The sequence below is a fragment of the Dermabacter sp. HMSC06F07 genome (assembly GCF_001807345.1).
In the GTDB taxonomy this organism is placed as follows: Bacteria; Actinomycetota; Actinomycetes; order Actinomycetales; family Dermabacteraceae; genus Dermabacter; species Dermabacter hominis.
This window is the reverse complement of sequence record NZ_KV788570.1, coordinates 227,411-283,384: the sequence shown is the minus strand read 5'-3', so window position 1 is coordinate 283,384 and position 55,974 is coordinate 227,411. Positions and strand designations below refer to the sequence as shown.

The window sequence follows — 55,974 nt, the reverse complement described above, 5'->3', positions numbered from 1 at the left end:
CGCGTCCCTTGCGGCGCGTCACGGCGCGAGTTTTCGAGCCTACTTGCGCGCGGTGATCGCGAACCGAACGAACGCGGGCGGGAGGGTTCCGACGACTGCTCGGCAAGCTCGATGCCCCGTTCTTTCGCCCATGCGGGCTTCAGCTGTGCAATCACGCCGCGGCAGAACTCGAGCAGAGCCTCGTCGGTGAGGGGAATACCACCGACACGCTGAGTGCGCGGATGCGGGACGAGAACCTGGCGAAGGGCAGGCTTGAGCACCGTTCCCGGATACAACCTGCGGAGTTTGAGCTGCACGCTGTCCGTGACGTCCACGTGCGCGAAGCGGATCATCTTGCCCTGTACCTGCACCTCGTCGATCCCAGCTTCGGAGGCATCCAGGCGGAAGCGCGCGACGTGAAAGAGACGCTCGACCTCCGCGGGAGGCGCGCCGTAACGGTCCTCGAGCTCGGAGTGCACGCTCTCGAGCTCGTCGGCACTCTTCGACGCCGAAATCTTCGAGTATGCCTCGAGGCGTAGGCGCTCGGAATCGATGTACTCGACGGGAATGTGCGCGTTAAGGGGCAATTCGACCTTCGTGTCCTTCCCCGTATGGTCGAATTCGCCCTTGAACGCTGCGACAGCCTCGCCGACCATGCGTACGTACAAGTCAAAGCCCACACCGGCAATGTGCCCGGACTGCTCGCCGCCGAGCAAGTTCCCTGCGCCGCGGATCTCGAGGTCCTTCATCGCGACCTGCATGCCTGCACCGAGCTCCGAGTGCGTCGCAAGCGTCGTGAGGCGGTCGTGCGCTGTTTCCGTGAGCGGTTTCGTCGCTGGATACAGGAAGTACGCGTAGGCGCGATCGCGCGAGCGCCCCACCCTTCCGCGAAGCTGGTGAAGCTGCGAGAGACCAAATCTGTCCGCATTCTCCACGATCAGGGTATTTGCGTTCGAAATGTCGAGGCCCGTTTCCACAATCGTCGTGCACACGAGTACGTCGAAGCGCTTCTCCCAAAAATCGAGGATGACTCGCTCGAGTTGGGCCTCGTTAAGCTTGCCGTGGGCGACCTCCACTCGTGCATCGGGCACGAGCTCACGCAAGTGCGCGGCGGTGCGTTCAATATCCTCGACGCGGTTGTGGATGTAGAACACCTGCCCCTCACGCAAGAGTTCGCGGCGGATCGCGGCCTTGACCTGAGCATCCTCGTGCGCGCCAACGTAGGTGAGCACGGGATGGCGCTCCTCTGGCGCAGTCGCGAGCGTGGAAAGCTCGCGGATGCCCGTGACGGCCATCTCGAGGGTCCTGGGAATCGGGGTCGCCGACATCGACAGCACATCGACGTTGGTGCGCAGTGCTTTGAGAGTCTCCTTGTGCTCAACACCAAAGCGTTGCTCCTCGTCCACGATGATGAGCCCCAGGTCCTTGAAACGCACCTGCCCCGTGAGCAAGCGATGCGTCCCGATCACTACGTCGACCGAACCGTCCTTGAGCCCCTCGATCACCGCATCCGACTCAGCCTTGGTTTGGAAGCGCGAGAGCCCGCGAACGTTGACGGGAAAGCCCGCGTATCGCTCTGTGAAGGTGTCGACGTGCTGCTGAGCGAGAAGAGTCGTCGGGCATAGGACCGCCACCTGTTTGCCATCCTGCACAGCCTTGAAGGCCGCGCGTACCGCAACTTCGGTCTTGCCGTAGCCGACGTCACCGCACACGAGGCGATCCATGGGAAGCGGCTTTTCCATATCCCGCTTGATGTCGTCGATCGTCGAAAGCTGATCGGGAGTTTCCGTGTACTCGAAGGCGTCCTCGAGCTCGTGCTGCCACGGGGTATCGGGCGAGAAGGCAAAGCCCGAACTGCGCTGGCGCTCGCTATAGAGCCTCACGAGTTCATCGGCGATCTCCCGGATGGCCTTGCGCGCACGCGACTTGGTCTTCGACCAGTCACTTCCGCCCATCTTGTTCACGCTCGGGGCCTCGCCTCCGACGTACTTCGTCACCTGGTCGAGCTGGTCGCTCGGGACGTAGAGGCGATCACCAGGCTGGCCCTTCTTCGAGCTCGCGTACTCGATGACGAGGTATTCGCGGGTCGCGCGCTTATCGCCCGTGCCTACGGTGCGGCTCGTCATCTCCACGAACCGCCCGACTCCGTGGTGGTTGTGAACGACATAGTCCCCGGGCGACAGCTGGAGCGGATCGACCATCGCGCGGCGACGTGCGGCAAGTTTCTTGCCACCAGATCGGCGAGCGGCCGATTTCCCCGTCATGTCTCGCTCACACAAGAGCATGAGTTTGATGTCCTCGAGGAGGATCCCCTCGGTGATCGGCCCCGTCGTGATGCTCACGTGCGAGCGGGAAAGCTCCTCGTCGAGATCAGCGCTGAACCGCGCCGCGACACCCGCCTCAGTGAGCGACTCGGCGATGTGGCGCCCGGTACCCGCTCCCGCGGTCGTGAGGACGATTCGCCATCCGTCACTAACGTGCTGCGCGAGGTCCCGCGCCGCATTCGCGATCGAGCCGCCGTATCCCGGGTGCGGCTTCGCTTGAGACGTGAGGTCGGCATCGAGCCCGAACGGGGCAAGCGTGGAGACCGGGAGGCGTCGGGCCTCAAGCTCGCCGAGTGTGTCCTCGAGCGACGAGAAGCTTGCCTGCGACACATCGATCGGCACGGCGCCGCCCTGCGCTGCACTCGACCACGCCGCCTCAAGGAACTCTTCCGTTGTGCGCACGAGCTCATCGACACGCGTGCGAATGCGTTCGGGTTCGACGAACACGAGGCTCGAATGCTCGGGAAGTAGATCCGCGAGGCTCACCATCTCCCCCACCAGAAGCGGGGTCAGCGACTCCATGCCCTCGACGGCAATGCCCTCCGCAAGCCGCGAGAGGATGTCAGCGGCGCCGGGCAGCTGCGCGATCGCGGCGCGTGCTCTCGCGCGCACGTCCTCCGTCAGAAGAATCTCACGGCACGCGGGTGCATCGAACGCTTCGAGAGTATCCTCCATCGAGCGCTGATCCGCGACGGAAAAGAAACGGATCTCTTCAAGCTCGTCGCCGAAAAAATCGAGGCGGACGGGATGCGAGAGCGTCGGCGGGAACACGTCCACAATGCCGCCACGCACCGCAAACTCACCGCGCGAGGAGACCATGTCCACGCGCGAATACGCCGCACCGACGAGCTTCTCCACAAGCTCGTCGATCGCAATGAAGTCGCCGCGCTCGAGATGAACCGGCGCTAGATTCTCAAGTCCGCGTGCCATCGGCTGCACGAGTGCACGCACAGGAACCATGAGCACCTCGACCCCACCCGTTTCGTCCGGATGCGCCAGTGAATAGAGCGTGGAAAGCCTGCGCGCGACCGTGTCGCTACGGGGCGAAAGCCTCTCGTGCGGAAGGGTCTCCCAGGCGGGGAACAGCGCAACCTTCGCGGCCGGAACGAGAGCTTCGATCTGGGCCGCAAGATCTTCTGCTTCGCGCGTCGTTGCGGTCACCACGACGAGCGGGTCCGACGGCCCCCTGCGCGAAGCGGCCTCGGCAAGATAAAGCGGGTGCATGCCGCTCGGGGCGATGATCGATACGCCCTCGGCGGTGGAACGCGCTTCGACGAAGCGTGCGAGATCAGCAGAGTGCGCCGCGGCGGCGAGAACGGGGGCGATGCTCACGGGCGGATCGCCTCGCGCGAATGAAACTCTTGCTGCGTCGCCACGAGGCCCTGCTCCACGAGCATCTCCACGCACTGTCCCGCCGAGGTCACGAGGTCATCAAGTACCTTGCGCTCCGACGAGGAAAAAGGAGCGAGGACGAAATCCGCGGTATCGCGCCCCTGCGGGGGACGCCCCACGCCGACGCGCACGCGCAAATAGTCTTTGGTGCCGAGTGCACGCGAAATATCACGAAGGCCGTTGTGACCGCCTTCTCCCCCGCCGATCTTCGCTTTAATCGCACCGAACTGCGCATCGATCTCATCGTGCACGACGATGAGATTCTCAGGCTCGATCCCGTAGTACTGCGCGAGCGCAGACACGGGCCCACCCGAAGTGTTCATGTAGCACCCAAGTTTCGCCAGAATCACTCGGCGGCCGGTACCCGGCGCCCCCATGTGCCCCTCAATAACTGAAGCATTGGCCTTCTTGTGCCGTTTGAACGAGGCGCCGGCCCACTCGGCAAGTCGATCGAGCACCATGTGCCCGACATTGTGTCTCGTCGCTTCATACTTGGGACCAGGGTTCCCGAGGCCCACAATCAGCATCGTCTCGCTCACAACTCTACTTTCCGCACTAATCCAGGGGAAAACCTGGTCACCGCCGGCTGGCCGGCGACCGTCGCCCCCCCCCGAAAAGGCTACAGGGGCGCCGCACCTGTGTGCGACGCCCCTGCATTAGATTTCACGATCCGCGAAGTCGCGGATCAGAACTCACTCGTCGTCGCCCTCCGACGACTCCTCGGCAGCATCCTCTGCCGCTTCCTCGTCGTCCTCGGAGCCAGGCGTCTCGAGGTCGGCCTCGTCGACCTGCGGGACCTGGATCGACACCACGAGGAACTCGGGATCGGTAACGAGCTCGGCGTCTCCAAGGTCGAGGTCCCCGGCGTAGATCGCATCGCCTTCGACCTTGCCCTCAACGTTGACGACGATGTGTTCGGGAAGGCTGAGTGCATCGGCGAGGAGGGTGATCTCCTGAATGTCAACCACGGCAACGGCGGGCGACTGGGGCTCGCCTTCGACGGTCACGGGGATGTCAACCTCAACCTTCTCGCCGCGCTTCACGATGAGGAGGTCGATGTGGAGAATGTCGCGCGAGAGCGGGTGGCGCTGAATGTCCTTGATGATCGCGAGCTCGTTTTCAGCGTTCGGGATCTCAAGCTCGAGAAGAGCGTTCGAGTGACGCGCGGCAAGAGCCGTCGCGTGATACGGAAGCGCGAGGTGAACCGGCTCGGTGCCGTGGCCGTACAGGACCGCGGGGATCTTGCTTTCGGCGCGCATGCGGCGCGCAAAGCCCTTGCCGAAGTCGGAACGGATGTCGACCTTGATGTTCTCGGCCATGTGAAACTCCTTGGGTGTGAAGCGGGGCGAGACGGCGCGCCCCGAGCACGTGGGAGCACGAGCCCAAGGATTCAACCGCGTCGATAACGGAGTAGGCCGAAGCCTCTCCCTCGCCGAAGTACCGTCCAATCATACGGCACGGCCGCGCAGTCACTCGACAAAGTGCGACGTGAAGCGAGGCACGTCACGCCGAGCAGACTGCGCGACCGGTGACAGACGAGGAGATTAGGCGTCGCCGTCGAACAGCGAGGTCACAGAGCCGTCATCGAAGACGGCACGGATCGCACGTGCGAGAAGCGGCGCGATCGAGAGGATCGTGAGCTTCTCGAAATTCTTTTCCTCGGGGATGGGCAGCGTGTTGGTCGCGATGACCTCGCGCACCGCCGAATTCTTGAGGCGCTCAACGGCCGGATCCGAGAAGATCGGGTGCGTCGTGGCTACCACCACGGAGCTCGCGCCGTTCTTCGTGAGGGCTTCGACGGCCTGGACGATCGTTCCTGCGGTATCGATCATGTCGTCGACGAGGATGCAGGTTTTTCCTTGCACGTCGCCGATGATGCGCTTCGCAACGGCCTGGTTGGGGCGACGCGGGTCGCGCGATTTGTGCACGAAGGCAAGGTTCACGCCGCCAAGGCGCTTCGCCCACTTCTCGGCTACGCCGATACGGCCGGCGTCTGGCGAGACAACGCACAGATCCTCGTCGCCGTAGGTCGACTCGACGTACTTCGCAAGGATGGGCATGGCCATGAGGTGGTCGACGGGACCGTCGAAGTAGCCCTGAACCTGCGGCGCATGCAGGTCAACCGAGATGAGGCGGTCGATTCCGGCGGTCTTATACAGATCGGCGACCAGGCGGGCCGAGATCGGCTCGCGGCCACGGTGTTTTTTGTCCTGGCGGGCGTACGGGTAGCTCGGGGCGATCGCCGTGATGCGCTTCGCGGACGCGCGCTTGAGGGCGTCCACCATGATGAGGTGCTCCATGAGCCAGTTATTGATGGGAGCCGGGTGCGACTGGAGAACGAAGACGTCCGCCCCGCGCACACTCTCGCCGTAGCGCACGTAGATCTCGCCGTTGGCGAAATCCCACGCGTCCGTCGGGAGAAGGTCAACACCGAGTTCCTTGGCGACTTCCTCGGCGAGCACGGGGTGGGCGCGCCCCGAAACGAGAACGAGGTGCTTTTCTCCGCTGGTGATGATGCCGCTCATCGTTTTACTTCTCCTCGGTGGTTGCGGTTCGAGAGTCGTGGTCAAGCGCTTTTTCGGCGGCTTCGGCCGCGGCGGTGCCCGTGCGCTTGGTGAGCGTCCACCCCTCGGTAATGCGAGGCTTCGTAGCATTGACGGCAAGGGCGCCGGGCGGGACGTCTTTAAGGACGATCGTTCCAGCTCCCGTGGCCGCACCGTCGCCGATTGTCACAGGCGCGACGAGGACGCTGTCGCTTCCAACGCGCACGTGTTTGCCGACGACACTCCTGTGCTTGTTCACCCCATCGTAGTTCGCAAAGATCGTTGCCGCACCAATGTTCGTCCCCTCGCCGATCTCGGCGTCACCCACGTAGGAAAGGTGGGGAACCTTTGCACCATCGCCGATCTCCGCATTCTTGGTTTCGCAGAAGCCACCGATCTTGCCGCGGGCGCCGAGAACGGTCCCCGGCCGCAGGTAGGTGAAGGGCCCCACGGTCGCCCCTTCCCCGATGACCGCGCCGAAGCCGTGAGTGCGCACAACCTCGGCTCGGTCGTGAATGGTGACGTCGGTCAGGGTCGTGTCCGGCCCGACGGTTACGTCGCCGCCAATGACACAGTGCCCGTGCAACTGCACGCCGGGGAGGATTGTCGTGTCCTGCCCAATCTCGACTTCGGGGTCGATGAACGTCGAGGAGGGATCGATGATGCTCACGCCGGCGCGCATGTGGCGCACGAGGGTCCGACGGTTCATTTCGGCACCGAGCTCGCTGAGTTGGACCCGATCGTTGGCGCCTTCCACCTGGATTGCGTCATCAATGACGTACGCGGTGACTTTTTGCCCCTCGGCACGGGCGATGCCGGGAACGTCGGTGAGGTACATCTCGCCTTGGGCGTTATCGGTGCCGACTTTCGTGAGGGCTTCGCGCAAGAATGCGAGGTCGAATGCGCAGATTCCCGAGTTGATTTCGGTGATCGAACGCTGCTCGTCGTTCGCGTCCTTATGCTCGACGATCGCTTCGACCTGGGAGCCGTCGGCGCTGCGCACGATGCGGCCGTATCCGGTCGGGTCGTCGAGGCGAGCGGTGAGGATCGACACGCACGATTCGGACTCCTCGTGGGCCTGAACGAAGGCGCGGAGCGTTTCTGACTGGAGCAAGGGCACGTCGCCGTAGGTCACGAGTACGGTTCCGACGGTCGCCTCAACCTTGTCGAGACCGCATTGAACAGCGCGTCCAGTGCCGGGGATGTCATCCTGATCGGCGGTGACGACCTCGGGAGCGTTCTGCGCGAGGTGAGAGAGAACCTGTTCACGTTCGTGGCGGACGACCGCGACGATCTCGCCGGCGCCCGTTCCGCGCGCCGCGTTGATCGCGTGCATGAGCATCGAGGTGCCACAGACAGGGTGGAGAACCTTGGGAAGAGCGGATTTCATGCGAGTGCCTGCGCCGGCTGCGAGGACGACGACAGCTGCGGGCGAATAATGTGCCACGGAAAGGTGCTCCTTGTGTCCGGTGCGATGAATCCGGTGCTGGATCGTTCCGCGACCAGGACTCGAACCTGGAATACCAGAACCAAAAACTGGGGTGTTGCCGATTACACCATCGCGGATGGGCCCAAGGGCGCCGGGGACAAGCCTAGCCCCTCAAGCCGCGAGAGCGAAAACGGTACGCGCCTAGGCGTGCGAAAATGTTGCACATGTCTGATTCACGCCCCCCTCGCGCTCGCTCTCCCCGGATGACGGGCCGTCAGCGACGCGAGCAGCTTGTCGTCGTCGGCCGCTCACTTTTTGCGCAGAAGGGCTACAACGCGACGAGTGTCGAGGAAGTTGCAGCGAAGGCAGGAGTGTCAAAGCCGATCGTCTATGAGCATTTTGGAGGCAAGGAGGGTCTTTATGCCGTGATCGTCGATCGCGAAACGGATCACCTCCTGCGCGTCCTTGAAGATGCGCTCCACGATGTTCACCAGCACCCCCGCGTACTCGTGGAGAAGGCTGCGCTCGCGTTCTTGACCTATATCGAGGAAAACGAGGACGGTTTCCAAATTCTCGTGCGCGACTCCCCGGCTTCGCAAACGTCGGGCACGTATTCGGCGCTTCTCGTGGACGTCGCGAGCCAGGTCGAAGACCTGCTCGTGAGGCACATGCGTGCACAGAAGTACACGTCGCTGCACGCGGCGATGTACGCGCAGATGCTCGTCGGAATCGTTTCTTACACCGGTCAGTGGTGGCTTGAGACGAGTCGCCCATCGAAAGAGGTTGTCGCGAGCCACATTGTGAACCTCGCGTGGAACGGGCTTCGCGGCCTCGAATCTGAACCGAGGCTCCTCACGACCGACCGGCACTCGAAGAAGAAATAACCCCACAGATAACGCCGTTTGCCTGTGACCTAGATCCTCTATACTCGGTCCGTCGGCTCTAACAGAGGAGATTTCGTGGGTTTCATCCAGGCTTTCAAAGACGCGCTGGGCGGTACTTTTGCCGATCAGTGGAAGGACTTTCTGACCGTCCCCTCCAACCTCCCGCCCACCGCGGCCCTTTTCCCCGCGGTTCCGCGGGGAACGAACGCAGGGCGCGGCTTGAACACTCGCGGCAGCGAAAACATCATTAGCAACGGTTCACGGATTGTCGTGCCGGCAGGCTACGCTCTCGTCACGCTCCAGGACGGCCGCGTCACCGGCCTCATTACCGAGGCGGGCGGCTACGAGTGGCATTCGGGCGACCCGAATTCTCGCACCGTGTTCGCGAACGACGGCATTCTTGCGTCAACGCTCGAGACGTCGTGGGAGCGTTTCAAGTTTGGCGGCCAACCAGGATCGCAGCAGCTCGCGTTCTTTGTGAGCCTCAAGGAGCTCCCGAACAACCGTTTCGGCACTCAGTCGGAAATCTACTGGGACGATCAGTACATGAACGCCCAGGTGGGAGCCGTCGCCCGCGGCACCTACACGATCCGCATTGTGGATCCGCTCCTGTTCATCCACAACTGGGTTCCCGCCGTTTACATCTCTGCGAATGCGCCAATCTTCGACTTCACCGATACCGAGAATGACGCCGCGAACCAGCTCTTCCAGGAAGTCGTCTCCTCGCTCGCCCCGGCGTTCTCGCGCTACACGAATGACCCGGATAAGAACAACCGCATCACAAAAATCCAGTCGGATTCGCTCGGGCTCGCGGCCTCCCTCTCGAGCGTGGTCGAAGAAAACTACCGCTGGACGACCGACCGCGGACTCGTCATCGAAAAAGTCGCGATCGCGTCGATCGAGTACGACGAGAACACGCGAAAGCTCCTCAAGGATGTTCAGGCTGCCGATGCGCTTTCGGGCAACCGCAACCAGAGCTTCGTCAACCAGGCTGTCGCGCGCGGCGTGCAGTCCGCCGGCGAGAACGGGGGCGGCACGGGCCTCGCGATGATGGGCATGGGAGCCGGTGCCGTTGGTGGCCTCGTGCAGCCTGCGCAAGCGTCGGGTCCGTTCGCCGGCCAGGGCCAGAGCCCGCAGGGCCAGCAGAGCCAGCAGGCGCAGTCCAACCAAGGCGGCGCCGAGCCGAACCCCGCGGAGAAACTCGCCCAGTTCAAGCAAATGCTCGACCAGGGTCTCATCACCGAGGCTGACTACGAGGCGGCAAAGAAGAAGGCGCTCGGCCTTTGACCTACGCACCCGGCCCGCAACCGGCCCCCATGCCTTCCGAAGGCCCGGGGGCCGGTTCGATGCGCCCCACGCCCGAGGGAGCGCCGAACGTGAGTGGCCCCGACATGAGTGATGCGAATGTCGTCAGGGGCCGGACCGCGTCGCAAGACGTTGTTGATGCGCTCGTTGACCCCACCCCCGAGCACGTCGTCAACACGGCAAGTGGGAAGGCTGACGGCTTCGATAAATGCCCCAGGTGCGGCTCGACCGACATCGGCTACTCGCTCCAGCACCAGGCGCTCGTGTGCCGGTATTGCCGTTTCGAATTCAACGAAAAGGTCGTGGAAACGGCCTTCGGTCTCGACTCCCCCATCGAACAGCTACGGGGCGTTGTTCGCGGCTCGGGTACGCATGACATCGCCGTCGACACCACTGTCGTTACCCTCAAGTGCCAGGGCTGCGGTGCCGAGGTCGTTATCAAAGCGAACGAATCGCTCCAGGCGCGCTGCCACTGGTGCCGCCAGGTGCTATCGATTAACCAGCAGATCCCGAATGGCGCCGTTCCCGATGCCGTGTTGCCCTTCGCCCTCACGCATGAACAAGGTGTCGAAAAGGTACGCGAATTCGCAGGGGATCGTCGATTCTTCGCCACGAGCCAGTTCAAGGCAAACTTCACGCCCGAGAACGTCGTAGGCGTGTATGTGCCGTACATGACAGTCGACGGCAACCTCACCGCAACCATCGAGGGGCGAGGCGAGGTCACGCTCCGCCGCTACACGCGCCACATCGGCAACGACCAGGACGAACGAGTCTCGGATATTCGCGAATACACGCTCGGGCGCAAGTTCGATTTCACGGTCGACGACCTCATTGCGGAAACGAACAGTTCGCGCGCGAACATGAACACGAGCATCAACACCAATAATGTGCTCAACGCGATCCTCCCGTTCGATACGAAAAACGCCGTCGCCTACAACTCGAACTACCTTGCGGGCTTCACGTCGGAGCGCCGCGACCTCGATATCGACGACATCGACGACACGGTCGAAAGCAACTTCCTTTCGATCGCTCGCTCACGTGCAGACCTCATGATCCGCGACTACGACCGCGGCGTTCGCTGGGAAAGCGAAGGGCTCGAGATCCACGGCACGCGCTGGGTTGCGCTCTACCTTCCGATCTGGCTGTACAGCTACCAGGACGATCGCACCGGCATGATCCACTACATCGCGGTGAACGGCCGAAACGGCCGCACGATGGGCTCGGTTCCGGTCGACAAGATCAAGCTGTTCGGCTGTGCCGCGCTCGCCGCGATCGCCACCTTCGCCATCACATTCCCCCTCGCGATTGGAGCGGTCGTCCTATGAGCCCCATTCTCACGGCCAGCGGTTCGATCCTCGTCGCCGGCCAGATCCTCGCGGAATCTAGCTCGAGTAGCGGCGACGATGTGAGCGTTGCGGTCATCGCCGCGCCCTTCGTTCTCGCGTTCATCGTCTTCACGTCGATCTACTCGTTCTTCTTCCTGCGCTACCGCAACACCGATAAGAAATATCGATTCGAAAGCGAGACCCGTATCGGCGTGTCGAACGTCCAGGCCTTCGATACTCCTGGCAGGCGCCGAAACGGCGTCAAAAGCACGGTCATGGCAGGGCGCAATAATGGCAATCCCCGTGAGCGGGTGCGCCGCATCTCCCTCTAGCGCCGCGTTTCAGCCTTCTTCGATCTGCTCGAGGATCTCGAGCCAGCGCTCCTCGATCTCGGCGATCTCCCTCTCGCGCTCGCGCACTTTTTGACCGAGCGCGGTCAAGCCTTCGAAGTCCGTGGGGTCGTGCTCGGTGAGTTCCGCGTGGATTTTCTCGATTTGCGAGCGGAGCTTATCGATGCGTCGCTCAATCGCACTGGCTTCCTTCTCGGCGGCCCTGCGCTCCGCGCCAGAAAGACCGCTGACCGGGGCCGAGGCCGAGGTAGCGTCGGATTTTGCACTGCCTTCGCCCCCACCCGTGCGTTCGCGTTCTTCCTGTGCGCGCAGCTGTAGGTATTCGTCCACCCCGCCGGGAAGATGACGGAGAGTCCCTCCCATGACCGCATACTGCTGATCGCTCACGCGCTCAAGGAGGTAGCGATCGTGCGAGACGACAATGAGAGTTCCGGGCCACGAATCGAGCATGTCCTCGAGAGCCGTGAGCATGTCGGTATCGACGTCGTTCGTGGGTTCGTCCAGAATGAGAACATTCGGCTCGCTCAAGAGCACGAGGAGGAGCTGGAGGCGCCGACGCTGGCCACCCGAGAGATCCTCGACGCGCGTAGAAAGGTGATCCTTGGCAAAGCCGAGGCGCTCGAGCAATTTCGCGGGAGTGAAGTCTTTGCCGTCGATCGTGAAGGTCGTCTTCGTGCGCGCGAGCACGTCGCGCACGCGCTCGCCAGCGATGTCCTGAAGCTCGCGGAATTGCTGATCGAGGACGGCAATCTCAACGGTCTTGCCGCGCTTAACTCGGCCCTTCGTAGGCTCAAGGGTGCCCGCAATCAAACTGAGGAGCGTGGACTTACCGGCGCCGTTGGCGCCGAGGATGCCGGTACGCTCACCCGGAGCGATGCGCCACGTGACGTCAGAAAAGATCACGTGATCGCCGTAGCTCACGCCCACGTCAAGGAGGTCAACGACGTCCTTGCCGAGCCGGGCAGTCGCGAGGCGCTTGAGCTCCAATGGGTTCCGCACCTCAGGGACATCCGCGATCAGGGCGTTCGCCGCCTCGATACGGAAGCGGGGCTTCGACGTTCGCGCCGGAGCGCCACGGCGAAGCCAGGCAAGCTCCTTCCGGGCCAGGTTCTGGCGCTTTTGCTCGGTCGCCGCGGCAATACGGTCGCGTTCGACGCGCTGAAGAACATAGGCCGCATAGCCGCCCTCGAATGGCTCGACGATGCCGTCGTGCACCTCCCACGTCGACGTGCAGACCTCATCGAGGAACCAACGATCGTGGGTGATGACGATGAAAGCGCCCTGCCCGGCTCCCCAACGCCCTTTGATGTGGCGTGCAAGCCAGTGAATGCCCTCGAGATCGAGGTGGTTTGTGGGCTCGTCGAGACCGATCACGTCCCAATCTCCCACGAGCAGCTTGGCAAGCGCCACGCGGCGGCGCTGGCCACCGGAAAGCGCACCAATGCTGCGCTCGAACGGGATGTCGCTCAGCAGCCCCGCGATAATGTCGCGGATCTTTGGGTCTGAGGCCCACTCGTGCTCGGGGGCATCCCCGACGATTTCCTGCCCGACAGTCGAGGTCTCGTCCAAGTTGTCGGACTGCGACAAAAGCCCCATGCGCACGCCGTTCCTCGGCGTCACGCGCCCGCTGTACGGTTCGAGTTCGCCAAACAGGAGTCGAATGAGAGAACTCTTGCCATCGCCATTACGCCCCACGATCCCAATGCGATCGCCCTCGAAAATGCCGAGGGTGACAGAATCGAGCACGACTCGATTCGGGTACTGAAGATGCAGCTGTTCGGCGCCGACAAGAAGAAGACTCACGCCACGAGCCTACGTCTCTGCCGCCCGACAGACGAAACGGCGGGGCCGCTGATGTGATGCTCTAGCCCTCTTCGGCGCGCGCGCTATTGGCGATGGCGATGAACTCCTCGATCGCAAGTGTTTCACCGCGGCGCTGAGGATCGATGCCGGCGCGCTCGAGGATCGCTCCGGCGCGCTCGCCGCTTCCTGCCCACGGCTTGAGCGCGGCCCGCAGGGTTTTGCGACGCTGGAGAAAAGCGTGATCGATGACGTCGAACACCATTTCGCGCGGGGCCTCCCCCTCGGCCGGCACGCGGTCGCGGCGCACTCGCACGAGTGCACTGTCGACGTTTGGCTCCGGCCAGAACACGCGCCTGGAGATACGGCCTGCAAGTTCGCTACTGCCGTACCACGCAGCCTTCGCGCTCGGCGCGCCATAGATTTTTGAGCCGGACTTTGCGGCGATCCGCTCGGCGACTTCGAGCTGGACCATGACGAGCGCCTCGGTGATGACCTCGAAGCGCTCAAGGATGGTCAGGAGGATCGGAGTGGCAACGTTGTACGGAAGGTTCGCGACGAGCCGTGTGGGAGCGCTGGGCGCACCGTCCGGAACCGGAAGCACGGTGAGCGCGAGCGCATCCGCATGCACGAGCGCAAGGCGCGAGCTCTCCAGCTGCTTCGCCGCGACAGTGGACGGTAGGAGCGTGGCAAGAGCCTCATCGAGCTCGACTGCCCCGACAAATGCACCCGCATCGAGAAGACCGAGCGTGAGTGAACCGAGCCCCGGCCCGACCTCGAGCACGACGTCGTCGCGCTTCACGCCCGCGCGTTCGACAATCGCGCGCACGGTGTTGGCGTCAAGCAGGAAGTTTTGCCCACGCTTCTTCGTGGGGGTTATCCCACGCTCTTCGGCAAGCGCACGAATATCGCGCGGGGTTAGAAGACGCGTACCGCTATCGAGCGCGCGCGAAGTGTCGCTCACCCCTCTGCCCCCGCGAATCCGTAGACCTCTCGCTCGGTCGTGAGGACTCCCGCACACGCCTCCTCGAGGCTCAGGCCCTTCGCCTCAGCGATCACGCGCATCGTGTGCGGAATGAGGTAGCTCGAGTTGGGGCGACCGCGGAAAGGCTCAGGCGTGAGGAACGGGGCATCCGTTTCCACCATGATGCGGTTGAGAGGCGTAATGGCAAGCGCCTCGCGAAGATAGGCGGCGTTTTTGAAGGTCGAGGTGCCAGAGAAGGACAGGTACGCGCCACGATCGAGGGCCTCGCGCGCAAACTGCGCGTCGCCGCTAAAGCAATGAAACACCGTGCGCTCCGGGGTGCCTTCGGCATCGAGAACGTCGAGAACGTCGCGATGCGCGTCGCGATCGTGGATTTGCATGGGAAGGCCCTTTTCTTTCGCGAGCGCGATATGCATGCGGAAGCTTTGGATCTGCGCATCACGCCGTTCGGGCTTCTTGCGGGAGGTACGGAACCAGTCGAGCCCGGTCTCGCCAATCGTCACCATGCCGGGAGTGTCGAGGAGATCGGAAATCTCCGCGATTGCCTCGTCAAGAGAGCAGAGTTCCTCGCCGTTGCGTCCCTTGCCGGTTACGACGTGGTTGACCGCATCATTCGGGTGGATCGACACGCCCCCTCGCAAGCGCTCTGCGACGAACGCTCGGTGCTCGGGGGGAATGTGCTCGCCGCGCAGAACGTCGGCCGTCCACCGGGCTGAGACGAGGTCGCAGCCAATCGTGATGATGCCGCGCACCCCGGCACGCTCTGCCCACGCGACGTGTTCTTCGATGCCGTGTGAACCCTCACCGTCGGAAAAGTCGAGGTGTGCGTGGTTATCAATCACGGGGCCGGGGAGAGGCTCGGGGGCCTCCGGCCACGTCAGATCGCGAGTGTGGCCGCTTTCGGCGGTTGCGGAACGAGAGTTCACTGCGTTGCTCATGGGGCCATCCTAGTGCGGGGCAAGCGTCGGACCCCGCGTCCGTGAAGCCCAACACACGCGAAGCCTCCGCGCGCGCGGAAAAGCCAAAAATATGCTTAGATTGATTCCTGTTGTGCGCGAGCACTCCCCTTTGGCGATCCCGTAGGACCCAGCCGGGGAATCTAGCCCGTGCGCCACCCAGATTTTTCACGCAGTTCGAGCAAGGAGCGCATCATGGCAGTGCCTAAGTTTAAGATGTCCCGGGCCCGCACCCGTTCGCGCCGCGCGAACTGGAAGGCCGAGACCACCGATCTCGTCAAGGTTACCGTTCGCGGTCGTACCGCGTCGGTTCCGCGCCGCCTCGCAAAGGCGTACCAGCGCGGCCTCATCGAGATCGACGGCTGATTTCAGCACTTCGCGAAAGGGCGCCCCACCTCACGGTGGGGCGCCCTTTCAGCTATAAGAGGGTTATGCCCTGTTCTTGTGCGCGAGAGCTGCGTCATAGAGCTCTCGAGCAGATACCCGCTCGTGTTCCCGCGCAACGGCCTTCGCGGCGTCCTTGAGCCGCTCCCCCGCCTCGGCGCGCGCGAGCACAAGTGCCGCCAGATCAGCCGGGTCCTCCTCGCGAGGCGGGGCCGGCGCCACCACGATCGCGATCTCGCCAAGCACCTCTGTTTCACGGGCCCACGCGGCGAGCTCGGCAAGGGGTCCCCGCATAATCTCTTCGTGGGTCTTCGTGAGCTCGCGTGCAACGCACGCCTCTCGTTCGGCTCCGAAAACGTCGACCATTGCCTCGAGGCATTCGCGCGTGCGTCGCGGAGATTCGAAGAAGATTAGTGTGCGTGCCTCGCGTGAAAGGCTCTCGAGCGCAGACAGACGCTTGCTCGACGTGCGCGGAAGGAAACCTTCAAAGGCAAAGCGATCGGGAGCAATCCCCGAGTGCACAAGCGCGGTGAGAGGCGCGGAAGGACCCGGGAACACGTCGACGGCGATGCCTTCGCGGGTAGCGGATTCGACCGCGCGAAAACCTGGATCGGAGACCACCGGCATCCCCGCATCGGTGACGAGCAAAACCTTTTGCCCGCTTCTCGCCGCCTCAAGAAGGGTCTCGGTGCGCTCGACTTCGTTGTGTTCGTGATACGCGAGTGTGCGCGCCGTTAGCCTGATGCCGAGTTCGCTCGCCAGCCGCTTTACGCGGCGCGTATCCTCGGCAGCGATCAGATCAGCTTCTCGCAACGCACCGACGAGTCTGAACGACGCATCGAGGGGATTTCCGATGGGGGTTGCGGCAAGGGCGATAGTTCCCGGTGTGAGCACGGTTTTGTTCTCGGTTTCCACCGTGCGATCCTACCGCGCGGCCCTTTAGGATGGGCTCGTGAGTGATACACGTGCGAGTGGAAGCGGCGGGTCTTCGGTGGCTCCCAGGACGGGCAAGCGAGCGGCGCGCCCATCAACCGGAAAGGTCCGCGGGCCATTCGGACTTACCGAGCGCACTACGACGTGGATCCTCGCGCTCGTCCTCGTCGTATGGTCTGGGGCCCTGCGCCTCTATAAGCTCGGCCACGTCAAGACCCTCATCTTTGACGAGATCTACTATGTGCGCGATGCCTATACGCTCCTTCGCGAGGGCAACGAGCGTGCGTGGGCGAAGGAAGTCTCGAAGGCTGCGTTCGAGCGCGGCGACATCGACTCCTACCTGCCCGATCCCCAGTACGTGGTGCACCCGCCCGTCGGCAAATGGGTGATCGCGCTCGGAGAGTGGGCCCTCGGCGCGGACAACCCGTGGGGCTGGCGCATCTCCGTGGCACTCGTGGGAACGCTGGGCGTCCTCATGCTGTTTTTGACGGTCCGACGCCTGCTCGGCAACACTGCGCTCGCGTTTCTCGCGGCCTACCTGCTCTCCATTGACGGAGTCCACCTCACTCACTCCCGGACGAGTTTGCTCGACCTGATTCTTGGGTTCTTCTGCCTCCTCGCGTTTTACTTTCTCCTGCGGGATCGCGATCAATTTCGCGTTGCGCTCGGGAGGATCGAGGGGGCTGCGGAGGGCTTCGGGCACGTCACAGGGGTGCGCTGGTGGCGTATCGCCGCGGGAATTTCGCTCGGCCTCGCATGCGGCGTGAAGTGGTCGGGGCTCTATTTCGTCGCGGTGTTCGGCATCATGACGGTGCTGTGGGACTGGGCGGCGCGTCGACGCTTCGGCGATCCTCGCTGGAAACTTCGAGGCTTCGCTCTCGACGCGATTCCGGCGTTCTTTGCGATCGTTGGCAGCGCACTCGTGACATACGTGCTCTCGTGGAGCGGCTGGTTTGCCTCGAAGGACGGGTACTTCCGCAATTGGGCGGCGGAGAACGGGCACGCGTCGAACCCGGTGACCGAGGCCCTTGCGTCACTGTGGCACTACCACCAGGAGGCTTACTCGTTCCACGTTGGGCTCGACTCTACGCACACGTATGCCGCCAAACCTTGGCTCTGGCTCCTCCAACTCCGCCCGACGAGCTTCTACTACGAGTCCTACACGTACGGCGAGGCGGGCTGCGAGGTCGAAAAATGCTCGGCAGCCATTACGAATCTCGGCAACCCGTTCATTTGGTGGTTCGGGGCACTGGCGCTTCTCGTTACGCTCGTGGTCGCGATCGTACGGCGAAGCGGTACGGCCGGGGCGATCCTCTCGGGGATTATCGCAGGCTACCTCCCCTGGTTCCTGTACCTCGACCGCACGATCTTCCAGTTCTATTCGGTCGTGTTCGAGCCGTGGCTCATCATGGCGATCGTTTTCGTGTTCGCTCTCATGCTCGGGACGCGCACGGCTTCGCATACGAGGCGCCGCATCGCAATCTTCGCGATCGCCTCACTCGTGGTGACGATGACGCTCGCCTCGGCGTTCTGGTGGCCACTGTGGACGGCCCAGGTCATTCCTTACGACCTGTGGCGCGCCCACATGTGGTTTGATTCCTGGATCTAGCCCTGGCTCTTTAGGCTGCCGCTTCGACCTGGAGCCACTCGCTCTTCTTCTCGAGGAAGCTCTGTGCCGCGCTCTTCGCGCCCTCGAGGCTATGGTGGGCGCCCCACCCGCACTGAATCTCGTTCGCCGCGGGAACAGCTTGTGCCTCTAGCAGGTCGTTCAGCGTGGCCTCGACGAGTGGTGCCACCTTTTCGGGCGTGTGGTCGCCGCGCATGAGCAAGTAGAAGCCGGTGCGGCACCCCATGGGCGAAATATCGAGGATGTCGTCGCTGTGGTTGCGAGAGAACTCCGCCATCATGTGCTCGAGCGAATGGACAGTCTCAGTTTCGAGGGCGTCAACGTTCGGCTGGGTGAAACGAATATCGAACTTCGTGAGCGTGACCCCGCCGAGATCTTTGCGATCTGCGACGCGGATATACGGTGCCGCGACGGTGCGGTGGTCAAGATTAAAGCTTTCAACGTTCATACGCTCGTTCATCGCGTTTTCCTTTCGGAGGTCGAAGTCTTCCGTGTCATCCTAACGACGAGAACTGCGGGCGGTGCGACCCCGTACCACGCCCTGAAACTCCTGGCGCACGTTATCGTCGGCACTTTTTGGCCACGCGAGCACGATTCGGGTTCCCTCACGCTCGGCGAGAGGCCTGTGGGTGACGTCCTTGCGGGCATGCAACCGAGCAAGGGACATGGGCATGATGGCATAGCCATTACCTGCGGCGACGGTCGCGACCGCACCTTTTGGCCCCCCGCATTCTTCGAGGCTGAACTGATGCTCCCCCTCAAGGTCGCTCTCGGTGAGTTCCTCGCTGAGGCTCAGCGGATTGTCTTTCGCGACTACCGCGACGGGCCGTTCTTCCCAGAGCGGCACTGCATGAATTTCCTCGCGCTTGAGCACGGGCCCTTCCGAGCGCGGGGCGCTGTTCCACGGAAGCCGCGCGAATACCATGTCGACAGCCCCGCATGCGAGCGCTTCCTCTGGGGCGCGGTCATCGAGCGGGACCAGCTGCAATTCTGGTCGCTTGGGATCGCTGTGCCAGCGCCGCGCGAAGACGTCGGGCTCGACCCCGGGAATAAACCCCACGCGAAGCGCGCCGCCCGCAGCACGCGGCGCGCTTTCAGCGAGCTTCACTTGATGATCGCAACCGTAAAGGGATACGTGTATGCCTCGCCGTTGTTCGCCTTCAACGCGGCAATAATCGGTATCACGATCGTCGCTACCAGAATCGCCAGGCCAATGATCGCAGCGATCAGGATGAAGACGAGCGGGACGAGAAGGAACGAGAGGAAGGTCCCCAGAAAGAAGAAGAACCACGCGATGAGGCTGTAAACGAAAAGGTTGATCGCGAAGTTCAGCGCACCCGCGGAAGCGTTGCGGACGAAGGGGCTCTTGTCACGATAGATCAGGTAGATAACGAGCGGCCCGACCCACCCGAGCCAGCCGGCCGAGACCAGGGTCGCAACGAGCGTGCTGAGGTGAGCGAGGATGGCCCAGGTGCGTTCATCGCTTGTCACGCCACCGGGGCCGGCAGGGCCGCTAAAGCCGGGTGCACCGGTGCCCTGGCTGCCGGACGTGGGATTGCTAAAGCCGTATGGATTCGATGGTTGGTCACTCATGGTGGGCTCCTTCATTACGTAGGGATCGTTCACATCGAGAAGCGTGGACGCGCTCAAGCAGGGAATCGAGCTCCTCGTAGCGCTTCGCACTCGTACAGGCGACATACGCCGGGCATTCCTGAGGTGGGATCGCCTCCGCTCCGTCGACGTCACTCGGGCTGCACGTCCACGTGCGAATACTCCCGCCAGCTTTCTCAATGATATGGAAGCCAGCAGCGATATCCCACGGATTAATGCTCGTGAGGGTCGTGGCATCCGCCCACCCCGCGGCCACGAAGCACAGTTCGAGCGCCGCCGAGCCAAGGTTTCGCACTGCCCCCGCGCTTTCGAGCAAGGCGAGCCTCTCGCGTTCGGCGAACGATCGATCCTCGCAAAGATCGCGAAGTCCCGGGAATCCCGTGAGAACAAGTGCATCCGCGAGTGCTCGTTCGGGATTGGGACCAAGTCTCTTCGTTCCCAGATAGGCGGCAGTGTCATCGGCCCAAAACTCCATGCCGAGGGCAGGAGCATTCACGACACCGCCCACGAGCACATCCTCAACCGCCACGCCAATCGAGATCGCGTATAGCGGATTGCCGGTCGCAAAGTTCGAGGTGCCGTCAATAGGGTCAACGTAAAACGTCACGGCACTCGTGCCCTCGCGGGTTCCGCCCTCTTCACCCACGATTCGGGCATCCGGGCAGTTCGCGAGGAGTACCTCGCGAATGCGGTCCTCGCACGCGCGATCGTGAGCGGTCACAATATCGTGAGCATTCGCCTTGTATTCGCGCTCCACGGGACCTCCGCCAACCTCAGCGAGGTAGCTCGCGGCTGCTGCGGCAGCCTCACGCGCAAATGCAATAAGCCCCGCGAGCTCAGTTACATTCCTTGCAGTGGCGAAAGAATTCGTGATCACGCCTCCATTCCATCACGAAGACAATCGTCAACCTGGAAGCGGGCATCAATGACCAGGCCCTACCAACGATCTCAGCGTCGACGCTCAACCTTGACGAGCCCCGTTTGTTCAATCGTTGCGACACGCCCCTCCGCGACTGTGCCGCGCGCGCTGCTCAACATACTCAGCTCGACGGGGACATCTTCGAAATACGCCACGGGGCAGGGGCCGATTCGAGAAATACCGCGAATGCGTCCTGCTCCGATACCGTCGGCGTGGTCTCCCACACGTAAGCGCAGCGCGCGAGGGTCGATCAAGGCACGCCCGGGGCCCAGCCCACACTCCCCCATCGTTGCAAGCGGAACTCCGCCGCTCGTTACGAAAACTCCGCGCTCTCGCATCTCGCCGTCAACCCATTTGAGTCCCGCGAGTTCCGCGAGAAACTCGGATCTCGGAAATGAAAGGGCATCGTCGGCACTGCACTCTTCGGTTACGTGGCCATCCTCGAGCACACACACTCGATCCGCCCACGCGAGAAGATCAAGAACATCATGGGTCACGCACACAAGAGTCCGCGTTTGCGCGAGGTCAGCCACGAGACCTCTCATTTCCCTTGCGGCGCGAACGTCGAGAGCCGCGAGCGGCTCATCCAGGAGCAGCACACGTGGTTCAACCGCAAGAGCCCGCGCGAGCGCACATTTTTGCGCTTGACCTCCCGAAAGCGTGCGAGGTCGCCGATCCTCAAACCCCTCAAGACCCACCTTCACCGCAAGTTCACCGGCTACTTCGCGGGCCTCGCGCCGTTTCATCCCTGCACTCACAAGACCGTAAGCGATATTGTCAAGAACGCTCATGTGATTGAAGAGATGCGCTGTTTGAGAGAGATAGGCAAAACCTCTCTTGTGAAGCGGTGTTCGGCTGAAATCCTCACCATCAATCGCTAAGCGAATTTCTCCATCGCGCGGAGCGGCAAGATGCCCAGCGAGCGCCTCAAGCATCGTGGACTTTCCCGCCCCATTCGGACCCACGAGAGCAACGTGCTCACCGGCATCGATACGGATGCAAGCATCAACAGCGCGGCCGGGAATACGAACCGCGAGATCTAGACTCATCGAGCATCCGCCTCACGTTGAAGCGGTCCACGGGCATAGGCAATTGAAACGACCACGAGTGAAAAAATGACGAGGATTATCGAAAGGCCCACGGCATCGGCAATGTCTCCCTCACGGGCAAGATAGATCTGCAGCGGGAGCGTGCGCGTCAAGCCGGCGAGCGACCCCGCAAACGTTAGCGTCGCCCCAAATTCACCGAGCGAGCGCGCGAGGGCCAAAGTCGCAGCGATAAGAATCGACGGTGCGAAGCGCGGAACGGTAACGGTACGAAACACGCGCATCGGCCGAGCACCTAGGCTCGCCGCTGCACGCTCCTCAGCAAACCCACTAGCGCGAAACGCACTTTCGAGGGTGAGTACTACAAACGGGAGCGAAACAAACACCTGCGCTATGACGACGGCGCTCGTCGTGAAGACAACTCGGATGCCGGCACTCTCTAAAAGCGGAGCGAGAAGACTCTGGCGCCCGTAAGCGAGCAAAAGGGCAATTCCTGATACCACGGGAGGCAGAACAAGAGGCACGAGCACAAGTGCACGCAAGAGCACTGTGAGCGGACCGGAAGAACGAGCAAGCTTGAGCGCAAGCGCGAGCCCAAAAGTTGTCGATATGAGGCACGCGAGCGTCGCCGTCACAAGCGAGAGGACTGCCGCCGAGCGATTTTCGGGACCTGCAGCGAGATCGGCAAGGCTGCCCCAAGGCGTCCCCAGGGCAAGCGCCACGATCGGAAAAACAATGCTCAGACCCGCCATCACGGCAAGAAGCCCAACGAGCATCGGGGTTCTCGCACTCTCACGACGCACCGGGCTCACTCTCCCTTTTGGAAACCAGCTTCCGCTAGTGCCTTTTGGCCATCGTCACCAAGGACGTAGTCCACAAATTTCTGCGCAGCCTCGCTTCGCTTCGCTTTTTGGGCTTCAACCGTCACAGCGATGGGGTATTCATTTGCGAGCGATTCGGCCTCGGGGATTTCAAGTCCGTCTACTTTTTCAGGCGCGGACGCAACATCTGTCTCGTACACAAACGCAACATCGGCTTCGCCAGCCTTCACGAGTCCCAGAGTGTCGGTCACCGAATTCTGCTCGGTATCAAAATCGATCTTGGGGTCCCCAGCAGCCATGAGCACCTTATCCGTGAGGGCACCACACGGCACCTCACTCGCACACCTCACGACCACGAGCTCGGGCCGAGATGCAAGGTCATCGAGCCCTGTAACCTTCTTCGGGTTACCCTCCGCGACAGCGATTTCGAGGGAATTACGGGCAAAGATGCGAGGAGACGAGGACACTAGATTCTTTGACTCCGCCGTATCCATCCACTTCTTTGAAGCAGAGGCAAAAACATCTGCGGGAGCGCCACCATCCATTTGAGTAACCAGATCCTGCGATCCGGCAAACGTAAAGACAACATCGATATCCGGGTTCTTAGCCTCGAACTCCTTCTCGAAGCTCTCGAAGGTGTTCTTGAGCGAGGCAGCGGCAAAAACCGTGACCTTCGTGCGACCTGGTGAAGCGTCGGATGTCGCACCTTCGTTGGTACTTCCACAACCTGCGAGCGACGCCGCAGCGAGCATCGCTGCAGCTCCAGCACCTGCCATTCGTTTCATCGAATCCATCCTCCATGAAGGAAATCGAAAATAGGAGTAGGGAACAGGCTATCTGAGTCGAGCTCATTACTCTCGACTGCACAATCTTCTAAGGAGCGGTAGGCGAGGTACACAGCACTCACTTCACGGGTCGAAAGCCAGCATCAACGATCGTCATTTGCCCCTCGTGGCTGAGGACAAGGTCAACGTACTTCTGCGCGGCCTCGCTTCGAGTGCTTTCCTTCGCGTCCTTCGTCACCGCAATTTCATACGTGTTCGAATGAAGCTGCGCACCCGCGAGGTCAACTCCGTCAACCGTGTCTTCAGCGGAAGCGACGTCGCTTTCATAAACGATGGCGGCATCGGCCTCCCCCGCCTTCAGAAGCCCGAGAGCATCCCTGGAGGATTGCTCCTCTGTATCAAAACGGAGGTCGTCGAGAAAAGCGTTCCTCACGAGCTTATCCGTGGCCTCACCGCACGGAACCGCGCTCGCGCACCGCACAGCGACAAGTTCGGGGCGCGCCGCGAGATCCTCGAGGTCTTCGATGTTCTTCGGATTCCCTTTCGCGACGGCGAGCTCAAGTGTGTCAAGCGCAAAAACCTCGGACGAATACTTCGGCACGAGCCCCTTGTCCTCCGCCTGGTTCATCCACGTGGTCGAAGCTGGCGCGAATACATCCGCTTGGGCACCTTCACTCATCTGCGTGACGAGATCCTTCGACTCGGCATAGGTGAAGACAACATCAATACCCGGGTTTGCCGCTTCAAAATCCTTTTCGAGGTTCCCGAAAGCGTCCTCAAGCGAGGGTGCCGCGAAAACCGTGAGTTTCGTGCGAGCTGGCGAAGCGTGTGAGCCCGTCCTTTCGTCACTGCCACCGCACCCTACGAGTGACACGACAACGAGCGTTGCTGCGGCCAGAGCGCTTGCCATGCGCTTCATCGCGTCATCCTCCAAGAAGGGAATCGAGATAGGGGGTGGAGAAAAGTCTATCGGGGTCCAGTTCGTTCCTCACGGAAACGAAGTGTTCAAAGTTCGGGTACAGCTCGCGCAGTTCAGTCTCCCGAAGCCAATGCATTTTTCCCCAGTGCGGGCGCCCCTCGAACTCGACGAGCGTATCGTGCACGAGATGCAGGTAGTCGTCGCTCGCAGCGTGCAAGGGGTTATGGGCCGCGATGTACACGGTATCGCGGCCATGAGCTGTCGAAAGCCACACATCGTCGGCGGCGGCGCGGCGAACCTCGAGCGGGAAAATGAGCGAGCGCGTTTTCCCTTCGAGTGCCCGCGTCAGCGCTTCAAAGGCCTCCTCGAAGCGGCTCGCTGGAACCGCTAACTCGCACTCGCGAAACCGGGTGCGGCGAGAGGCCACATAGAGCTGGTGAGGAAGACCGACAGCTTCCGCAGCGGGCATGAGAGACGAGACCGCGCGTGAGAGCGGACCTTTTGTCGAAGGCACAGCCTGAACGAGGCGGTTGGCAAGAGCGAACGCACCGTTGCCCACAATTTCACTGTCAAGGTACGTGCGTACGCGGCCCATTCCTCGATTCGCCGACTGGGCAGGAACGTGATTCAGTTCGCGCACAATTGCGCGCTCTCCCCCGGGAACGAAGAAAAACTCCTGATGGTCATGCACCATGCTCGTCTCGAGGAACGTTGCCACGGTCTCGTCAAGCGGCGCCGAATACTCGCGGCGATGGAGCTTGTACAGCGGGATGGTGCGGAGCTTGACCTCGACGATGATGCCGAGCGCGCCGAGGCCGAGTCGAGCGGCCTCAAAGAGCTTCACATTGTGTTCGCGATCTGCCCACACGCAATCGCCATTGGCGAGCATGATCTTGAGGCCCGTCACGAGCCCTGAGACCCCCGTAAAGCGCCCACCCGTCCCGTGGGTACCAGTGCTGATCGCGCCTGCAATCGACTGGCGGTCGACATCCCCCATCACCTCGAGCGCACGGTCGTGCCGGGCGAGCATGGGCCCAATCTCCCACAGCCGCGTACCGGCGCGGAGCGTCACCTCCCCGGTGTCGCTGTCGAGGTGCACGAGACCGCGATAGTGATCAAGGGTGAGCAGAGCTCCCTCAGGCTTCGCGATTGCAGAAAACGAGTGCCCTGCCCCTATCGCTCGAATGCCGATTCCGTGGGCGGTTGCGCGCGCGATGTGGTGCACGATCTCCCGCTCACTACGCGGATGCACAACCTGAGTAGGCGCAAACTCAACGTTCTTCGACCAGTTCGCGCGAATCTCGCGCGCCGAGCCCAAAGCGACCTTTGCCATGCCCCAGCCTTCCCCTCACGATCAGAAGCCTAAATATACGCGCGTCCGCTTCCACGATAAGTGGGGACGATATCCACGACGCTATCCTCGCTCACGACGGCATAGGTGTCGACATGCTCCGCAACTTCGCCGGCCTTCGCATGCCGCACCCAGACGGTGTCTCCCACCTGCAAACGCTCGGCCGCACGCCCCCGCAGCGGGGTCTGGACCTCGCCCGCGCCTTCGAGCCCTACATAGCCAAGTGAGCGAGGATGGACGACGCGTGGCAATCTATCGATTCCGGGAGGACCGCTCGCGACCCAGCCGCCACCAAGGATCGTCGCGACGTTACGCGCCGGGCGCCGCACGACCGGGAACCCGACGACAAGCGCCGGTTCGGGGCGAAACCCTACGAAGTGATCGAAGCTGGCCGGCCCGATCAGGCCCGAGCCCGCAGCAACCTCCGTCACGCTTGGATCGGCACATGTCGACTCGATACTTCCGGTGCCTCCACCATTCACGAATTCGAGATCGCTCACCTCACGTACACGCTTGACGGCCTCGCCTCGCCGCGCCGCCACCTCTCGCGCGCTAAGCGCCTGCATCCCGCGCGTGAGCAGCCGCATCGGGGAGATCCCCCGGTTGGGTGTTCCCGCGATTTGCGACTCGTACCCCATCACCCCGACGAGCGTGATACCCGGATAGGAGGTGAGGGCGCGCGCACACTCGCCGATCTGCTCGGGCGTGAACAACGGTGAGCGTAGCGCCCCGAGATGGACCCCACGCAGCGGGGCGTAGGCACAATCGAGCTCGAGGCATACGCGCACGGGAGTAGAGGGCCCGCGTGCGGACCGGCGCGAAGCCTCGATCAGGTCGGCGTGGGCGAGCGAGTCAACCATGAGTGTGACCGCTGCAAGAGCGTGCTCGCTCGCAACGAGACGCTCGAGCGCCTCGCGATCCGCGGTGGGATAGGCGACAAGAACGTCGCTGAATCCCTGGTCGACGAGATCGAGGGCCTCTGCAAGACTAAAGGCGAGGAGCCCGCCTGCGAACGCGCGTTCGGCCCGCTCAATCAAGAAAGGCACACGCAAAGACTTGGTTGCGACGCGAATGGGGGTGGATCCTGCGCGTTTTGCAAGCGCCCTGGTGTTGGCGTCGAAACGCTCGAGGTCCAGGACAGCCACTGGGCGCCGAGCTATGCCGGCTGCCGCCAGGGCACGCTCATAACGGGCGATGTCGCTCATGCTCGGTCGCGCCGAATCCCCTCCCACGATCCTCGGGCCCGCAAGCCTTAGGCGCGGCGGCGGCGCATGACGTCGTCGACGGTGAGCCCAGATCCGATTACCTGGGCGTGAGAGGCGTGGTAGGCACCCTGTTCGGCCTCGGCTTCACGCTCTTCGACATCGGCGGCCTCGAGGGCGCTTCCGGTCGAAAGCGCGCCGTAGCGGAAGCTCACGCGCGAAGCGAAGCGTTCATCGGCGAGAGCCTTGCCTGCCCCGGCTTCACGGGCCTCGAGCACCTGACGCAAGAAGGCTTCGTGGCGCTCGGCCGGGCTCATCTCGCTCGGGCGCGCGGTCTCAACGGCCGACGTTTGCGCGATGTCGTCGTGGCCGGCGTCGGGGGTGGCGCACTTTTCGCCCTCGGCGTCGCTCTCCTCAAAGGATGCTTCTTCGGTCTCGTTAGCCTCGGCCCGAGCGTGATTCGAGCGCAGTGAGCGCGTGGTGCGCAACGCGACGAGGTACAGGCCGAGCGCGGCCACCGCCCCTAGCGGAAGCCAAATGCTGGTGAGCGAAAGCGACGTCGTGACGATGCTGACGAGAGTTGCGGCGACGAGGAGAACGAGAAGCGCGGTGAGCGCGGTATTGAGGGCCGAACGCGGCGCTCGGTCGTGCACGAGATCCGTGCGTTCCTCTACACCAAAACGCGGGCGGGATGTTGGATCCGCGGGGCGGAGAAGGCTGCGGTTCTCGGGCATTTCGGTCACCTCATGTGAAAAAGAAGAGTAGGTGCGGCAGGCGTCGGTGACGTCCCTGGCGCTCTCGGAGTGGCGCTGCTGAGCGACTTTTTCCGCCTCCCCCAGGGTGTACCGACGGTCAGCGGTTTTGGGGACGGCATACAGGAGCCACACGCCTACGAGGAGGGCGATCAGCACCGCACCGAGATTAAAGCTGTCCACCCCTCGATCGTAAGGACTCCTCCCGCCCCCACCTCGCACATTCGCCCGCGTGTCGCGCCCGTAGGGCGCACCTCACCGCACGGGTGGGACCCGATCGAGCAAAAGGCCCCTGGCGGGGATCTCCTCGCTGGTGATCGCAAATACGCGATGATCACGCCACGCCCCCGCGACGTAGATACTGCGCTCGCGAATGCCCTCTTCCCGCAACCCCAGTTTGTCGACGACTCGGAGGGAAGCAGAGTTCGCGGGTCGCACAAGGACTTCGACGCGGTGAAGCCCCTCCCCAATGAGGACTTCTTCGAGCGCGAGAGCGAGGGCACGCGGCGCAATCCCGCGCCCCGCCCACTCGGGACTCACCCAATACCCCGCGTGTGCGGTCGATATTGACCCGAACACGATCGGCGAAAATCCGATGTGCCCCACGAAGGTTCGCTCGTGAAAAACCCCAAGCGATGACCACGGAATCTCGCGGCCCTGACGCCTCAGAGCGGTGAACTGTGCCCCGTAGGAAGGATAGGGCTCGCCATCGCCCCCATCGCCCCACGAAGGATCGCGCGCTTCCCACCGCTCGAGCCATTGAGCGCTGCGCTCACGCGCGCGCACGTACGCTTTGCGATCACGGCGGACGAAAGGCCGGAGCGTGAGCGGGGCATCACGGAGTCTCATGAAGCGAAGCCTAGCGCCCAAGAGCTTGTTCGGCCGTACCGGCGGATCGCCGCGCAGCTAAAACGACGGTCCTCGTGACACGATGGGCCCATGAACGAATCCCTTATGCCCGCAACGAAGCGCGAGCTCCGCCGTGAGATCCTCCGCGCTCGCCGCGAAACCTACGTAGCCGCGGTAGCCCGAGAGAGCTCCGCACGCATCCGAGCGCAACTAGAGGAGCACATTGACCCGTGGATCAGCGCCCGCGGCCGCTGCCTCGTCATCGCCGGCTACAGCCCCGTGCCAGCCGAAGCGAGCGCCCTCGCCTGGCTTCGCCGCAAAGCGCGCGAGGGCCACACGGTCATCCTGCCCACGTTCGAGGGAGAGCTCCTGGGCTGGCGCGCGTGGGACGGGGAGGAATCGCTCGTCCCCTCCGACGGCGCGAAGTTTGGTTCTGAGCCGACGGGCACGTCCTTCGGAACCGCGGGCCTGGCCGACGCCGACCTCATCATTACGCCCGCGGTCGCGGTTGACCGATCCGGCACACGCCTCGGACACGGCAAGGGCTACTATGACCGGGCCCTCGCGTATGCCCGTCCAGAAACCCGCGTACTCACCTTGATCCACGAAACCGAGCTTCTTGATGCCGGCTCGCTGCCCCGCGAAGAACACGATGTTCCGATCCCCGAGGTTCTCACCGAGGCCGGACTCGAGATCCTTAGCCCTCCTGTCTAGCGCCGCCCTCACAGCGGTACGCGCTCCACATCGCCCTGCCTTCCCCACCTCGGCTCTAGGCGCCCCACGCGCCGAGATCCGGCTTTAGCGTGGGGCACATGGGAGAACATTCATCGCTCGAGCGGGCTCGGCGCGCGCTCGCCACCGCGGCCCCACACGTGAGGCGCGCAATACGGAAGAACAGGGCGCTGCTGGCCCTCGTCGCCATCGCCGGATTCGTGAGTCTCAGCGCCCCGCCACTCGCTGCGCACGTGCTTCCGGGGACCCCGGTCGTTGTCGCTGCCCACGCGATCGCCGCTGGTGAGACTCTCGACGACAGCGACCTCACGACGGTGATGGTGAGGCCCGATCTCATCCCCGCCGGTGCGTCACGGCAGCCACACGAGCTCGTAGGCGAAAGCACGGCAGGCGCCATCAACCAAGGCGACCTGGTTCTTCGCGAGAATCTACGCGAGGCCGCTCCCTCACTCGACCCCGAGCACGCTCTCGTGTCGATCCCGATCGCGCCAGGAAGTGTCATTGAGGGGGCCGAGGCGGGAACTCAGCTGAGGCTCGTGTGCGAACGCCTCTCTTCGTCGATAGATGCAGACCGTCCCGCTACTCTCAGCGAGGTCCGCGCCGTTTTGCGCGAATCTCATGGCTCCGCGGATAGCTCTGGGACGATGTTCGCGGCCTCCGGCTCCCCCACGGCCACGGTCGAAATCGATCGTGCGCACATTTCAACTATTGCGCATTGCACATCCGCTACTCCCCCGTTTGTCGCCGTTGTCCGCTAGTTTGTCTTTCGAAGACTTAAGCCGGCTATCGCCGGATCTGCTCCGAATACCCTTATCGAAAGGAACGGCCGTGAACGGATTCAAGGAATTCATCATGAAGGGCAACGTTCTCGACCTCGCGGTCGGCGTTGTCATCGGCGGTGCATTCACCGCCCTCATCAAGGCTTTCGTCGATCACCTCATTCAGCCCGTCGTCGCCGTTTTCGGTGGCGCAAACGTTGATGGCTTCGCCTACCGCATCATCGCGGACAACAAGGCGACCACCCTCGACTTTGGCGCAATTATCTCCGCGGTCATCTCCTTCCTCATCACCGCGGCAGTCGTGTACTTCGTCTTCGTGCTGCCCGTCAACAAGGCGCGTGAACTCGACAAGAAGCGCCGCGGCATCACGGAGGAGGTCACGGAACTCACCGACATCGACCTTCTCACCGACATCCGCGACCTTCTCAAGGCGCAGAACACCAAGTAAGCCTTAACTCGCATGTGCGAGTTGATCTCACGCCCCGGCGGCGCAGGCGAAACCGTGAGGTTCGCCTGCGCCGCCGGGGCTTTCTCATGATCGGTTGTTTCTTACTACAGCAATGCCCAATCTCGGACCTTAAGAGCAACCGCGCCCACCTGCGTCCCCTCAACGGCGCGCCCCCATAGGCAGTCCTCGCGAGCGCCTGCCGAACCTCGGTAGCATGGAGCGCTATGCCTTCATGCCCCGACCTCTACGAGCCAGTCGCCACGTGGTTTGCGACCCACCGTCGGCCCCTACCCTGGCGTGATTCGCACACGAGCCCATGGGGCGTTCTCGTCAGCGAAATCATGAGCCAACAAACCCCCGTGTCCCGCGTTGCAGAGCCCTGGCGCGCGTGGATGAAGCGTTGGCCAACCGCGCACGCGCTCGCCCATGCCGACGCTGCCGAAGTCCTGCTCGCGTGGGGATCTCTCGGCTACCCCCGGCGCGCTCTTAGGCTTCTCGATTGCGCGCGCATCGTCGAGCGGGACTACGGCGGAGAACTCCCGGTTGGCGTGGACGCGCTCACTGCGCTACCGGGAATCGGCTCCTATACCGCCGCGGCAGTGGCATGTTTCGCGCAGGGGCAGCGCGCGTGCGTGCTCGATACCAACATCAGGCGCGTACTGACGCGAGTGCTCGACGCCAAACCCTCGGTTAAAGCACACGTGACGAAGCGCGACCGCGATCGCTTCGACGCGCTGGTTCCGGACGACCCCGAGCGCGCGCGCATTTGGAATGAGGGCATCATGGAGCTCGGTGCGCTCGTGTGCCGTGCCCGCACGCCCCTTTGCGAGGCATGCCCACTTGCGCCTCACTGCGCGTGGCTTGATGCTGGGCGCCCCGGTCTCGGCGAGCGCACGACACGCCCGCAGGGGTATGAAGGAACAGATCGACAGATCCGCGGAAAAATCCTCAAGACCCTACGCGAGGGTGGTGAGGCCACCGTCGGAACTCTCGAGGGTGAAAGCGGGACGGACCGAGACCGCTTCGCACGGCTTCTGGCCGACCTCCTTGACGAAGGGTTCATTTCGCGCACGCCGGAGGGAAAAATCGCTCTCGGTTCGCCTGCGCGATTCTCACCGCGGAACTAGCGGTTGCGCGCGGGTCAGGCCTGTTCCGACGCCTGCTTCGCCTTCAATGCGTGAAACCTTCGGACGATGCGCTCAACGAGAAGCGAGAAGGCGAACGCCAATACGAGCGCCGCGACGATTCCAAGCAGCGGATGCGCCTCGAACCACTGGCCGGCAAGTGCCCCGATAAGGCTTGAATAGACGGCCCACATGAAGGTCGCGAGAATAATGCGCGGCGTAAAAAGAGCACGCGGATACTCAAGACCACCGGCGACGAGGTTCACCGCCGTGCGCCCAAGGGGAATGAACCGCGCCGTCATGAGGTAGGTGAAGGCGTGCCGTTCGAGGCCACGCTCCGCGGCCTCGACCGCTCGATGCCCGCGACGGCCTTCGTTAAAGAACGAAAGCTTCTGCCACGGAAGCATACGGCCAATCTGGTAGGTCACGTGGTCGCCGACCGCGGCCCCTGCCCAGCCCGCCAGGATGAGCAGAATAAGCGACGGCTTACCGGAGGTCGCCCACAGGGATCCGAGCGCGACGAGCAACGATTCGCTGGGAACCGTGGGAAAGAAAGCGTCCACGAGGGAGAAGGCGGCGACCACGAGGTGGACCCACCACGCTTCTCCCGCGTGGACGACAATCTCTTCGACGACGTGCATGTCTAGGACTCACGCACAAAGGCTAGCCAGCGATGTCCTCAACAGAAATGTCCTCGGAAATCGGTTCGAGCTCGCCTTCGGCGTTTTTCGTTGCGAAGGTGAAGACCCCGAGCGGGCCCTCGCCTTCGGCATCGATAACGATCTCGTCGCCGTCCTTCACCTGGCCGAACAGGATCTTTTCGCTGAGCGCATCCTCGATGTCGCGCTGAATGGCGCGGCGAAGAGGACGGGCGCCGAGAACCGGGTCGTAGCCCTTTTCTGCGAGAAGCGTGCGGGCCTGCGGCGTCAGCGTCACCGACATACCGCGCTCCGCAAGGCGCGTATCGAGGCGTCCCACCATAAGGTCGACGATCTGTGCGATCTCCTCGCGAGACAGCTGCGGGAACACCACGATGTCGTCGACGCGGTTGAGGAACTCGGGGCGGAAGTGCTGCTTGAGCTCCTCATTCACCTTCGCCTTCATGCGCTCATAGCTCGTCGAGAGGTCGCCGCCGGCCTGGAAACCAATCGAAACGCCCTTCGCGATGTCGCGCGTGCCGAGGTTGGTCGTCATGATGATGACCGTGTTCTTGAAGTCCACGACGCGGCCCTGCGAATCGGTGAGGCGGCCATCCTCGAGGATCTGCAGGAGCGAGTTGAAGATGTCAACGTGCGCCTTCTCAATCTCGTCGAAGAGCACCACCGAGAACGGCTTGCGGCGCACCTTTTCGGTGAGCTGGCCACCCTCGTCGTAGCCGACGTAGCCGGGAGGCGAACCGAACAGGCGCGAAGCCGTGTGCTTCTCACCGAACTCCGACATATCGAGGGTGATGAGAGCATCCTCGTCACCGAAGAGGAACTCGGCGAGAGCCTTCGCGAGCTCGGTCTTGCCAACGCCGGTGGGGCCAGCGAAGATGAACGATCCGCCAGGACGCTTCGGGTCCTTGAGGCCCGCGCGGGTCCTACGAATCGACTGCGACAGCGCCTTGATCGCTTCGTTCTGGCCAACGACGCGCTTGTGCAGCTCGTTTTCCATATTGAGCAGGCGCGTGGACTCGGCCTCGTTGAGCTTGACGATCGGGATGCCAGTCGCAGCAGCGAGCACCTCGGCGATGACGTCATCGTTCACGACGCTGATCGAATCGGATTCGCCGTTGCGCCACGCGTCTTCCTTGGCCTTGCGCTCGGCCGTGAGCTTCTGCTCGTCGTCACGGAGGCTCGCGGCCTTTTCGAAGTCCTGCGCATCAATTGCGGATTCCTTCGCCCGCTTGGCCTCTTCGATCTTCTGGTCGTATTCCTTGAGCTCGGGCGGCGCCGAGAGGCGGCGGATGCGCAGGCGCGCACCGGCCTCGTCGATCAGGTCGATCGCCTTATCCGGGAGGAAGCGATCGTTCACGTAGCGGGCAGCGAGCTGCGCCGCCGCTTCGAGGGCGTCATCCGTAATCGTGACCTTGTGGAAGGACTCGTAGCGATCGCGCAGCCCGCGGAGGATGTCGATGGTCTCCTCGACGCTCGGCTCCTCGACCTGGATCGGCTGGAAGCGGCGTTCAAGCGCTGCATCCTTCTCGATGTGCTTGCGGTACTCCTCGAGTGTCGTGGCACCGATGGTTTGCAGCTCGCCGCGCGCGAGCATCGGCTTGAGGATGTTCGCCGCGTCGATTGCGCCTTCTGCGGCACCGGCGCCGACGAGCGTGTGGATCTCGTCGATGAACAGCACGATGTCGCCGCGAGTCTTAATTTCCTTGAGCACCTTCTTCAGGCGTTCCTCGAAATCGCCCCTGTAGCGCGAGCCAGCCACGAGCGAGCCGAGATCCAGCGTGTACAGCTGCTTGTCCTTGAGCGTTTCGGGGACGTCACCCGCGACGATCGATTGGGCGAGCCCCTCGACGACGGCGCTCTTACCAACGCCCGGCTCGCCGATCAGAACGGGGTTGTTCTTTGTGCGGCGGCTGAGCACCTGCATGACGCGTTCGGCTTCGCGCTCGCGGCCGATGACGGGGTCGAGCTCCTGGTCGCGAGCTGCCTGCGTGAGGTTGCGCCCGAACTGGTCGAGCACGAGGGAGCCCGACGGTGTCCCCTCTTGGTTGCCGCCACCGGCGTTCACGGTTTCCTTGCCCTGGTAGCCGGAGAGGCGCTCGATGACCTCCTGGCGCACGGCAGCGGGCTGGGCGTCCATGCGCGTGAGGACCTTGACGGCCACGCCATCGCCCTCGCGCAGAAGGCCGAGGAGGATGTGCTCGGTGCCGATGTAGCCGTGGCCGAGCTGAAGCGCCTCGCGAAGGCTCAGCTCGAGGACCTTCTTGGCGCGGGGCGTGAACGGGATGTGCCCCGTGGGGGCCTGGGTGCCCTCAGTGATGATTTCACGCACCTGTTCGCGCACGCCCTCGAGTGTGATTCCGAGTGATTCGAGGGCCTTGGCTCCCACGCCCTCACCCTCGTGGATGAGGCCCAGGAGGATGTGCTCGGTGCCGATGTAGTTGTGGTTGAGAAGACGCGCCTCATCCTGCGCGAGCACAATGACTCGGCGGGCGCGATCGGTAAACCTCTCGAACATGAATCTCCCTTGGTGTTTCGGCGTTGCCTACGAGCCTACTGCCTGCCTACTTTCGAGGGGCGGTTGTTCGCCAGCGGCGTGAAAGGCTCGCGCACAAGCGCCTAGGATTGAATGACGAGTCATCGCCGGTGCCGCATTCACAGCTGAGACGCGGCCGGCGAGCCGTACGTACGGTGCCCGCCTCACACATCGAAGGAGCAACGCCACTTATGAGCCACTTCGCGACTGTTTCGCGCGATCAGGCGTCCCTCACCGTCGAGCGCGCCGATGCGGTGCTCGTCGGCGCGGGCATCGCGTCGGCGACGCTCGCAATGCTCCTAAGCGAGCTTGAACCGTCGTGGACGATTGTCGTGCTAGAGCGACTTGACGGGGCGGCGCTCGAGTCCTCGCACGCGTGGAACAACGCGGGCACCGGCCACAGCGCACTGTGCGAGCTCAACTACACGCCCGTGGATGCGCACGGCCGTATCGCGATTGAGAAAGCGGTCGCGATCAACGAGAAATTTCAGATCTCGAGGTCGTGGTGGGCCCATCTCGTCGACGCCGGCCACCTCGAGGCTCCGCACGAGTTCATCCGAACCGTCCCCCACATGAGCCTCGTCCTCGGGCAGGAGAATCGACGGTTTCTCAAGGCCCGGCACGAAGCCCTTGCCGCGCATCCGCTCTTTGCCTCGCTCGACTACTCCGAAGACCCAGCTACGCTCGCTGAGTGGGCTCCGCTCGTCATGGAGGGCCGATCCACGCGCGAGACTCTCACGGCGACCCGCTCCCTTGCGGGGACCGACGTCGACTTTGGTGAGCTCACCCGTTCTCTCCTCGCCGCAGCCGAAAGCGTTCACACCAGCGTTCACTACGGCGCCGATGTCGTGGATCTGCGGCGCATGGGGCGCGAGTGGGGCGTCATGGCCCGCACGAGCAGCGGCACGCACGTCGTTCGAGCCCCATTCGTCTTCGTGGGCGCAGGCGGCGCGGCGCTCCCCCTCCTCCAACGCTCCGGTATCGATGAGATTCGCGGCTACGGCGGTTTTCCCATCTCGGGGCAGTGGCTGCGGTGCACGAATCCCGAGCTCGCCGCGCGACACGAGGCGAAGGTGTATGGGAAGGCAGCCGTCGGAGCGCCCCCGATGAGCGTTCCCCATCTTGATACGCGCATCATCAATGGGACTCGCGAGCTCATGTTCGGCCCCTACGCCGGCTGGAGTCCCAAGTTCCTCAAGTCTGGATCCGTCACGGATCTATTCCGTTCCGTTCGCCCCTCGAACGCTCTTCCCATGGCATCCGTGGCCCCAGGAAACCTTGACCTCTTGGCGTACCTCATGAGCCAGCTCACGCAGAGCTTCGAGGATCGCCTTTCAGCTCTGAAGGAATACTTGCCGCGCGCCGAAGCTCAGGATTGGGAGCTGCTCACCGCAGGTCAGCGCGTGCAGGTGATCGCGCCCACATCGCGCACGCGTGGAACGCTGCAATTCGGCACCGAGCTCATCACGTCGGCCGATGGCACCATGAGCGGACTTCTTGGCGCCTCCCCCGGTGCCTCGACCGCTACCTCCATCATGCTCGGCCTGCTTACACGCGCTTTCCCCGAGCACAGCAGCGCGTGGGCACCGCGGCTGAGGGTGATGTTCCCCGACGGCGAGAGCCCGCGTGACAATCTCGACCGCACGAGCCGCATTCTTGGCCTCACGCAACCACCTCGATGAAAGGACACTCATGAGCATCACCAATTCCCCTTTCAGGGGCACGATCATTACCCTCGCAAACGGTGACGCACGTGCAGAGCTCACGAGCGTCGGTGCCTCCCTGAATCGCTTCAGCATCAACGGCCGGGAGTTTCTCGTGCCGAGCCCCCTCGACGAGGTGCAATTCGGCTATCGCGGCGGAATCATCGCGCCGTGGCCAAACCGCATCGGCGACGGCGTCTATACGTATGACGGATTTGAATACGAACTTCCGCTTAACGAACACGAAAGGCGAAACGCGCTTCACGGGCTCGTATGCTGGAGCGATTTCTCCGTAGAAAACCGCACGGAAAACTCGGTCGAATTCGCACACCGTATCGTCCCCGTGCCCGGGTATCCCTTCCCGCTCGAGATTCGCGTACGCTACGCACTTCACGACCGCTCAATCGCGACTGCAGTAACGGCAACCAATCTCGGTGAGCGCACCGCCCCGTACGGCGTGTGCCCGCATCCCTATGTTGTGCCGGGGCCCGAAGACATGGCCGAATGGAGCACGCTCGTGCCAGCCTCCCACGTTCTCGAAGTCGACGACCGCCTCCTTCCCGTCGCCCTTTCTCCCGTCGAGAACCACCCCGACCTCGACCTCGACGGCACCCCCATCGGCGAGCGCACCATCGATCACGCCTACACGGGCTTTTCTGAAGGACGCATTAGCGTGCGCAGCGCGAGCGGCGAAGTGTGGGTCCAGTTCGATCCGAAGGAACTCCCCTGGACGCAAATCCACACGGCCGACCACCCTGACCCGAGCAAGAATCGCGCCGGCCTCGCCGTCGAACCCATGACGTGCCCTCCCGATGCTTTCCGCTCAGGCACGAACCTTGTACATCTTGCCCCCGGGGCCTCACACACTGCGTCGTGGACCATCGGCGGCACCGCACTCGATTAGTCGCTACTCAAGGCAGAGAAAAAGCGCCGCCCCGAAGTAATTCCCGGCGCGGCGCTTTTTAGGTGCGGGAGCGCTCAGCCTTCGTGAGCGGCGTAGTAAGCCTCGCGAACCTCAGCGGCGATGCGGCCGCGATCCGAAACGTTGTAGTTGTTCTCGAGCGCCCACTTGCGGATCTTCGCGGTTTCCTTCGCGCTGCTAGGCGTGCGCGAGCTGCGACGCGCACGACTACCCACGCGGCGGGCGGCGACGATCCACTTGGTCATGTCTGCGTGAAGTTCCTCGACGTGAGCGTTCGAGAGGTCGATCTCGTAGTCGACACCTTCGAGGGAGAATGAGACGGTGAGATCCGCCTTAGAGCCGTCAAGATCATCGACGAGTTCGGTAAAAGTCTTGGTTGCCATCGAGGCCATCCTCTTGAAGTTTTAGAACATTGGTCGACCGATTCAGCGGCAAAGCGCGTCAACGGTTAAAAGCAGGATAATCGCTCACAACAAAGGTGGCAACCACTTTAGCGCGATTAGAAAGCGCGATTTTATTTCAACGTCGTTGCGTCTTTACGTTTTTCCGCGTTGGCGGTTTGCCCCGTTCTTACAAAGCGCGACGCCTCGGGATGAGCGGCAATGTACTCGCGCTCGGCTTGCCTTTCTGCCTCACGCTGATGCTTATCAGCGCGTACAATCGAGCGCAGAACGAGCCAGAAAAGGAGTCCAATCCCGATCGATGGCACGAGTGCTCCAAGCTCGAATGCCCAATCAATATTTCCCACTGTGCGCCTCCTTCGATGTTTGCTGTGCCTCGGCAGGAGCAAGGTTCACGAGTGCATTGTCGATCAGACGTACACCCTCCACCCTCGCGGCGAGCACGACGAGCGCCTCGCCTACGAAAGCCTGGTCAATCTCCTCGAAAGTCGCCGGGTTCACCGCGAGCCGGTAATCCCACGTCACTCGCGAGGATTCCTCATGCGTGCGAAGAAGCGCGAGAAGCTCAGCCGCCGTCGGGCACTCAAGCGCCTGAGAAAGGAGACCCGAAAGCGCGAGGGCATCCGCCCGTCCGCTTTCACTCAAATAGCTATTGCGCGAGCTGCGTGCGAGACCCGATTCTTCGCGCACGATCGGCACCCCTACAATTTCGATGCCCAGATTAAAGTCGTGGACGAGCCGACGGATTACCGCGAGCTGTTGCGCGTCCTTTTGGCCAAAGATCGCGACATGAGGCTGGGCAAGAAGGAAAAGCTTAAGTACGACGGTCGCCACGCCATTAAAGTGGCCGGGGCGAATCTCGCCCTCGAGCATGCGCCCAATCGGCCCCACATCAACCTGGAACGGTTCCGGGTACGGGTACATGTCGCTAGCCTCGGGGGCGAACATCGCATCGGCGAGCGTGCCGACGAGTTCGAGGTCTGCTTCGAGCGTACGCGGGTAGCGCTCATAGTCCTCGCCGGGGCCGAACTGAAGAGGGTTCACGAAGTTCGACACGATCACGTGGTCGGCGCGCGAGCGTGCCTCGCGAATGAGACTGAGGTGTCCCTCGTGGAGCGCCCCCATCGTGGGTACGAGCGCGACGCTCCCCTTGCCCTTGATGCCAGCCCGGTATGCCTGCAGTTCCTTAACTGTGCGGATGAGCGTGGTCATGTCTCCTGCCTCGTCTCGTTATCGCGTGCAAGAAGCAATTCTAATGCCGCTCTATCCGCATCACCGATCGGCGCGATGTCGAGCGCGGCACGCGCGAGGGCCCGGTACGTGGGCAGGGTGGAGCCTAGGTCCAGCTCAGTAAGTGCTGCGAGGTGGTTTCCGACGGTTCCCGCATCACCGCGCTGCACAGGCCCCGTGAGCGCTCCCGGCCCACGACGAAGCACCTCCTCGAGACTCGCCTGGAGAAGGGGACTCACGAGCTGGGAAGGGTCTTCGACGCCGATCGAATCGAGGATCGCAAGCACCTGACTCACGAGCACGACGAGGTGATTCGAGCCGTGCGCGAGTGCCGCGTGGTAGGCCGTGCGATCACCCTCCGCGATATCGACGCTTATGCCGTCAAGTTCAAGCACAAGCGCTTTCGCAATTGGCGCGAACATCGGCCGGGCCGTAATCGCCCACGGGCAGCCCACGAGCCTGCCAAGATCAAGCGAGGTTCCCGTGAACGTCATCGCCGGATGGAGCGCGAGCGTGATCGCCCCCGCCTCCTCGAGCGGCCGAAGCACGTCAATCCCGTAGCGGCCGGAGGTATGCGCGATGATCTGCGCTCCCGGAACAACCCCGCGCTGCGCGAGGCTCGCCGCGAGGGGCGCAAGCTCGTCATCGGGAACGGCGAGCAGCACGAGTTCACTGCGCTCGACAATCTCTTCGGGACTGAGGATGGGGGCGCCGGGCAGCAGAACATCGGCGCGCTCTCGGGAAGCGTCGGACTTCGCCGCCACCCCCGTGATCTGGTGTCCCGCTGCACGAAGCGCGTTCCCGAGCACCGCACCCACGCGCCCCGCGGAAACGATGCCGACGCCCATGCGTGCAGGCTCCGCAGGGCTCACGCCGTTCCGCCCAACAATCGCGGCTGAAGCCAGCTTTCACGCGCGCTAAAGCGGCGTGACAGTCCTGCGTCCGCGCCGAGGGTCGCGCACAGAGCTGCCGCATCAGCAACGGGGATATCGTGAATCTCGAAAGACCCGCCCGCATAGGCGATTGACAGATCAGCGCAGCCTATGCGCCGAGAGATTGGTCCTTGCGAAAGTTCAACCCCCTGGATGCGGTCGCGAGGGATCACGGCGACGGTGCGAGTAAGCCACCCCTTGCGCCCAAGAAGCGCGTGACGGGTGAGCGCGTACACGTGGGTGCGCCGGCTGATCGGGTTCGACCAGTGGAAGGGCCGCGCGCCGGGCAGCTGCGATTGCGGCGCCGCGAGAAAACCCTGGAGCAGGGCCGTGTCGCTCGTGCCCAGCACAGCGGGGCTCGGCGCCTCAGCCCCGTCATGCATCGCGGGGTGCACGATGAGATCGCCCGTCGGCGGCATGAGATGCGAGAGCGTCGCTTCGAGTTCGGAGGCGGTTCCCACGGGAAGAATACGGCCGGAGCCTTCCGTCACGGACTCGAGTTCCTCCATGCCCGCGGTTTTCGCGGTCACGTCGCACCAACCGCGTGAACGCCACAGGAGCGGCTGCGAAATCTCTACCTCTTGAAGCTTCGAGGCTGTGAGGTTATCGCTGCGCGAGTTCAAAAGTCCTCGCCGCGCACGCAGACCCGTCTCGGTCGCGCGTGAGGTGAAGCCCCAGCCGGAGTCGACGCGCGAGAAAATCATTCGAGGAGCCGCAAGCAGCGCGGGAACCAGCGTGAAGAGCGATGCTGCCGAGAGCGAAAACTCGCCACTTGCAAAGGACGCGATAAGCCAGATCGCCGTCATGACGATCGAAAACGCGAGCCAGATCATGAGCGAAATATCAAGCACGAGCGAGTGAAGGATGCGCGAGGTCGGGATCCGCGCCAGCAGTTCGCCATTGGAATCCGAGTCATAGGCAACAGACTCGGCGCGTTCTACGATGCTCGGTGCGCCTTCGCCCACTTCGCCTGGCACCGCGTTTTCGGAAGCCTCAGGCGCGGTCTCACCGGGTGCGGGGTTCGCCGCCACACGCCCATGAGGCGGCACATCCCCGCGGGCGAGCTCGAGTATCGTCGAGTGGATTTCTTCGGCCTTCGCCCTACCTAGGTACTGAAGGTCCACGTGGGACTCGCCCGCGCCAGCAAGCTCGATCCGCACCTTGGAGAGCCCCACAAGCCGTGCCATGAAAGGCCGTTCAACAGATACCGAGTCGATGCGCTCACGCGGGGCAATTCTGCGTTTCGTGCTCAAGAATTTTTCACGCACGAAAACGCCGTGTTCCGTCACCGCATACGTCGTGATCCACCACGGGAGGCCGCCGGTAACAATCGCCACAAGGACAATGCCAAGGGCGCCGAGCCCGAAGAGCCGTAGATTATCGGCGTTCACGACTCCGTGCTTGGCGAGGTCCTCGATGAGCTCGTAGTTTTGAAAACCGACGATCGCCACGATCGCCGTGACGAATTTCCAGCCCATGACGAGCGGCGTGAGAGGGTGGAACCTCGAGTATGCGGACTCCGGTGGGTCATTGGCGAGAGCGGGAGACTGTTCGGTCACAGCGCCGCCATCTTTTCACTTGCCTCGCGAGTCACGAGGTCGCGAATGCGCTCGGCTTCCTTGCGCTCGAGGCCCGGAATCGAGAGGTCTGAAATCGAGCCTCCCGCGGTTTTCAGCGTGATGGTCGAAAGCCCGTACGCGCGCTCGATGGGGCCTTCGTCGATGTTGATGTCCTGGATTCGGCCGTAGGGAACGATCGTGAGGGAACGGAACATAATGCCGCTGCGAAACACGATGTCGTTGTCACGCGTGAGGTAGCCCAGAGCGCGTGCGCGGCGAGGGGTGAACACGAACGACTGGGCCACGAAGAGGTACACGGGGATGGTGCACAGGTGCACCCACCACGGCCACGACAACACGGCCGTGACAATGTGGAGCGCGATGCACGCCGCAATCATGGGCACCCACCGCGCCAGTTTGCCGAGGAACCGTACTTTGACGAGCTTCGGCGACACGCGTGCCGTACGCGGATCGGTCGCGGAAAAGGGCTCGTCGAGCATCGTGCGCTCGACATCGGCGGCCTCGAGGGTCGGCATCGGGACTGCTGAGTTACTCATGAGAATCTTTCTAGCACAGCGGCTACGGGAGCTTCAAAGGGAGCCTGCGCTCTCACCCGCGCGGCCCACGGACCCGGAGTCGGTAGGCGGCAGAGTCCCCCACCGTTCTACGATGAGGCCGATCACCGCGAGGATGAGCGCGCATAGCGCGTCGAATCCGAGTGGAAGAATCGCGCCGGAAAGCGTCCCACCCCCGGACGTCGCGAGAAAGGCGCACATACCCGCGTAAAAGCCCGCACCAATTGCCCCCGTATAGGCCGCGGCACGCGCGGCGATGAGAATTCGATAGGCAACAACCATGTCGAGCTGGTGCTTGCGCGGCGTGAGCGGGTGAGTTCGCGCTCGCTCACGAGATTCATCGAGATATCTCTTCACGCGGAGCCCAAGGGCAAGAACGACGGCGGAAAGAACCAGGAACACGATTCCCGGCATGATGCCGGCAACGGGGACCGGGGCACCTCGCGAGGCAAACGCGAGAGACAGCCCGTGGCCCGCAAGGCCTGCCACGAGGGCAATTCCTACAAGTCGGAGCGCAGGAGTTTTTGTCATCACACACCCTTGCGTGGGCGAGCCTCGCTTGCGAAACCTGCAACGCGGGGACCGGGGCGCAGCCCCGCACGGTCAGGGGCGACCTTCACAAGGTCCGACGCTTGCCGGCCATCGGGGAAACTCCACTCGGGGTCGATGTCAAGCATCGGTGCGAGAACAAAGGCGCGTTCGTGTGCTCGCGGATGCGGAAGCGTGAGTCGCTCATCGTCGCACGTGAGCTGTCCCCAGGAAATGAGGTCGAGGTCGAGGGTGCGCGGCCCCCACCGAAGGGTGCGGGTGCGCCTTGCAGCATTCTCGATCTCATGGAGTGAGTCGAGAAGCTGCCACGGGCTGAGCGACGTCTCAAGGAGCGCGGCGGCGTTGAGGTACACGTCCTGATCAATATCGCTGACGGGATCGGTTTCAAAAACGCGGCTCGCGGCGATGAGACGGGTCTCGGGGATCCGCGCAAGTGCCGCGAGAGCACCGGCGAGGAAGTCCTCGCTATCGCCAAGATTTGAGCCAAGCGCGATGAAAGCCCTCACGGGTGCCGCGCGCCTCGTGAGACGAACGCGTGCGTCGGTGAAGGGCTGCGGAATCGGCGCGGTGGGCTTGTGGACGTTCACGCTCACTTCGCGCACGAGGACATGCCGCTCAAGTACGCACTGAGCGATGCGCTCGGCGAGAGTTTCGATCAGGTCGACGCTTCGCCCCGCGACGACTTCCTCGACGATGGCCGCGGCGTCCGCGTAGCTCACGCTGCGCTCGAGCGCGTCATCCCGCCCCGCCGAGCGCGTGTCCACGCGCATATCGACATCAACGAGAAAGTCGTGTCCCTGCGCTTTTTCACTCTCGAAAACGCCGTGCTTACCGTGCACGCGCACGCCGTCGACAGCGACGTGGGATAGCGGAGCGGGTACAGAAAAGGCAATATCATTCCACGTCATGCTCGAGCACCGCTTTCATAGTTGCGGTCCGCGACGCTTGCGCCGAGCCCCATATCGCGCCCATCAGGACCTGCCATTAGTCGCTGCATGACGCGGATGTTCGCGACGCTCGAGGCGACGTCGTGGACGCGCACCGCCCACGAGCGGCGAAGCTGCGCGAGGCCGCTCAACGCCGCCGTGCCGGCGTCCCGATCAACATCGAGAGCGCTCACGAAGCGCTTGCGGCTCACCCCGATGAGGAGTGGGAGCTCGAGCGCCTCGACGTCACCGATCTGGTCATAGAGATCCCAGTTGTCCTCGCCGGTCTTGGAAAACCCGAAGCCGGGATCGGCGACGATACTGTCACGGGCAATGCCCGCGCTCACCGCCTTGTCGATTTGCTCGCCTAATTCACGCGCGACATCTGTGCCGATGGCCTCGTAGCCCGTGCGTGACATTGCCTCCTCAGAGTGGCCGCGCCAATGCATCGCGATATAGACGGGGGCGGTACCGAGATGGGTGGTGAGGCCGGCGACCGTGGAGAACATGGCGGGATCAGCGAGTCCAGCCGACACGTCGTTGACGATGAGCGCGCCCGCTTCGACCGCGGCACGCGCGACCGAAGCACGCATCGTATCGATGCTCACGCACATGCCGCGCTGTGCAAGGGCCTCAACAACGCGCACCGTGCGGCGAAGCTCCTCTTCTTCACTCACGCGGATTCCGCCCGGACGCGTCGATTCACCCCCGACATCGATGATGTCGGCGCCCTCGCTCACCAGGCGCTCGGCATGTGCGATCGCATCCTCGTGCTCGTTGTACCGGCCACCGTCGGAAAACGAATCCGGGGTCACGTTCAGCACCCCCATGACGAGCGTCCGCTCGCACGTGAGCGAAGAGGGCAGGCCCTCCACACGCCGCCACGCGGGGGCGCTAGAGAAGTCCAGAACCGATCGCGTCGCGCTCATGAGATGACCTTTCTCGCCTCGGTGGGCGGTGTCGCATATTTCAGTGGTGCAGGCCCGTGAGAATGAGGCTCATCGCCTCCGAACGCGTGGCCGCGTTCGATTGCAGGGAGCCGCGCACGGCACTCGTCACGGTCTCCGCATTCGGAGACTTCACGCCACGCATCGCCATGCACAGGTGCTCGGCCTGAAGAACGACAATCGTGCCGTGTGCCTGGAGCTCCTCGTGGATCGCATCGGCGATCTGGCTGGTGAGCCGCTCCTGCACCTGGGGCCGCGCCGCGTACCCTTCGACGAGCCTTGCGAACTTGGACAGCCCCGCAACAGTTCCATCCTTGCCAGGAACGTACCCCACGTGGGCGCGGCCGAAGAACGGCACGAGGTGGTGCTCGCACATGGAGTAGAAGCGAATATCGCGGACAAGAACGAGCTCGCGGTGCTCGACCTCAAACTTCGTCTGCATGTGGACGCGGGGATCCTCGTGGAGGCCGCGAAAAACCTCCGCGTACATACGGGCGACGCGACTAGGCGTATCCACAAGTCCGTCGCGGCTTGGGTCCTCGCCAATCGCCTCGAGGATCTCACGCACGGCGCGTTCGATTCGCGCGTGGTCGACGCTACCCACCGCGTTGTGACTCTCGCTCATCATCTCTACTTTCATTCCCCGGGCGCGCTACTCGGCACCGGGGATGTGCGGTGAACCATCGCCCGGCTGCGGTAGCTCGGGAGGGGTGCCGCCAAGTTCCTCACCGGCCTCGTGGTTCTCGGTCCCGTCAGGAATGGTGCTGCCGATCGTGCCGGGACGGTCGCTACCCGCGAGCGGTTCGTTGAACACGGGGCGGTCCTCGCTCGACTGCCACACCTCGCGCGGCGGGCGCTTGTTGACGTCCTTGAAGATTTCAGCGAGCTCCTTCTCGCCGAGGGTCTCCTTCTCGAGGAGTTCCTCGACGAGATGATCGAGTACAGGACGGTTGGTCTTGATAACGCTCCACGCTTCATCGAGGGCGTTATCGAGAAGGCGGCGCACCTCCTCATCGATGAGACGCGCGGTGTCCTCGCTGTAGCCGGGCCCCTGGCCTTGCTGCATGCCGACGAAAACCTCGTCCTGGCCTTTGCCGAGGGCGACCTGCCCCACGGTGGCGCTCATGCCAAGCTCGGTGACCATGGCTCGAGCGATGCTCGTGGCGTTCTTAAGGTCGGAGCTCGGTCCGGTCGTCACGTCGTGGAAGATGCCCTCTTCGACCGCGTAGCCACCCATTGCGTAGGCGAGGCGGTCGAGTAGCTCGTTGCGGCTTTGATAGTTGCGGTCGGCCGTCGGCACCACCATCGTGTAGCCGCCCGCGCGACCGCGCGGCAGGATCGTCACCTTCGTGACGGGTGCCGAGTTGTTGAGTGCCGCGGCGACGAGTGCGTGCCCGCCCTCGTGGTAGGCCGTCATCTGGCGCTCGCGCTCGGTCATGACTTTCGAGTAGCGCTGCGGGCCCATCGATACTCGGTCGATCGCCTCGTCGAGTGCACGCATGTCGATGATCTGATTGCCCGAACGAGCCGTGAGAAGCGCAGCCTCATTGAGAACGTTGGCGAGATCGGCACCGCTCATGCCGATCGAACGGCGCGCGATGTTATCAAGATCGACGTCGGCAGCGAGAGGCTTGCCTTTCGCGTGCACCTCGAGGATCTTACGGCGCCCCTTGAGGTCCGGAGTTTCCACCGCAATCTGGCGGTCGAAACGACCCGGGCGAAGTAGCGCCGGATCGAGGATGTCGACGCGGTTGGTCGCGGCGATGAGGATGACGTTTTGATGCTCCTCGAAACCGTCCATCTCGACGAGCATCTGGTTGAGGGTCTGCTCGCGCTCGTCGTGGCCGCCGCCCATGCCGGCTCCACGGTGGCGCCCCACGGCGTCGATCTCGTCGATGAAGATGATCGCCGGCGCGTTTTCCTTCGCCGTATTGAACAAATCGCGCACGCGGCTCGCACCAACGCCCACGAACATCTCCACGAAGTCGGAGCCCGAAATTGAGTAGAACGGGACCCCTGCCTCACCGGCAACGGCCTTCGCGAGGAGGGTCTTACCCGTGCCCGGAGGGCCGTAGAGGAGGACGCCCTTCGGAATCTTCGCGCCTACGGCGTGATAGCGCTCGGGGCTCACGAGGAACTGCTTGATCTCATCGAGCTCCTCGACCGCTTCCTCAGCACCCGCAACATCCGCGAACGTCACTTTCGGCATGTCCTTGTTGAAGAGCTTCGCCTTCGACTTGCCAAACTGCATGGCGCGCCCGCCACCCTGGGCGTTCATCATCCAGAACCAGAAGAGGCCAAGGATCACGAGGAGGGGGAAGAAAGTGAGCAGGAGCTGGCTCCACCACGACGGTGTTGCGATCTTATCCGTGTAGCCTTTCGCCGGCTTCGCTTCGCTCACGGCCTTGACGACATCATCGCCGCGGGCGGTGACGTACGAAAACGCGACCCGCTTCCCCTTGTCCTCAAAGTCTTTCGTCAACACGAGGTTGACGCGCTGTTGATTGCCGTCGATGATTTCGGCTTGCTCAACGGTGTTGCCTTTGAGGAGCTCAAGCCCCTGCTCGGTGTCGATGTCTTGGAAACCGCCGCGTCCAAAAAAGCTCAGCGCGAGAAGAACGATCGCGAGAGTCGCGAGGCTCCACAGCCACAGATTACGGGCGGGGGATTTCTTTTTTTCTGCCATGTGAGGTGCTAATTCTTACGTTCTCTTGAGGGCGGAGCAAACGCCCCGCGCGCGTATGGTGAATGAGCGCGAATCTACCCCGAATCGCTGGACAGGGGCTGTCAGAAGCCCCAATGTTCTCAATCGGCGTAGACGCTTGGCTTGAGAATCCCAATGTAGGGAAGGTTGCGGTACTTCTCGGCATAGTCGAGGCCGTAACCGATCACGAACTCGTTCGGGATGTCGAAACCCACGTATTTCACGTCGATATCGACCTTGACCGCCTCCGGCTTGCGCAGGAGGGTGCAGATTTCGACGCTCTTTGGCCCGCGCGAGCGGAGGTTGGTGCGAAGCCAGCTCAGGGTCAGGCCGGAGTCGATGATGTCCTCGACGATGAGCACATGGCGATCGGTGATATCAGCGCTCAGGTCCTTGAGAATACGCACGACACCCGAAGATTTCGTGCCGCTGCCGTAAGAACTCACGGCCATCCAATCCATGTCCACGTCAAGCGTGATGGCGCGCGCGAGATCCGCCACGACCATGACTGCACCCTTGAGCACGCCAACGAGAATCGGGGCCTCATCTTTGTAGTCGCGATCAATCTCTGCGGCGAGTTCGCTGATCCGCTCGCGGATCGCCTGCTCGTCGAGCAGGATGCGCTCGACGTCCTCATCCATGGTCATGGGGGTCCTTCCCGGTGCGTCGCGTTATCGAGGTCACGGGGCCTCAGCCTGATGTATCGCGCACGCGACTGTCTCGGGCCCGGAAAACGATGAGTCCTTCGTCGCGTACCGCTTCGATCTTACCCGGAAGGGGGATGGGACCCTGGCCTCGATAGGCGGAAATGAGGGAGTCAACGTGAAGGATCTGACGCCGAAGGAGCGACTTCCCGGAACTCGAGCCCGAACGCGCGCTCGCATGGGCGATGGCGCGCTTCAGCACGCGCGTGCGCAGGGCTCGGTCAAGCGGGGCCAGGGAATAAGCGTCAAGCGCGAGTAGTCCGGGGGTGGCACTCGGGGGGTTCCGACGCAGGCCCGCATAGGCCTCTTCCGCCTCTTTGTCGAGGTAGTCGGCATCGTCTCGCAGAAGGTCGGCGGTCCGCACGAGGTTCGCGGCCACCTGCTCGCCGAGAATCTCGGCGAGCATCGGCAAGGCGCGCGTACGGGCCGCGACCCGCAAGTATTTCTCGTCGTCGTTCATGGGATCGTCCCACACGTCGAGATCGAGGGCGTCGCACACGGCCCGGGTATCACGCCGCCACAGCCCCGTCTTCTCGTCCCTTCCCGTCCCGAGGAAAGGGCGAAGGAGTGCTCCCCGCTGGCGGGGAATCCCCGCGAGGGAGCGCGCCCCCGCTCCGCGTGCGAGCCCGAGCAGCACCTGCTCAGCTTGATCGTCGAGGGTGTGCCCGAGGAGAAGTCCGAGCGCGTGGCGCTCCTCGAGGGCTGCCTCGAAGGCTTCGTGGCGGGCGACCCTCGCCGCGTTCTCAAGCCCGCCTTCTCCGGCGGTATCGACGTGGATCCGGCGAATGTGGCAGCGTGCAAGCCCGAGCCGCTCGCACTGGAGCGCCGCCCGCTCAGACACCGAGGCGGAGTGCTCTGATAGGCCGTGGTCGATGAGCACAGCTTCGACTTCGAGTCCGAGCCGTGACGCGACCCACTGGGTCGTCGCGGCGAGGGCAAGCGAATCTGCGCCGCCGCTCACCCCCACGAGAACGCGCGGTAGAAGGCCCGCCCCGTCGGAGCGGTCGGCGCATTCCTCGAGCCGGGAGGCGAGGGCGGCTTTCACCGCTACGCGAGCACGGGCAACTGGTTCGGGCGGGCCGCTCACTGCCCGTCCCCCTCGGGCGCTCCGCCGCCTTCAGCCGAAGCAGAGGAGTCATAGAGGCCGGCAGGCGTCGGACCTCCCGCGGCGACAATAGCGCTCGCCACATAGTCCACGACTGCTCGCGCTTCCCCGTACCCTGCCGAGGTTGAATCGTAGGCGAAAATCGCGTAGCCAACCACACGGCCGTCAGCCAGCACCATCGTGCCTGCAAGGGTCGAGGTCCCCGAGAGGGTGCCCGTCTTCCCGCGCACGATTCCGCGCGCTTGCTCCGCACCATCTTCGCCAAAGCGTTTCGTGAGAGTCCCTGTAAGGCCACCGATTGGGACAAGCGCGAAAGTATCCTTGATCGCAGTGGGCGCCTCCCCCGACGCCCACGCCGTGAGCTGCGCAAGAAGCAACGGTGAGATTCGGTTGTCCTTCGAGAGGCCCGAATTATCAGCAATCACGAGCCCCTCGGTGGTGAAGCCGCCTTCCCGAGCGACCTCGTCGAGCTCGGCTTTGACCGCCTCTCGCGCCCCAGCAACCGTTCCGGGATGTCCCGTGTGCACCGCGGAAAGTCGCGCGAGCGTTTCTGCGAGCGAGTTATCGGAATACAGGAGCGTGTGCTCGATTAAGTCGCGTAGCGGCGCGGAGTGCACGGCACCGATCTCGCGCGCCCCCTCGGGAGCGGAAGCGCGAGTAGGCACCGCCTCTACCGTGATACCGCGCTCGTTCAAGAGCTGCGCGAATGCTTTCGCCGCTTCGAGGGATGGATCCTCGACTTTCGGGCCGTAGGGCGTGCCGTCGGCGCGGCCACCATCCACGCCGAGCGGGGTAATTGGAGCAACCCACCCACCGGCCGGGCCGTTATCGCCCCACGCCGGATTGACCGGATCGTTGCCGAACAGCGAGTCGTCGAAAACGAGCTGGACTTTAGTGCGCCCTTCCTCTTTGAGCTTTGCTGCGCTCTGATCGGCGAGCGAAGCAAGCGAGGCTCGTTCGACGCCCTCTTTTGTCTCCTTCGCTTGCACGGTGAGGAGGTTGTCGCCACCACCGACGAGCACGAGACGCTCTCCGTCGAGCACGGCTCGCGTCGTAAACGTTGTATCCGGACCAATAGCCTTCGCAGCGGCAAGCGCGGACAGAAGCTTCATGGTCGAGGCGGGGGTGAGCTGCACGCCTGATCCGTGCTCGGCGATGATGTCGCCGGTCGACGCGTCCACGACCGCATAAGAAACCTTGCCCGAGAACGCCTTGAGCCGTGGAAGGGCTGCTATCGCGGCGTTAATCTGATCTGCGCTCACGCTCGCTGCCGGCGATACTGCATCGTACGGACGCTCGTCATCCGTGCGCTCCCACGATTCACCTTCGGCAGGAACACCTTCGACCACGGCGTTCTTCTGCGTGCGCACGGTAAGCACGCCCGGAAAAGCATCGACGAGGTCGCCAAACGTATAAAAGGACAATGGCAGCGCGAGGGCGAGGGCAGCAGCGAGAACCTCCACTGCCTTCGAATTCGCCATTACTGCCCACTCCTTCTCGCCTCAGGAAAACGCGCCACGCGCCCTGCGTGTCTGTGACTTCGTGCAAAGTTTACGCGCGCATGAACCACTCGCGGCACAATCGAGCGCCTGCGAGCGCTGAACTTCGCTATTGTTACACGCAGAGGGCACGCCCCTCGGTCACATAGAACACCTTAGGCAATGGAGTCACACACGTGGAATTCGACGTCACGATCGAGATCCCGAAGGGGAATCGCAACAAATACGAGGTCGACCATCACAATGGTCGCATCCGGCTCGATCGCATGCTCTTTACAGCAACCCGATACCCCGATGATTACGGCTTCATTGAGGGCACGCTCGGTGAGGACGGCGACCCGCTCGACGTCCTCGTCCTTCTCGAAGAGGCGACGTTCCCCGGCTGCCTGATTCGCTGCCGCGCACTGGGAATGTTCCGCATGCGTGACGAGTCGGGCGGCGACGACAAGATCGTCGCGGTCCCCGTTGGCGACAAGCGCCAGATCCGTCGGCAGGAGCTCACCGACATTTCGGAGTTCCACCGACTCGAGATCCAGCACTTCTTCGAGGTCTACAAGGATCTTGAGCCCGGCAAGAGCGTGGAAGGTGCTCACTGGGAAGGCCGGGATGACGCGGAAGAGGAAATCCGCGCCTCCTACCGCCGCGCGAAGGGCACGGAACACGAAAACGAGTTCACCCAGGACATCTAGTCCGTATCCCCCAATAATGAGGGCGCTCCCGTCTTATCGGGAGCGCCCTCATTATTTCGAAAGCGACGTTTTCGCTAGTCGTCGAGACCTTCGGTCTTCTCGGCAAGCGTCGAAGGGACCGGATCATCCACGTGGCTAAAAACCTCTCGGGCGGCTTCGATCACTGTCTTGGTAAGTGCCTTGTTCCCGAGACCACCAATCACTGCACCGATACCAAACGGGATGAGGCGCCCGGCCCACAGCCCCGTGAAGCGACGCGTCACCGTACGCCGAATCCAGCGATTGACTTGCGTGTTCACCGCATCTGCGACAAATGGAGGTGCCATGCCATCGAGCACCGTCGACCACTGCAGGCCGCTCTTGCCGAGGGCCTTTGTGACGATCGCGGCGCCACGCTCACCGCCGAGAATGGCGAGAATAACCGTGCGGCGCACCGTCGGATCACTCATATCGACACCGTGCACGTGCGCGGTGCCGAGCGTCAAAAAGGCGCATGCTTCGGCAAAGGCGAAGCCCTCGCCCGCGGTGAGGGCGACCGCTGTGGCGGTACCCACCGCGGGAAGTGCGGCTACGCCGCCAATGCCGACGCCCGTGGCAACGGCCAGCTTCGTAAAGTGCCCCTCGAGCCGAGCGATGATCTGCTCATCGCTCCACGTGGGGTTCTTGCGGCGAAGAGAATCGACGTACTTGCGGGCAATCGGCCCCTGAAGCGCCAGAGCCTTATCGATCAGTTCGAATTGTTTGTCATCGATGAGCGATTCTTCGCCCTGTCCCTTCCCGCTCGATTTCTTAGACGTGCGCAGGTCCTTCGAGGCCATTGCTCTCCTTATCGTGGACGCTATCGGGCGCATCCGGGCTCTTTTACGCCCGCGTGCGGTGAAGATCAACGGTGCCGGGCTCAAGTTTGGCCACGTCACCGCGCAGACCAAGGTAGCGAACCGCGTCTGAAAGTTCGGTGTATCGATGCAGGTAGGAATCCTGCACAAACGAACGTTCAACACCGCGGTCATGACACAAAATGCCATCGAGATGATCACTCTCGTGCTGGAAAATTCGTGCGCGCCAGCCGGTCCAGACCTCGTCGAGTTCACGAACCTCACCGCCGGCGACGATTGCCGTACCGCGCACGCGTACGCTCTTTGGACGCGGCACGAGCGAGCGCCAGCCGTCGACGCTAAGGCAACCCTCCCACCCAAACGTCACGATGCTCTCGCCGTCAATCTCTTCGTAGCGCGGGTTGATGACTGCCATGAGGGGAAGATTGTCACGGTCGTAGAGCTCGTCATCGGCGTCGCGCTCCTCCCCCTCTTCGCGAACGACATCCTCCATGACAACGACGCGAATCGGGACCCCCACTTGCGGGGCAGCGACCCCGACGCCGGGAGCATCGTGCATCGTCACGACGAGCGCGTCAATGAATTGCGCAAGGAGCTCCGGATCGAGCGAGCCGGCGGCATCCTTTGACTTGGCGCGAAGTGCCGGATGCCCCGCCTGCACGATCCGGAGCGGAGCGTTTTCGCTCGGCCTCTTTGCAAGGGTTTTCTCAATCAGTTGCGCGAGGCTCGTCATGCCATCGCCGCCTTTCGTCGTCTATCGTCATCGCCTCGAAGGGCCGGGCCGCGTCTTTTCTTCCACGCTCCTGTCCGCAGCGAAAGCAGAAGGAACTCCGGGTGGCGGCAAGCGTCGGACTCCCCCGACAACACTACGGCCCCGCGCGTGCGGAAGGTCGGGAACACCCCTCGGCGCGTCCCATATGGTCGGCGCCACAGTGGGGTATTGTTGTCCATACGTCAGCAAAGACCGCTGACTGTACTTCACAACGGATCGTCCGGCACGTACCTGCCGGTGAAGGGAATACCCATGGCAAAGGTTATTTACGACCACGCAAGCCGTATCTACCCGGGCAGCGACAAGCCCGCGGTTGACGACCTCAACATCGAGATCGAAGACGGCGAATTCCTCGTCCTCGTTGGACCCTCGGGCTGCGGTAAGTCCACCTCGCTGCGCATGCTCGCCGGTCTCGAAGAGATCGATGCAGGCCGCATCTTCATCGGCGACCGCGACGTCACGAACGTGCCGCCCAAGGACCGCGACATCGCGATGGTCTTCCAGAACTACGCCCTTTACCCCCACATGTCGGTTGCCGACAACATGGGCTTCGCACTCAAGATCGCGGGCACGCCGAAGGATGAGATCCGCAAGCGCGTTGAAGAGGCCGCAAAGATCCTCGACCTCGAGCAGTACCTCGACCGTAAGCCCAAGGCTCTCTCGGGTGGTCAGCGCCAGCGTGTCGCCATGGGCCGCGCAATCGTGCGCTCGCCCCAGGTGTTCCTCATGGACGAGCCGCTCTCGAACCTTGACGCGAAGCTCCGCGTCTCGACCCGTACTCAGATCGCGTCGCTCCAGCGTCGCCTGGGCGTCACGACCGTCTACGTGACCCACGATCAGACCGAAGCTATGACGATGGGCGATCGCGTCGCCGTTCTCGCCGGTGGCGTGCTCCAGCAGATCGACTCGCCGCAGCGCATGTACGATCACCCGAACAACGTGTTCGTTGCGGGCTTCATTGGCTCGCCCGCCATGAACCTCATCGAGCAGCCCCTCACCGACCAGGGCGTCGCCTTCGGCGGCTCCGTGATCCTCGTGGATCGCTCGACCCTCTCGGAGTCGAATGAGAAGGCCGTCACCGTCGGTGTGCGCCCCGAGGATCTCGAGCTCGCCGCGGACGGCCTCCCCGTCGAGGTCGACATGGTCGAGGTGCTCGGCGCTGACGCCTACGTGTACGGCCGCCTCGCTGGCGCGGGCGAAACGGACAAGCCGATCATCGCGCGCGTCGACGGCCGCCGTCCTCCGCAGAAGGGTGAGACCGTGCACTTCCAGCCGAAGGCTGACCACGTGCACCTGTTCGACCTGAAGTCGGGCAACCGTCTCGGCGACTAATCGCCTCACTCCTCAAACGAGGAAACATTCACAAAGAAGGCACGCGAATCGCGTGCCTTCTTTGCATACATAGCCCGCGAGTAGGAGAGAATAGAAGGCATGGCACCCATCGAGATCTCCGCAGCGCGAGCGGACGAGGCACTCCTCGATCTGCCGTGGAGCCTCCCCCTTGCCGACTGGCCCGATTCGCTCCTCGCATCGCTCCCCCGCGGCATCTCGCGACACGTCGTCCGTTTTGCCCGTGTAAGCGGGCGAGTTCTCGCTCTCAAGGAAATCAACGAAAACCTCGCGCGCGCCGAATTCACGACCTTGCGTCTGCTCGGAAAACTCGGAATCCCCGCCGTTGAACCGTTTGCGGTTGTGAGCGGGCGCGAATCGGCCGAGGACGGCCGCGACCTCGACGCCATCCTGATCACGAGGCACCTTCAGTACTCCCTCCCCTACCGGGCGGTGTTCTCCCAGCTCAACAGCGAAGACACGGCACGCAAGCTTCTTGACGCGCTTGCCGTGCTGCTCGTCCGCCTCCACCTCGTCGGCTTCTACTGGGGTGACGTCTCGCTTTCCAACACCCTCTTTAAGCGCGATGCGGGCGCGTTCGCCGCCTACATCGTTGACGTCGAAACGGGTCAACTCGAAAGCCAGCTGACGACGGGCCAGCGCGAATACGATCTCGACATTGCGCGCACCAATATCGTGGGCGAAATGCTCGATCTCCAGGCTGCAGAGCAGCTGCCTGACAACGTTGATCCCATTGCCATCGGTGATCTCCTTCTCGAGCGGTACACCGAGCTGTGGGATGCGCTCACTGGCCGCGAAACATTCAGCGCGAATGAACGCTGGCGCGTGAGCGCCCGTATCGAGAAACTTAACGAGCTCGGTTTCGACGTCGACGAGCTCGACATGACAACCGATCTCGACGGCACGACCGTGTCGGTGCAGCCGAAAGTTGTGGATGCCGGGCACCACAGAAGGCGGCTCATGCGCCTTACGGGAATCGACGCTCAAGAAAACCAGGCGCGCCGACTCCTTAACGACCTCGACCAGTACCGGGTTCTCACGAATCAGCAGGGTGAGGAAGAAGAGTTCGTCGCCCACGAGTGGCTTCAGGAGCAGTATGAGCCGGTCGTGCGGGCGATCCCGCGCTCGATGCGCAAGAAGCTCCCGGCTCCCGAGTTCTACCACGAGCTTCTCGAACACAAGTGGTTCATGTCGCAGCGCCTCGGCAAGGATGTGACGTGGGATAAGGCCGTCCAGGACTACATCCTGAACGTCCTTACCTATCGCCAAGACGAACGCGCCCTCATCACGTCGGAGACCTCGGCGATTCCGATTGTGACGGACACGGAGTTCTAGACCCCGCTGACGTTAGGCTCGGCCCGTGCGAGCGCGCGTGCCTGCAATCTCGTACAGCACGATCGAGGCGGCTACAGAGGCGTTGAGCGATTCGGTCGCGGCCGCCATCGGGATCGACACAATCGCATCGCATTTCTCGCGCGTGAGTCGTGAAATTCCCTTGCCTTCGGCACCGATGACGAGCATGATCGGGGACGTTGCGAGGTCCATATCCCGCGGCTCGAGTTCACCATCGGCATCGAGACCAACGACAAAGACACCCTGTTTCTTGAGCGAGTCGATCGCGCGGTTGAGGTTCGTCACCTGGGCGACCTTCACGCGCGTCGCGGCGCCCGCAGCAACCTTGTAGACGCTCGCGGTCATGCCGACGCTTCGACGCTCGGGAATGATCACACCGTGGGCGCCGAACGCGCCCGCGCTACGGAGTATCGCCCCGAGATTGCGTGGGTCGGTGATGCCATCGAGTGCGATGAGAAGCGGGGTATCGAAA

General features: G+C 63.1%; 55 protein-coding genes and 1 tRNA gene (2 of these 56 only partly in view). 15 read left to right on the top strand and 41 right to left on the bottom strand.

Annotated features, from left to right (window positions below; translation table 11 throughout):
* The 6 genes from mfd to HMPREF3157_RS01900 form a co-directional block, all read right to left on the bottom strand.
* Positions 1-3,635 carry the 5' portion of a transcription-repair coupling factor gene (gene mfd, locus HMPREF3157_RS01925; protein WP_070435360.1) on the bottom strand. The gene continues 34 nt to the left of window position 1, outside the view, so only the first 3,635 of its 3,669 coding nucleotides appear in the window; it begins with the start codon at positions 3,633-3,635; its stop codon lies beyond the left edge, outside the window.
* Complete coding sequence (pth, locus tag HMPREF3157_RS01920; protein ID WP_070435359.1) at positions 3,632-4,234, bottom strand: aminoacyl-tRNA hydrolase; 603 nt, start codon at positions 4,232-4,234, stop codon at positions 3,632-3,634. The genes mfd and pth overlap by 4 nt, the downstream gene beginning before the upstream one ends.
* A gap of 153 nt (positions 4,235-4,387) precedes the next feature.
* Positions 4,388-5,014, bottom strand: coding sequence for a 50S ribosomal protein L25/general stress protein Ctc (locus HMPREF3157_RS01915; protein ID WP_070435358.1), 627 nt, complete (start codon positions 5,012-5,014; stop codon positions 4,388-4,390).
* A 225-nt stretch (positions 5,015-5,239) separates the two neighbouring features.
* Positions 5,240-6,220 carry a ribose-phosphate diphosphokinase gene (locus tag HMPREF3157_RS01910; RefSeq protein WP_070435357.1) on the bottom strand — a complete coding sequence of 327 codons (981 nt, stop codon included), beginning with the start codon at positions 6,218-6,220 and terminating at the stop codon, positions 5,240-5,242.
* Between the two features lie 4 nt (positions 6,221-6,224).
* A complete protein-coding gene (glmU, locus tag HMPREF3157_RS01905; RefSeq protein WP_083286134.1) occupies positions 6,225-7,685 on the bottom strand; it encodes a bifunctional UDP-N-acetylglucosamine diphosphorylase/glucosamine-1-phosphate N-acetyltransferase GlmU in 1,461 nt (486 codons plus the stop codon).
* A 47-nt stretch (positions 7,686-7,732) separates the two neighbouring features.
* Positions 7,733-7,804: transfer RNA gene (locus tag HMPREF3157_RS01900), tRNA-Gln, on the bottom strand.
* An 87-nt stretch (positions 7,805-7,891) separates the two neighbouring features.
* Between HMPREF3157_RS01900 and HMPREF3157_RS01895 the strand changes: the two genes are divergently transcribed.
* The 4 genes from HMPREF3157_RS01895 (at position 7,892) to HMPREF3157_RS01880 (ending at position 11,513) form a co-directional block, all read left to right on the top strand.
* Positions 7,892-8,551, top strand: coding sequence for a TetR/AcrR family transcriptional regulator (locus tag HMPREF3157_RS01895; RefSeq protein WP_081976544.1), 660 nt, complete (start codon positions 7,892-7,894; stop codon positions 8,549-8,551).
* A 75-nt stretch (positions 8,552-8,626) separates the two neighbouring features.
* A complete protein-coding gene (locus tag HMPREF3157_RS01890; protein WP_070435356.1) occupies positions 8,627-9,838 on the top strand; it encodes an SPFH domain-containing protein in 1,212 nt (403 codons plus the stop codon).
* On the top strand, positions 9,835-11,181 hold the full coding sequence (locus tag HMPREF3157_RS01885) for a hypothetical protein (RefSeq protein WP_034372830.1): 1,347 nt from the start codon (positions 9,835-9,837) through the stop codon (positions 11,179-11,181). The genes HMPREF3157_RS01890 and HMPREF3157_RS01885 overlap by 4 nt, the downstream gene beginning before the upstream one ends.
* The gene (locus HMPREF3157_RS01880) at positions 11,178-11,513 is read left to right on the top strand and encodes a hypothetical protein (protein ID WP_070435355.1); all 336 of its coding nucleotides are present in this window, start codon (positions 11,178-11,180) and stop codon (positions 11,511-11,513) included. The genes HMPREF3157_RS01885 and HMPREF3157_RS01880 overlap by 4 nt, the downstream gene beginning before the upstream one ends.
* Before the next feature lie 9 nt (positions 11,514-11,522).
* On the opposite strand, the gene HMPREF3157_RS01875 is transcribed toward HMPREF3157_RS01880, so the two are convergent.
* The 3 genes from HMPREF3157_RS01875 to HMPREF3157_RS01865 form a co-directional block, all read right to left on the bottom strand.
* The gene (locus tag HMPREF3157_RS01875) at positions 11,523-13,334 is read right to left on the bottom strand and encodes an ABC-F family ATP-binding cassette domain-containing protein (protein WP_070435354.1); all 1,812 of its coding nucleotides are present in this window, start codon (positions 13,332-13,334) and stop codon (positions 11,523-11,525) included.
* Between the two features lie 61 nt (positions 13,335-13,395).
* Positions 13,396-14,295 (bottom strand): 16S rRNA (adenine(1518)-N(6)/adenine(1519)-N(6))-dimethyltransferase RsmA, encoded by a 900-nt coding sequence (gene rsmA / locus HMPREF3157_RS01870; protein ID WP_034372826.1) that lies wholly within the window; start codon positions 14,293-14,295, stop codon positions 13,396-13,398.
* Complete coding sequence (locus tag HMPREF3157_RS01865) at positions 14,292-15,254, bottom strand: TatD family hydrolase (RefSeq protein ID WP_070435353.1); 963 nt, start codon at positions 15,252-15,254, stop codon at positions 14,292-14,294. Before HMPREF3157_RS01865 ends, rsmA begins: the two co-directional genes overlap by 4 nt.
* 213 nt (positions 15,255-15,467) lie before the next feature.
* On the opposite strand from HMPREF3157_RS01865, the gene rpmF reads away from it, so the two are divergent.
* The gene (gene rpmF / locus HMPREF3157_RS01860) at positions 15,468-15,638 is read left to right on the top strand and encodes a 50S ribosomal protein L32 (RefSeq protein WP_016664359.1); all 171 of its coding nucleotides are present in this window, start codon (positions 15,468-15,470) and stop codon (positions 15,636-15,638) included.
* 63 nt (positions 15,639-15,701) lie between these two features.
* On the opposite strand, the gene rsmI is transcribed toward rpmF, so the two are convergent.
* Positions 15,702-16,571, bottom strand: a complete 870-nt coding sequence (rsmI, locus tag HMPREF3157_RS01855; protein ID WP_083286135.1) for a 16S rRNA (cytidine(1402)-2'-O)-methyltransferase — start codon at positions 16,569-16,571, stop codon at positions 15,702-15,704.
* Between the two features lie 37 nt (positions 16,572-16,608).
* On the opposite strand from rsmI, the gene HMPREF3157_RS01850 reads away from it, so the two are divergent.
* Positions 16,609-18,198 carry a dolichyl-phosphate-mannose--protein mannosyltransferase gene (locus HMPREF3157_RS01850; protein ID WP_070435352.1) on the top strand — a complete coding sequence of 530 codons (1,590 nt, stop codon included), beginning with the start codon at positions 16,609-16,611 and terminating at the stop codon, positions 18,196-18,198.
* Positions 18,199-18,208: 10 nt separating this feature from the next.
* On the opposite strand, the gene HMPREF3157_RS01845 is transcribed toward HMPREF3157_RS01850, so the two are convergent.
* From HMPREF3157_RS01845 to HMPREF3157_RS01790, 12 genes are all read right to left on the bottom strand, one after another.
* Positions 18,209-18,676, bottom strand: coding sequence for an S-ribosylhomocysteine lyase (locus HMPREF3157_RS01845; RefSeq protein WP_070435351.1), 468 nt, complete (start codon positions 18,674-18,676; stop codon positions 18,209-18,211).
* A 39-nt stretch (positions 18,677-18,715) separates the two neighbouring features.
* Positions 18,716-19,324 carry a LysR family transcriptional regulator substrate-binding protein gene (locus HMPREF3157_RS01840; protein ID WP_070435350.1) on the bottom strand — a complete coding sequence of 203 codons (609 nt, stop codon included), beginning with the start codon at positions 19,322-19,324 and terminating at the stop codon, positions 18,716-18,718.
* The gene (locus HMPREF3157_RS01835) at positions 19,321-19,809 is read right to left on the bottom strand and encodes a DUF4870 domain-containing protein (protein ID WP_070435349.1); all 489 of its coding nucleotides are present in this window, start codon (positions 19,807-19,809) and stop codon (positions 19,321-19,323) included. Before HMPREF3157_RS01835 ends, HMPREF3157_RS01840 begins: the two co-directional genes overlap by 4 nt.
* Complete coding sequence (locus HMPREF3157_RS01830; RefSeq protein WP_070435348.1) at positions 19,802-20,704, bottom strand: inositol monophosphatase family protein; 903 nt, start codon at positions 20,702-20,704, stop codon at positions 19,802-19,804. The genes HMPREF3157_RS01835 and HMPREF3157_RS01830 overlap by 8 nt, the downstream gene beginning before the upstream one ends.
* Positions 20,705-20,775: 71 nt before the next feature.
* Positions 20,776-21,795 carry a sulfate/molybdate ABC transporter ATP-binding protein gene (locus HMPREF3157_RS01825; RefSeq protein ID WP_070435347.1) on the bottom strand — a complete coding sequence of 340 codons (1,020 nt, stop codon included), beginning with the start codon at positions 21,793-21,795 and terminating at the stop codon, positions 20,776-20,778.
* Positions 21,792-22,568, bottom strand: a complete 777-nt coding sequence (gene modB / locus HMPREF3157_RS01820; RefSeq protein ID WP_016664351.1) for a molybdate ABC transporter permease subunit — start codon at positions 22,566-22,568, stop codon at positions 21,792-21,794. Before modB ends, HMPREF3157_RS01825 begins: the two co-directional genes overlap by 4 nt.
* 32 nt (positions 22,569-22,600) lie before the next feature.
* Complete coding sequence (modA, locus tag HMPREF3157_RS01815; RefSeq protein WP_052127014.1) at positions 22,601-23,398, bottom strand: molybdate ABC transporter substrate-binding protein; 798 nt, start codon at positions 23,396-23,398, stop codon at positions 22,601-22,603.
* 118 nt (positions 23,399-23,516) lie between these two features.
* A complete protein-coding gene (gene modA, locus HMPREF3157_RS01810; protein WP_034372812.1) occupies positions 23,517-24,317 on the bottom strand; it encodes a molybdate ABC transporter substrate-binding protein in 801 nt (266 codons plus the stop codon).
* Positions 24,318-24,321: 4 nt separating this feature from the next.
* Positions 24,322-25,650 (bottom strand): D-arabinono-1,4-lactone oxidase, encoded by a 1,329-nt coding sequence (locus HMPREF3157_RS01805; RefSeq protein ID WP_070435346.1) that lies wholly within the window; start codon positions 25,648-25,650, stop codon positions 24,322-24,324.
* Between the two features lie 29 nt (positions 25,651-25,679).
* Entirely contained in the window at positions 25,680-26,873 is a 1,194-nt protein-coding gene (locus tag HMPREF3157_RS01800) for an alanine racemase (RefSeq protein WP_034372810.1), read from the bottom strand.
* A 47-nt stretch (positions 26,874-26,920) separates the two neighbouring features.
* Positions 26,921-27,805, bottom strand: coding sequence for a hypothetical protein (locus HMPREF3157_RS01795; protein WP_052126869.1), 885 nt, complete (start codon positions 27,803-27,805; stop codon positions 26,921-26,923).
* Positions 27,806-27,877: 72 nt separating this feature from the next.
* Complete coding sequence (locus HMPREF3157_RS01790; RefSeq protein ID WP_070435345.1) at positions 27,878-28,471, bottom strand: GNAT family N-acetyltransferase; 594 nt, start codon at positions 28,469-28,471, stop codon at positions 27,878-27,880.
* Positions 28,472-28,561: 90 nt separating this feature from the next.
* Between HMPREF3157_RS01790 and HMPREF3157_RS01785 the strand changes: the two genes are divergently transcribed.
* From HMPREF3157_RS01785 to HMPREF3157_RS01770, 4 genes are all read left to right on the top strand, one after another.
* Positions 28,562-29,185 carry a 5-formyltetrahydrofolate cyclo-ligase gene (locus HMPREF3157_RS01785; protein ID WP_081976464.1) on the top strand — a complete coding sequence of 208 codons (624 nt, stop codon included), beginning with the start codon at positions 28,562-28,564 and terminating at the stop codon, positions 29,183-29,185.
* A 98-nt stretch (positions 29,186-29,283) separates the two neighbouring features.
* A complete protein-coding gene (locus HMPREF3157_RS01780) occupies positions 29,284-29,961 on the top strand; it encodes an SAF domain-containing protein (protein WP_016664343.1) in 678 nt (225 codons plus the stop codon).
* A gap of 70 nt (positions 29,962-30,031) precedes the next feature.
* Complete coding sequence (mscL, locus tag HMPREF3157_RS01775; RefSeq protein ID WP_016664342.1) at positions 30,032-30,430, top strand: large conductance mechanosensitive channel protein MscL; 399 nt, start codon at positions 30,032-30,034, stop codon at positions 30,428-30,430.
* 224 nt (positions 30,431-30,654) lie between these two features.
* Positions 30,655-31,557: an HhH-GPD family protein gene (locus HMPREF3157_RS01770; protein WP_070435344.1), complete on the top strand. Its 903-nt coding sequence runs from the start codon at positions 30,655-30,657 to the stop codon at positions 31,555-31,557.
* Positions 31,558-31,571: 14 nt separating this feature from the next.
* Here HMPREF3157_RS01770 and HMPREF3157_RS01765 read toward each other — a convergent pair whose 3' ends face one another.
* Together HMPREF3157_RS01765 and HMPREF3157_RS01760 are read right to left on the bottom strand one after the other, a co-directional pair.
* Positions 31,572-32,195 (bottom strand): DedA family protein, encoded by a 624-nt coding sequence (locus HMPREF3157_RS01765; RefSeq protein WP_070435343.1) that lies wholly within the window; start codon positions 32,193-32,195, stop codon positions 31,572-31,574.
* Between the two features lie 22 nt (positions 32,196-32,217).
* Positions 32,218-34,728, bottom strand: a complete 2,511-nt coding sequence (locus tag HMPREF3157_RS01760) for an ATP-dependent Clp protease ATP-binding subunit (protein WP_034372804.1) — start codon at positions 34,726-34,728, stop codon at positions 32,218-32,220.
* A gap of 209 nt (positions 34,729-34,937) precedes the next feature.
* Between HMPREF3157_RS01760 and mqo the strand changes: the two genes are divergently transcribed.
* Both mqo and HMPREF3157_RS01750 read left to right on the top strand, forming a co-directional pair.
* Positions 34,938-36,428, top strand: coding sequence for a malate dehydrogenase (quinone) (gene mqo / locus HMPREF3157_RS01755; RefSeq protein WP_070435342.1), 1,491 nt, complete (start codon positions 34,938-34,940; stop codon positions 36,426-36,428).
* A 10-nt stretch (positions 36,429-36,438) separates the two neighbouring features.
* Complete coding sequence (locus HMPREF3157_RS01750; protein WP_070435341.1) at positions 36,439-37,353, top strand: aldose 1-epimerase family protein; 915 nt, start codon at positions 36,439-36,441, stop codon at positions 37,351-37,353.
* A gap of 74 nt (positions 37,354-37,427) precedes the next feature.
* Here HMPREF3157_RS01750 and HMPREF3157_RS01745 read toward each other — a convergent pair whose 3' ends face one another.
* From HMPREF3157_RS01745 to HMPREF3157_RS01680, 14 genes are all read right to left on the bottom strand, one after another.
* Positions 37,428-37,754 (bottom strand): histone-like nucleoid-structuring protein Lsr2, encoded by a 327-nt coding sequence (locus HMPREF3157_RS01745; protein WP_070435340.1) that lies wholly within the window; start codon positions 37,752-37,754, stop codon positions 37,428-37,430.
* A gap of 131 nt (positions 37,755-37,885) precedes the next feature.
* Complete coding sequence (locus HMPREF3157_RS01740; protein ID WP_070435339.1) at positions 37,886-38,119, bottom strand: hypothetical protein; 234 nt, start codon at positions 38,117-38,119, stop codon at positions 37,886-37,888.
* The gene (gene panC / locus HMPREF3157_RS01735; protein WP_070435338.1) at positions 38,106-38,984 is read right to left on the bottom strand and encodes a pantoate--beta-alanine ligase; all 879 of its coding nucleotides are present in this window, start codon (positions 38,982-38,984) and stop codon (positions 38,106-38,108) included. Before panC ends, HMPREF3157_RS01740 begins: the two co-directional genes overlap by 14 nt.
* Positions 38,981-39,874, bottom strand: coding sequence for a Rossmann-like and DUF2520 domain-containing protein (locus tag HMPREF3157_RS01730; RefSeq protein ID WP_256365770.1), 894 nt, complete (start codon positions 39,872-39,874; stop codon positions 38,981-38,983). Before HMPREF3157_RS01730 ends, panC begins: the two co-directional genes overlap by 4 nt.
* A complete protein-coding gene (locus tag HMPREF3157_RS01725; RefSeq protein ID WP_070435336.1) occupies positions 39,871-41,493 on the bottom strand; it encodes a PH domain-containing protein in 1,623 nt (540 codons plus the stop codon). Before HMPREF3157_RS01725 ends, HMPREF3157_RS01730 begins: the two co-directional genes overlap by 4 nt.
* The gene (locus HMPREF3157_RS01720; RefSeq protein WP_083288009.1) at positions 41,490-42,050 is read right to left on the bottom strand and encodes a PH domain-containing protein; all 561 of its coding nucleotides are present in this window, start codon (positions 42,048-42,050) and stop codon (positions 41,490-41,492) included. The genes HMPREF3157_RS01725 and HMPREF3157_RS01720 overlap by 4 nt, the downstream gene beginning before the upstream one ends.
* A gap of 33 nt (positions 42,051-42,083) precedes the next feature.
* The gene (locus tag HMPREF3157_RS01715) at positions 42,084-42,599 is read right to left on the bottom strand and encodes a DUF3180 domain-containing protein (RefSeq protein WP_040386516.1); all 516 of its coding nucleotides are present in this window, start codon (positions 42,597-42,599) and stop codon (positions 42,084-42,086) included.
* Positions 42,599-43,525 (bottom strand): 2-amino-4-hydroxy-6-hydroxymethyldihydropteridine diphosphokinase, encoded by a 927-nt coding sequence (gene folK, locus HMPREF3157_RS01710; protein ID WP_070435335.1) that lies wholly within the window; start codon positions 43,523-43,525, stop codon positions 42,599-42,601. The genes HMPREF3157_RS01715 and folK overlap by 1 nt, the downstream gene beginning before the upstream one ends.
* Positions 43,522-44,472: a dihydropteroate synthase gene (folP, locus tag HMPREF3157_RS01705; protein WP_070435334.1), complete on the bottom strand. Its 951-nt coding sequence runs from the start codon at positions 44,470-44,472 to the stop codon at positions 43,522-43,524. The genes folK and folP overlap by 4 nt, the downstream gene beginning before the upstream one ends.
* A 40-nt stretch (positions 44,473-44,512) precedes the next feature.
* The gene (gene folE, locus HMPREF3157_RS01700) at positions 44,513-45,115 is read right to left on the bottom strand and encodes a GTP cyclohydrolase I FolE (RefSeq protein WP_034374759.1); all 603 of its coding nucleotides are present in this window, start codon (positions 45,113-45,115) and stop codon (positions 44,513-44,515) included.
* Positions 45,116-45,142: 27 nt separating this feature from the next.
* Positions 45,143-47,176, bottom strand: a complete 2,034-nt coding sequence (gene ftsH / locus HMPREF3157_RS01695; protein WP_070435333.1) for an ATP-dependent zinc metalloprotease FtsH — start codon at positions 47,174-47,176, stop codon at positions 45,143-45,145.
* A 119-nt stretch (positions 47,177-47,295) separates the two neighbouring features.
* Positions 47,296-47,841 carry a hypoxanthine phosphoribosyltransferase gene (gene hpt, locus HMPREF3157_RS01690; protein ID WP_016664325.1) on the bottom strand — a complete coding sequence of 182 codons (546 nt, stop codon included), beginning with the start codon at positions 47,839-47,841 and terminating at the stop codon, positions 47,296-47,298.
* 43 nt (positions 47,842-47,884) lie between these two features.
* Entirely contained in the window at positions 47,885-48,985 is a 1,101-nt protein-coding gene (gene tilS, locus HMPREF3157_RS01685) for a tRNA lysidine(34) synthetase TilS (RefSeq protein ID WP_016664324.1), read from the bottom strand.
* Positions 48,982-50,484, bottom strand: a complete 1,503-nt coding sequence (locus HMPREF3157_RS01680; RefSeq protein WP_016664323.1) for a D-alanyl-D-alanine carboxypeptidase/D-alanyl-D-alanine-endopeptidase — start codon at positions 50,482-50,484, stop codon at positions 48,982-48,984. The genes tilS and HMPREF3157_RS01680 overlap by 4 nt, the downstream gene beginning before the upstream one ends.
* A gap of 194 nt (positions 50,485-50,678) precedes the next feature.
* Here HMPREF3157_RS01680 and HMPREF3157_RS01675 point away from each other — a divergent pair, with 194 nt between their 5' ends.
* Positions 50,679-51,191 carry an inorganic diphosphatase gene (locus HMPREF3157_RS01675; RefSeq protein ID WP_016664322.1) on the top strand — a complete coding sequence of 171 codons (513 nt, stop codon included), beginning with the start codon at positions 50,679-50,681 and terminating at the stop codon, positions 51,189-51,191.
* Between the two features lie 74 nt (positions 51,192-51,265).
* Here the strand turns inward: HMPREF3157_RS01675 and HMPREF3157_RS01670 are convergent, their stop codons facing one another.
* Positions 51,266-52,009 carry a hypothetical protein gene (locus HMPREF3157_RS01670; protein ID WP_016664321.1) on the bottom strand — a complete coding sequence of 248 codons (744 nt, stop codon included), beginning with the start codon at positions 52,007-52,009 and terminating at the stop codon, positions 51,266-51,268.
* 43 nt (positions 52,010-52,052) lie between these two features.
* Positions 52,053-52,760: a peptide deformylase gene (locus HMPREF3157_RS01665; RefSeq protein ID WP_016664320.1), complete on the bottom strand. Its 708-nt coding sequence runs from the start codon at positions 52,758-52,760 to the stop codon at positions 52,053-52,055.
* A gap of 291 nt (positions 52,761-53,051) precedes the next feature.
* On the opposite strand from HMPREF3157_RS01665, the gene HMPREF3157_RS01660 reads away from it, so the two are divergent.
* Together HMPREF3157_RS01660 and HMPREF3157_RS01655 are read left to right on the top strand one after the other, a co-directional pair.
* A complete protein-coding gene (locus HMPREF3157_RS01660) occupies positions 53,052-54,131 on the top strand; it encodes an ABC transporter ATP-binding protein (RefSeq protein ID WP_016664319.1) in 1,080 nt (359 codons plus the stop codon).
* Positions 54,132-54,230: 99 nt separating this feature from the next.
* Positions 54,231-55,484 (top strand): DUF4032 domain-containing protein, encoded by a 1,254-nt coding sequence (locus tag HMPREF3157_RS01655; protein ID WP_016664318.1) that lies wholly within the window; start codon positions 54,231-54,233, stop codon positions 55,482-55,484.
* Between the two features lie 12 nt (positions 55,485-55,496).
* Here the strand turns inward: HMPREF3157_RS01655 and rlmB are convergent, their stop codons facing one another.
* Positions 55,497-55,974 carry the 3' portion of a 23S rRNA (guanosine(2251)-2'-O)-methyltransferase RlmB gene (gene rlmB, locus HMPREF3157_RS01650; RefSeq protein ID WP_016664317.1) on the bottom strand. The gene runs 485 nt beyond the window's last position, so the window shows 478 of its 963 coding nt (coding positions 486-963); its start codon lies beyond the right edge, outside the window; it ends in the stop codon at positions 55,497-55,499.

Excerpts from the sequence above, each read along its gene's own strand:
- rpmF (WP_016664359.1), top strand. The coding sequence starts at position 15,468 with ATGGCAGTGCCTAAGTTTAAGATGTCCCGGGCCCGCACCCGTTCGCGC.
- HMPREF3157_RS01825 (WP_070435347.1), bottom strand. The coding sequence starts at position 21,795 with ATGAGTCTAGATCTCGCGGTTCGTATTCCCGGCCGCGCTGTTGATGCT.
- panC (WP_070435338.1), bottom strand. The coding sequence starts at position 38,984 with ATGACCACGCTCATCCGCACAGTTAAGGAACTGCAGGCATACCGGGCT.
- HMPREF3157_RS01665 (WP_016664320.1), bottom strand. The coding sequence starts at position 52,760 with ATGACGAGCCTCGCGCAACTGATTGAGAAAACCCTTGCAAAGAGGCCG.
- folE (WP_034374759.1), bottom strand. The coding sequence starts at position 45,115 with ATGAGCGAGAGTCACAACGCGGTGGGTAGCGTCGACCACGCGCGAATC.
- HMPREF3157_RS01680 (WP_016664323.1), bottom strand. The coding sequence starts at position 50,484 with ATGGCGAATTCGAAGGCAGTGGAGGTTCTCGCTGCTGCCCTCGCCCTC.
- HMPREF3157_RS01845 (WP_070435351.1), bottom strand. The coding sequence starts at position 18,676 with ATGAACGAGCGTATGAACGTTGAAAGCTTTAATCTTGACCACCGCACC.
- HMPREF3157_RS01750 (WP_070435341.1), top strand. The coding sequence starts at position 36,439 with ATGAGCATCACCAATTCCCCTTTCAGGGGCACGATCATTACCCTCGCA.
- mqo (WP_070435342.1), top strand. The coding sequence starts at position 34,938 with ATGAGCCACTTCGCGACTGTTTCGCGCGATCAGGCGTCCCTCACCGTC.
- HMPREF3157_RS01895 (WP_081976544.1), top strand. The coding sequence starts at position 7,892 with ATGTCTGATTCACGCCCCCCTCGCGCTCGCTCTCCCCGGATGACGGGC.
- HMPREF3157_RS01720 (WP_083288009.1), bottom strand. The coding sequence starts at position 42,050 with ATGAGTAACTCAGCAGTCCCGATGCCGACCCTCGAGGCCGCCGATGTC.
- HMPREF3157_RS01835 (WP_070435349.1), bottom strand. The coding sequence starts at position 19,809 with ATGAGTGACCAACCATCGAATCCATACGGCTTTAGCAATCCCACGTCC.
- modB (WP_016664351.1), bottom strand. The coding sequence starts at position 22,568 with ATGCTCGTTGGGCTTCTTGCCGTGATGGCGGGTCTGAGCATTGTTTTT.
- HMPREF3157_RS01865 (WP_070435353.1), bottom strand. The coding sequence starts at position 15,254 with ATGAGCAACGCAGTGAACTCTCGTTCCGCAACCGCCGAAAGCGGCCAC.
- folP (WP_070435334.1), bottom strand. The coding sequence starts at position 44,472 with ATGAGCGCGACGCGATCGGTTCTGGACTTCTCTAGCGCCCCCGCGTGG.
- HMPREF3157_RS01745 (WP_070435340.1), bottom strand. The coding sequence starts at position 37,754 with ATGGCAACCAAGACTTTTACCGAACTCGTCGATGATCTTGACGGCTCT.
- modA (WP_052127014.1), bottom strand. The coding sequence starts at position 23,398 with ATGAAACGAATGGCAGGTGCTGGAGCTGCAGCGATGCTCGCTGCGGCG.
- HMPREF3157_RS01655 (WP_016664318.1), top strand. The coding sequence starts at position 54,231 with ATGGCACCCATCGAGATCTCCGCAGCGCGAGCGGACGAGGCACTCCTC.
- HMPREF3157_RS01790 (WP_070435345.1), bottom strand. The coding sequence starts at position 28,471 with ATGAGACTCCGTGATGCCCCGCTCACGCTCCGGCCTTTCGTCCGCCGT.
- HMPREF3157_RS01760 (WP_034372804.1), bottom strand. The coding sequence starts at position 34,728 with ATGTTCGAGAGGTTTACCGATCGCGCCCGCCGAGTCATTGTGCTCGCG.
- HMPREF3157_RS01670 (WP_016664321.1), bottom strand. The coding sequence starts at position 52,009 with ATGGCCTCGAAGGACCTGCGCACGTCTAAGAAATCGAGCGGGAAGGGA.
- HMPREF3157_RS01770 (WP_070435344.1), top strand. The coding sequence starts at position 30,655 with ATGCCTTCATGCCCCGACCTCTACGAGCCAGTCGCCACGTGGTTTGCG.
- HMPREF3157_RS01915 (WP_070435358.1), bottom strand. The coding sequence starts at position 5,014 with ATGGCCGAGAACATCAAGGTCGACATCCGTTCCGACTTCGGCAAGGGC.
- HMPREF3157_RS01805 (WP_070435346.1), bottom strand. The coding sequence starts at position 25,650 with ATGGCAAAGGTCGCTTTGGGCTCGGCGCGCGAGATTCGCGCGAACTGG.
- HMPREF3157_RS01785 (WP_081976464.1), top strand. The coding sequence starts at position 28,562 with ATGAACGAATCCCTTATGCCCGCAACGAAGCGCGAGCTCCGCCGTGAG.
- hpt (WP_016664325.1), bottom strand. The coding sequence starts at position 47,841 with ATGACCATGGATGAGGACGTCGAGCGCATCCTGCTCGACGAGCAGGCG.
- HMPREF3157_RS01910 (WP_070435357.1), bottom strand. The coding sequence starts at position 6,220 with ATGAGCGGCATCATCACCAGCGGAGAAAAGCACCTCGTTCTCGTTTCG.
- HMPREF3157_RS01660 (WP_016664319.1), top strand. The coding sequence starts at position 53,052 with ATGGCAAAGGTTATTTACGACCACGCAAGCCGTATCTACCCGGGCAGC.
- HMPREF3157_RS01800 (WP_034372810.1), bottom strand. The coding sequence starts at position 26,873 with ATGAGCGACATCGCCCGTTATGAGCGTGCCCTGGCGGCAGCCGGCATA.
- HMPREF3157_RS01765 (WP_070435343.1), bottom strand. The coding sequence starts at position 32,195 with ATGCACGTCGTCGAAGAGATTGTCGTCCACGCGGGAGAAGCGTGGTGG.
- modA (WP_034372812.1), bottom strand. The coding sequence starts at position 24,317 with ATGAAGCGCATGGCAAGCGCTCTGGCCGCAGCAACGCTCGTTGTCGTG.
- ftsH (WP_070435333.1), bottom strand. The coding sequence starts at position 47,176 with ATGGCAGAAAAAAAGAAATCCCCCGCCCGTAATCTGTGGCTGTGGAGC.
- HMPREF3157_RS01715 (WP_040386516.1), bottom strand. The coding sequence starts at position 42,599 with ATGACAAAAACTCCTGCGCTCCGACTTGTAGGAATTGCCCTCGTGGCA.
- folK (WP_070435335.1), bottom strand. The coding sequence starts at position 43,525 with ATGACGTGGAATGATATTGCCTTTTCTGTACCCGCTCCGCTATCCCAC.
- HMPREF3157_RS01880 (WP_070435355.1), top strand. The coding sequence starts at position 11,178 with ATGAGCCCCATTCTCACGGCCAGCGGTTCGATCCTCGTCGCCGGCCAG.
- HMPREF3157_RS01780 (WP_016664343.1), top strand. The coding sequence starts at position 29,284 with ATGGGAGAACATTCATCGCTCGAGCGGGCTCGGCGCGCGCTCGCCACC.